A 44,157-nucleotide genomic window follows, 5' to 3' on the forward strand; every position below is an offset into this window, starting at 1 on the left:
TACCGATCACCGTGCCATCAGGACCCCGGACCTCGACCTTGGCTCCAGCTTCGCCTTCACCGGTCAGGGTCTGGCCTGCATCACTGACAACCAGATTTTCAGCCGCAGCAGGGGCGGTAATATCCGGTGCCGTGGCATTGGCAGGCGGCGATACATTGCCCGCCGCGTCGGCAGCCGTCACGCTGACGCGCTCGCCATTGGCTTGAGCGGGGGTCAGCGATACCTCGAACTTGCCGTCCGCACCGACCTTGGCCGTGCCGATGACCTTGCCGTCAGCGTCACGCACGGTAACGTTGGCGTTGGCTTCTGCCGTACCGCTCAGCTTGGTTCCGTCCGCATTGAACGTCAGACCGGTGGGAGCCGCAGGCGGGGTGGTGTCGGTCGGTGGCGGCGGCGGCTGATCATCGTTGCCTGGCGGATTGTCATTGTCGTCATCATCATTGAGCAGCACACCCCCCACCAGGCCCACGCCTGCAATCACAGCTGCAGCCGCGCCAATGCCGCCCGCAGCGACAGCACCCAGCACCTCTCCGCCACTTCCGGTGAGACCTTCAAAGGGAGCCTCTTCCGTGCTGCCTGTCGAGTACACGCTCATCGGCCCATCGGTAATGGCGCGCGCGGTCTCCATCTGAACCAAGCCACCTTCGCCATCCATGAGCAACAGCTGACGAGGATCGACACCCTCGTAGAAGCCCACCAAACGAATGACTTCGCCCTCGGCATTGACCACAATCAGGTCTGCACCTTCACGGATCATCGAGGTCACATGGCCGGCATACATCCGCATGGTGATGCGGTCTGCCGCACCCACGACGATCTCGCCCGTAGCCGTGACAGTCGGTGCAGATTTCAGGACCTGACCCGCTTGGGCCAGCTTGGCCTCCAGGATCATAGGTTTTGCAGCGGTAGGGGTCTGCATGGGGAAGCTCCAAGGTCAATTCTTGCCCCATGTGGGGCCAATCAGACACTTAGAACTTGGCAGTACGGCAATGCGTTGCTGGGTAGGATTACTAGGTACAATCCCCTAAAGCTATGTAATCCATTGTCTTTTTATACGGAGTCTGTGAGTGCTCTTGCGGTAGACCCGCCACAAGATTTTCACTTTTAAGCCAAATTTGCCGATGTGGAGGTCACCCAGAACTCCCGGAACAACACCCGCGATTTACGTATAATTACGTAGATGGTCGACTTACGTGTTTTCCTAAAAATGTAATTTGCGATTTTTACCGTCGCCAATCCGCTTCTGCGGCGATGCGCAACAGGTCTGCGAGCGACTTAGCCCCGACCCGATCCATCAAATGGGCCCTGTGGGATTCGACCGTTCGAGGACTGAGTTTCAGATTGATGGCGATCGTCTTGTTGGTACCTCCTTGTAAAAGTCCCTCAAGCACTTGTCGTTCCCGTTTCGTCAGACCTTCAAATCTCGCGCGCAACTCCGCCTTTTCATCGCGTACAGGCGTAATCGGTTCCGGCTGGGGCGTTTTGGCGACCGCAGCGCGTATGGACTCCGCGACGATCCTCTGCCCCGTCGTGGCTGACAAAACGTCTATCGCCCCCATGCGCATCAGCCGGACGATAGCTTCAAGCGGGTAGTTATGGGTGCCAATAACCACCCATGGCAGCTTGCTGGCGACCATCTCCAGCCCGCCCAGCAGATCAAACAGCCGCGCCGGGTCGTTAGGGGCCTCAAACACCAGGGCACCCGGCTCGAGATTTCGGGCCACTGCTGAAAATGTCCCCCCATCGTTGAACGACAGCAGTCTGATCTGATCCATGGCGAGGGTCTGCTTTTGATAATCCAGAAGATCATCATTCCCTTCGCCAATACGCACCCAATAGGCTCGTCTTTCGACAATACGGGCGACAGGACGGAAGAGCCCCCCGATGGCTTCTGGGCCGCCCTCGCGCATGCCCAGAGGAAAGGCGTGGACCAAAACGCCCTCGCGATCGGCTGCAGGACTGGCTAGCTGCAGGGTCAACCGAACCGTCTCGCCGGCCAAAACCCGCTCAGGCATAGCGAAGGCCTGTGCGCGATCTTCCGCCCGAACAAGGGCACACCATTCTTCCCAGTAGGTGGGCTGACCGTCCGGCGCCAAGGCCCAGTCGTGGCGGGCGCTGGGTCCGATGGGACGCAATGCGGATCCATCGCCGTCCATACGCCAAATCAGGTCGTCGCCGGACGGGAGCTCGGCGTCTTCCTGCGCTCCGATACTCCAGCCGCGATGCCAGAAATCGATATCCACGCCCGAGACTGCCCAGGAGCTGACGGTGCCGCTTGTGTCGAAAAGCGGATTAAACTGCAGCCTGTGCCAGTGTGCCGCTGTGTCTTTGGCGCTTAACGGAACATGCACAGCGAACGGTCGGCGGTCGTGTGTGTGCGCAGACAGATTTTCCAGCAGCCGGTCCAGATCTTCTGCCACCATCAGCGCATGCCAGGGCGCGACGGCGTCATCGCCCACACCGGCCATGTCGCGCACCTTTCGATTGCACCACACCGGAGTTCCACTGGGCGTGCAACGCCACAGAAGGCTCGGCGTCTGGGCCATCAGGGCAGACAACGCCTCTTCGCTGGTCTGTAGGGCCTGCTCGGCCAAAACCCTGCGCGTCTGGGGGACCAGACAGATGGCATGGGTGGACGATGCCCCATCCACGGGCCACGTCTGGACCTGCCAGTAGCTTACGGGACTACTATCGGAAGCCGCCAGCGACACCTCAGGCGGCAAAGGCGCCCTGATCCAGTCGTGTAGCGGCGACGTAGCCGGAAGCTGTTGACCGGACAGCCCGACATCCAGTCCTTCGATTTCCCCGAAGGCGTCATTAAAATACACCTTCCCTTGCGCCACGACGCCCATGGGCAGCGGCGAATGGGTCATCCACGCCAGCCACGGCGGATCGCCTGCCGGATCGAAACCGCCCGTCATTCCGGAAAGGGTAGCGGCGGTCCGCGCCATATCGGTCTGACCCGTATCAGTCGATGGATGCGGTGCGCCCCCCGAAGATGTGAGAGACGGCTTCTGGGACATGTCGAGGGCTAACAGCTAAGCAATAGGTCCTTATTCAAGGGTCGAAATCAAGTGAGGCGGGCTTTCATCAACGGCTTGAGCAAATAGCTAAGCACAGAACGTCGACCAGACTGAATGTCTACCTGTGCCACCATGCCGGGCCGGATGGGCAGGCGCTCGCCGTTCTTTTCCAGATAGGCGCGGTCAGTGCGTATCAGCACGCTGTAATAGGCCATCTTACCGCGCGGCGTATCCTCTTCGAGCGTGTCCTCACTGATCTGCTCTACCCGCCCCGGCAGGTCGCCATAGATGGTGAAATCATAGGCCGAGATTTTCACGCTGGCCGGCATGCCCTCGCGGATGAAGGCGACATCGCTGGGCTGCACCTTGGCCTCGACCAACAGCTGGTCGTCCACGGGGGTCAGCTGCATGATCGGCTCGCCCGGCTGGACCACCCCACCGCGCGTGGTGACCATGATCTCGTTGACGCGCGCCCGGACGGGGGCCGTCAGGCGGGTACGCTTCAGCTGGTCACTGCGCTGGTTGAGGATTTCGCTCTGGGCGGCCAGCTCGGCTTTCTTGTTGGCCAGCTCGGCATAGGCCTCCTGCATATAGGTGTTGCGCACCTCGGTCTGGCGACCTGTCAGGGCGGCAATGTCCTTGCCCAGTTTCAGGCTTTCGACCTCGCTGACCACGCCGCGCTGGGCCAGTGGCGACACCAGCGACAGCTGCCGCTGGGCATAGGTGGTCTCGGACGACAGGGCGGCCAAGGTGGCGTTCAGGTTCTGGCGACGAGCGCGGAACAGGGCCTGTTCCGAGGCGATCACCGGATCGCCTGCGGGAATGGAGGACGGAAAGCTGATGCTGGTCGCGCCCAGTACCTCGGCCTCCAGTCGGGCGATGGCCGCCGTCAAGGCCTTTACCTGAGCGGCGGTTTCCTGCGTGGCCGTGGTGAAGCGGGTGTCGTCCAGCTGGGCCAGCGGTTGCCCTGCCGAAACGATCTCGCCCTCGCGCACCAACAGCTCTTGCAGGATGCCGCCCTCAAGGCTCTGGATCACCTGGACACGGCTATTGGGAATGACCTTGCCCTCGCCGCGCGCCACTTCGTCGACCTTGGCCCAAGCGGCCCAGATGATGAAGACAGCCACCACCCCCACACACGCCCACAAAATAGGCCGCGCCAGCGGATGGGCCTCACCCTCACGGGTGTCGGCCAAGGCGCGGCGGATGCGGCGCTCTATGCTGCGATCAACCGGCATTGGCCCTCCGAACCTCCCCCATCGACGCCGTGCCGGCAGGGCCATCGCCCACCAGCCGCCCGTTCGACAGGGCAATCACGCGGTCAGCCAAGGAGAAAACCGAGCGGCGATGGGTGGCGATGACGACCGTGCGACCCTGTAGCCAGCCGGATAGATACTCGATCAACCGCCGCTCATTGTTTTGGTCATAGGCGGCCGTCGGCTCGTCCATCAGAACGATACGCGGGTCTTGCAGGATCAGCCGCGCCAGGGCGATGGCCTGACGCTGGCCACCCGACACACTGCCGCGCCCGATCAGTTGCAGGTCCAGCCCGTGCGGATGGGCGCGCACAAAGCCGCCAAGGCCCACAGCGTCCAGCGCCTCGAACAGCTCCTCATCGCTGTGGCGACCGCCATCCAGCGTCAGATTGTCCCTCAACGAGCCATGGAACAGCACGGCATCCTGCGGCAGGAAGCCGATGGCGCGGCGCCGGTCCGCCGGTTCGATCTGCAGCAGACTGACGTCATCCAACAACACACTGCCCGCCGTTGCCTCTCCGAAACCGGACAGCACCCGCAGCAGCGTCGACTTGCCCGCACCATTGCCGCCAATCAGGGCGATCTTCTCGCCCGTGCGGATTTCCAGACGCGGCAGGGTCAGCACCGGCGGGCTGTCAGGGGCGAGCCGCACCTCGACACCTTGCAATTTATAGTGGCCGGTCAGTTCGGGTTTACGCGTGAACTGCCGATCGGCAGGCCGCTCGGTGGGCGAGGCCATCAACTGGTCCAGTCCCTCCAGCGCCACCTTCACATGCTGCCAGCGGGCCATAATGCCCGTGAACTGGGCCGTGGGCGACACGGCGCGGGACACCAGCAGAGAACAGGCCACCAAGGCCCCCATGGTCATGTGGCCTGCCGCGATCTGATGCACGCCGATGACCACGGTGCCCACATAGGCCAACTGCTGAACCGTCGATCCGAACGAAGAGATCATGCTGGACAGGTTGCGGTTTTTCAGGCCGCTTTCGGCCAGCTGCGCCGTCAGCTGTTCCCACAAGCGAAGGTTGCGGCCCTCGCCGCGCGCGGCCTTCAGTCCTTCCAGATTGTCGACCGTTTCCAGCAAGAGGCCATGTTTGACCGCCCCTTCGCGCAGGTTGGCGCGCGACAGCTCGGCCATCTTCTTTTGCAAGGCAAAGGCGGGGATCAGCATGATGATGACCGCCGCCGCAGGTGCCAGAGCCACCGGACCACCGAGGAAGCCGATAACGATCAGGAAGAAGATGATGAAGGGCGCATCGCTGATGGCCGCCACAGTCGAGGCGGTAAAGAACTCGCGCACGGTCTCGAACTCTTTGACCTGACTGGCAAAGGCCCCCGTTGATCCGGGCTTGGCCGACAGACGCACCGCCATCACCTGTTCAAACAGGCGCGATGACAACTGGGAATCCAGCGTCTTTCCGGTGGCTTCCAGCAGGTGGGCGCGCAGGCTCTTGAGCAAAAGTTCGGCCAAGATAGCCACCACCACACCCGTGGTCAGCACCCACAGGGTCGGAAAATTGCTGGTCGGCACCACACGGTCATAGACCTGCATGACGAACAGCGAACTGGCCACCGCCAGCAGGTTGGCGAAGATCGCCGCTGCGCCCACCTCCATAAACGCAGGCCATGCCTGTGCGACTGTGGACCTGAGCCAGTGGCGTTTTTCCGGCTGGGCATAGGCTCCGGCGCGGCTGTCGCCCGTATAGATGGGGCGCGCGAACACCATGTCCCCAGAATAGGCCTTGCGCAGCTTCTCCATGGAGACGCGCTGGGCCCCGCCGTGGGTGAAGGGACTGAGAACGACCGCCTCTTCGTCCTCGCGCGCGGCAAACACCAGACAGCGGCCATTACGCAGCAGGATCAGGGTCGGGAACAAATCCTCCGGCACCTCGTCCAGAGGCAGGGGCACCACCCGCGCCGACAGGCCCGCACGGCGCATGGCGCGGCGCACCTGATCCAGTGGCAGACGCCCGTTCTCCAGCGGCAGGCCATCGCCCAACATGGCCGCCGAGGCCGTACAGCCCAGTTCGGCAGCCAGAAGGCTCAGCCCCTCGCGAAGCGGGTCGACCTCGGGCGGGAGAGGACGTGTCATCTTTCGCTAGCGAAGCTGTGGGCCAGCATGCCCAGCTGCGCAGCGGCACGGTACTGGTTTCGCAACCGCTCGACTGTCAGTTCCAGAATCTGGCGCTCGGCATCGAAATACTCATTCTCCATGACGATCAGGTCCTGGATATCCCGCCGACCGACAATGAACTGCTCGGCATAGGCGGTGCGCACACCTGACGACTGGGTCACCTGATCCGACAGGGCATTGATCCGCTCGTCCAGCGCGCGGTCCGTCACCACCAGGGAACTGACGGTGCGCTTCAAATCGCGGGCTGTGGCATCCACGCCCAGACGGGCGGCATCACGGCGGGCCGCCTCCAGTCGCGGACGCTGGAAGGCGGTCAGTCCCTGCTGGGTCGACATACGCAGGCGTAGGCCAATGGCGCTGTCATCGATCAGGCGTCCGCCGATTTCGCGCTTTTGAACCGAACCTTCCAATACCAGCCGCGGATAACGCGCGGCCTCGGCCTCGCGGACGGTGGCGTCAGCGGCGCGGGCCTCCAGCACCGAACGCCGATACAGCGGCGAGGCCACTATGGCCTGTTCCAGCACCGGCTCCGACCGCAGGGGGATCAGGAAGGTCGGCATCTCGGGCAGGCGCACACTGCCCGCCTCGCGACCGACCAGCACGGTGAACATTTCTTCGGCTTCGGCCAACTGTCCGTTGATGCGGGCGCGCAGGCCACCTGCCGTCGCCATGGCCAGATTGGCGCGGCCCAGTTCGGCCTGATCCGAGAAGCGGCCCGAGACACGCTCTTGCGCCATGGATTGCAGTCGGCCCAGACGCTCCAGATGACCGCGCGTCATTTCCAGCTGGGCGCGGCCTCCGGCGATATCGAGCCACAGTTCTGCAACCTGTAGCGCCACATCGTCCTGCGTCACCAGCAGCTGGGCTTCCTGCCTGTCCTTCAACGCATCGGCACGGTCGATGGTCGAGCGGACCTGACCCCAGTCATACAGGGTCTGGGAAAGTGAAACGTCATAGCCGACGCCGGATGATTCCGGACCTGCCGAGGCGTTAAGCGCGGGCAGATAGCCGTTGCGCGCAATGTCGCCTTCCACCTCTGCGACACCCAGTTCGGCGCGCGCGGTGCGGACATCGGGGTCTCGGGCCAAGGCTTCGCGGATAGCCGCACCCAGCTCGGCATTGGTCGAGATAGGGGCCACGGCAGTGGTGGCGGGCGGCGTCGTCTGCGCGATAGCGGGTGCGCCCAGAGCAAGAGCCAAAACGGCGATTGAAACACATCCCCCGTTACGTAACGTCCGGACCATTCAAACCCCCAAAGACACAACCGTCACCATTGATTCGGCATCATGTGATAACACTGAAATCTCTATTTTCGGTGTGCGGGGGAATTTTTTGTGAAGCTTGATAAGCTTTTGAACCTACTAAAAAGGCCGCGCAGCTTTCCGCGCGGCCCCTTCAAATGTGCTTGTCCGAATGTGGGTGCCTAGTTGCCCTTGTAGGCCGGCAGCAGATGACCAAGGCGCGCGCCCATAGCCGCCCCCAAAGCCTGAAGGCCGTTAAACGGGCGCACCATCACCTCGAAATCGGTAATCAGGCCGTCCTCGTCGAACTGGATCATATCGATCCCTTTCAGCGACTTGTCACCAACCTTGGCGCTGAATTCGAGCACCGCACTTTGCCCATCAGCCCCCGCAAAGACGCGGTGGTAGGTAAAGTCCTCGAACACCTCGATCACATTGCTGAGCACCAGAACAACGGCTGCTGCACTCTCATACCCCTTGAAGGCCATGGGGGAACGGAACACGGCGTCGGGGTGCAAAATGGCCTGCAGCGTCTCCATGTCCTTATTGGCCACAACGCCGTGCCAGCGCTCAAGCGTCTGGATCACCTTGGGATTCAGTTGGGTTTCGGTGCTGAGCATAGTGTCCTCCCCTTAGATGGCGGCGGCCAGAACCGTGCCTTGGTTGATGGCGCGCTTGGCGTCCAGTTCGGCGGCGACGTCCGCACCCCCGATCAGGTGAACCGATGCGCCCTTCTGGGTAAGCGCCGCGTGCAGCGAGCGTTCCGGCTCCTGACCGGCGCAGATCACCACCGTGTCGGCCTCGATCAGTTGCGACTGGCCGTCGATGGTGACGTGCACGCCCTTTTCATCGATGCGCTCATAGGTGCAGCCGGGGATCATGTTCACGCCCTTGGCCACGAGGCCTGCGCGGTGGATCCATCCGGTCGTCTTGCCCAGATTGGCACCCACCTTGGAGGTCTTGCGCTGTAGCAGGGTCACTTGGCGAGCCGGAGCGTGGGGCTGTGGCGTTTTCAGGCCGCCCGCGGTCGCATAGGTGCGGTCCACACCCCATTCGGTGTTGAACAGTTCGGCATCCTGCGACGGGCTGGTACCCTCATGGACCAGATACTCGGCCACGTCGAAGCCGATGCCGCCCGCACCGATGATGGCGACCTTCTCGCCCACCGGCTTTTTGTCGCGCAACACATCAAGGTAACCCAGCACGTTCGGGCCGTTGACGCCTTCGATCTCGGGGCGGCGCGGCGCGATACCTGTCGCCAGCACCACCTCGTCAAACCCGCCCAGATCATCGGCCGAAACGCGGGTGTTCAGTTTCACCGTCACGCCCGTCTGTTCAAGGCGGCGGCCAAAGTAGCGCAGGGTCTCGTAGAACTCTTCCTTGCCCGGTACCTGTTTGGCGATGTTGAACTGGCCGCCGATCTTGTCGTCGGCATCGAACAAGGTGACGGCGTGACCGCGCTCGGCTGCCGTGGTGGCAAAGGCCAGACCTGCGGGGCCAGCGCCGACCACCGCGATGGTCTTTTTAGCCTCGCTCGGCGTGATGACGATCTCCGTCTCGTGGCAGGCGCGCGGGTTCACGAGGCAAGAGGTGATCTGCAAGGAGAAGGTGTGATCAAGGCACGCCTGATTGCAGCCGATGCAGGTGTTGATGTCGTCTGCGCGGCCCTCGGCAGCCTTCTTCACGAACTCGGCGTCGGCGAGGAAGGGCCGCGCCATAGAAATCATATCGGCATTGCCGTCGGCCAGAACCTGCTCGGCGACGTCCGGCGTATTGATGCGGTTGGTCGCGACCAGCGGAATACCGACCTTGCCCATCAGGTTCTTGGTCACCCAGGCAAAGGCTGCGCGCGGCACCTTGGTGGCGATGGTCGGGATGCGGGCCTCATGCCAGCCGATGCCGGTATTGATGATGGTGGCACCGGCCTTCTCGATGGCCTGTGCCAGTTGGATCACCTCGTCCAGCGTCGAGCCGCCCTCCACGAGGTCCAGCATCGACAGGCGGTAGATGATGATGAAGTTCGGCCCGACCTTTTCGCGCACACGGCGCACGATCTCGACAGGGAAGCGGATGCGGTTCTCGTAGGAGCCGCCCCATTCATCGTCGCGCTGGTTGGTGCGCGCGGCGATGAACTCGTTGATCAGATAGCCTTCGGAGCCCATGATCTCGACGCCGTCATAGCCCGCGTATTGGGCCAGATGGGCAGCGTTGACGAAGTCCTCGATGGTCTGCTCGACCTCTTCGCCCGTCAGCGGATGCGGCACGAAGGGGTTGATCGGAGCCTTGATGGCCGACGGCCCCACCAGCTCCGACGAATAGGCATAGCGGCCAAAGTGCAGGATCTGCATGGCGATCTTGCCACCCGCATCATGCACGGCCTTGGTCACGACTTTGTGGTGGTCGGCCTCTTCGGTCGTGGTCATCTTGGAGCCACCCGGCCACGGTGCCGCGCGGCTGTTAGGCGCGATACCGCCAGTGACGATAAGGCCGACCCCGCCCGCCGCACGCTCGGCATAGAAGGCGGCCATGCGGTTGAAACCGTTCGGTGCCTCTTCCAGCCCCACGTGCATCGAGCCCATCAGCACGCGGTTTTTCAGCGTGGTGAAACCCAGATCAAGCGGGCTGTTCAATAGCGGATAGTGGGTCATGGGCACGAAGGCTCCCCGAAGCGCGGTGGCAGAAGTCTGAGCCTAACTGAGCCATAGGGCCGATTGTTTTGCAACGGGTTGCAAAAACATTTGAGCATGACGCGCTTCCGGTCTTAACTGCACACCATGTCCCTGCCCCACGCCCTGTTGACCAGCCTGATTGAATCCCCCGGTTCCGGACTGGAACTTGCGCGGCGGTTCGACAAGTCGATCGGCCATTTCTGGCAGGCCACACACCAGCAAATCTATCGCGAGCTCAGCCGCCTCGAGAACGAAGGCTTGATCGCCTCGGAAGCCGAAGCGGATGCCCGTGGGCGCAAGCGCAACTATCATGTCCTGCCCAAGGGCAAGGCCATGCTGACGCAGTGGCTGGGCGAAGAAGAGCCTGTGCCGCCGCTTCGCGACACGCTGATGGTCAAGCTGCGGGCTGAGGCGGTGCTGAACAGCCATGACGGCGCACGCGCCCTTCGCGACACCCTGCAAAAGCGATTGGCCCACCACCGCGCCAAGCTGTTAGAGTTCGAACAGTTCGAGGCGCGTGACACGGCCAAGGGTCTAAATGACCGTGCCAGCCAACTACGCCACATGATCCTGAAGGCTGGCCTGAGACACGAACGCGGCTGGGTCGAGACCCTGCAAGACGCGCTGGAGTTGCTTGAAGCAGGTAACAGCTAGGCTCGGACTCTAACAACGGCCTGAGGCTGAAAGGTCCAAAGGCGCGTTAACGATGGGCAGAGCCACGGTTACCCCGCCTCCTGCCAGTGCGCTTATCTCGGTCAGGGCAAGATCAATCCGGTCTACGGCATAGGGCAGTGGCTTCAGAGGCTTTTCCAAAGGGCGTGTGAAGTCGTCCCAGTGGATCGGGACAACCAGTCTGGCCCCGCTGGCACCGACCGTCGCAGCATAATATCGGCGGATATAGTCCTTATCCTGCAGGCCTAACTGTCCAACAGACAGGAAGATCACATCGGCTGGATAGTGGCTCAGGTCTTGATGCGGCAGGCCCGCGCTGGGCATGACCATGATCCGGCATTCGCCATGGGTAATGTGCAGGCCGTACCCCTTGCCAAAGCGATAGTCGCCAGCCTTGGCCGGAACGGCGAAATCTTCAGCGACATCGCCCATCATCAAACCATCCGGCGCGTGATCGATCTCAAAGATACGTACCGTCATACTGCCCACCTTCAGCACATCCGCAGCGGCGATCTGGCGAAACGGCACATCTCCATCGGCGCGACCAATGCGCCCCGTCGAGGCCCCGCCCCAGACTTCGCCGCCGTAAAGTCTGACGATCGCTGGCGCATCCATGGCGTGGTCATAGTGGCTGTGCGTCGCCAGCACGGCAGACACCTTGTTGATACCGGCCTGCGAAAAGGTCTGGCGAAGTGCGCGCTCATCGGAAGCCAACCGCGTCAGCAGCACAGGGCCCAGCCTCGGCCTGCTGACGAAGCCATCGATCACAAAGGCCTCGGCCTCATCAATGACAGCCAGTGAGGCCGTGCCGAAAAATCGCACCTCCATCGCGCCCTGACGTGCCATGGGCAGTTCAGGCCACATCTCCAGCGAAGGGCGCAGATTGATCGCCACCCATCCGGCCAAGAGCGATGCCGCCGATCCCGCGATCAGCCCCCACACCCACCACTTGCGACGCGCGCTTCGTATCCCTGCCATACTCTACTGACATATATATCAATATAAATAGCAAGAGTTACCGGCCTACTGGCGCACGTTTTCTGGCGCAGACATCAAACAGGGTTGCGCCAAAAGACCGCAGGCGGCATCAGCAGGATATGACATCGACCACCCCCACGCCCGCCAAGGGCCCCGGCTTTGCCGAGTTTGTCTGCCTGATCGCCATTATGATGGCGCTCAATGCGCTGGCGATCGACGCCATGCTGCCAGCATTGCCTGCTATCGGGGCCGATCTGGGTGTGGTGAATGAAAACACGCGCCAGTGGGTCATCACCGCCTATTTGCTGGGCTTCGGCGTGGCGCAACTGGCCTATGGCCCGCTGTCCGACCGCTTTGGCCGAAAGCCGATCCTGATGGTCGGCATCGGCATCTATGTCGCCTTCTCCGTCGTGGCGGCCTTTTCGCACACCTTTGCCGTGCTTCTGCTGGCCCGCGTCGGCATGGGTATCGGCGTAGCCGCAACGCGTGTGCTGGCCGTCTCCATCGTGCGTGACCGTTATGAAGGCCGCACCATGGCGCGCGTCATGTCGCTGAGCTTCCTTGTCTTCCTCGGCATTCCAATCATCGCCCCGACCGTGGGCCAGCTGGTTCTGCTGGTCGGACCGTGGCAATGGATTTTCTGGGTGTTTGCCCTGTTCGGGACCAGCTTCATGGTCTGGGCTGCAATCCGCCTGCCCGAAACCCTGCATCCGGATGACCGCCGCGAAATCCGTTTTGCCCCGATTGCCCAGGCCTTCCGCTATGCCCTGACCAACCGTCAGGCCATGCTGGCCATGACCTTCGTGATCGGGGGCCTGTTCGGCTTCATCAACTCGTCGCAGCAAATCTTCTTCGACGTGTTTGAACAGCCCCAGCTATTCACCATCGTCTTTGCGCTGGTGGCCTGCGGCATTGCCGTGTCGTCGTTGCTGAACTCGCAGCTGGTCGAGCGTCTCGGGTCGCGCCTGATTTCGCACTCGGCACTGATCGGCTTTATCGTCTTCAGCATCATCCACGCCGTCATTGCCCTTTCCGGCCACGACAACATCTGGACCTTCTCCATCCTGCAAGGCTGCAAGATGTTCTGCTTCGGTCTGGTGGCGGGTAATTTCGGCTCCATGGCCATGGAGCCCATGGGCCATATCGCAGGCACGGCCTCTTCGGTGCAGGGCTTTATCTCCACTATTGGTGGTGCCGGTTTGGGTTTCTTTATCGGTCAGAGCTTTGACCGCACCACGGTGCCGCTGACGCTGGGCTTTGCCATTCTGTCCAGCGTGGCCTTGCTTCTGGTGCTGTGGGCCGAGCGGGGCCGTCTGTTCAAAGCGCGGCATTCACATCAACAGCCTGTAACTTGATCTTTGCGCCAGAACGGGGGCACTTCGACAACATCTGATTGAAGGAGTTGCCGATGAACCTCCGTCTGGCGAGCAAGGTATCCGCACTTGCTCTTGCGACGGCTCTGGCTGCCAGCCTCGGGGCCTGCGCCACGACCACCTCGACCTACCCGTCCAGCGCCATTCGGAGCGTTGACGCCCATGCGGCCTATGTCGCCGCTGTGAACGCCGCCACGGCCGACGTGAGCGCCGGGCCAACGGCGCAGACGGAATATGTCCGTGACGTCCATTCCTTCGCCCGTCCGGAAGAAGCGCGCGTCCATCACGTCAATCTGGATCTGGTTGCCGATTTCGACGCCAAGACCCTGTCCGGCAGCGCCACTCTGATCGTCACGGGCAAGCCCGGTGCCACCTCGCTGGTGCTGGACATCAAGAACCTCGACATCCGCTCGGTCACCGACAAGGACGGCAACGGCCTGCCCTTCTCCCAAGGCCAGCGCGACGCCATCAAGGGCCAGCCGCTGACCATCACCGTGCCCGCCTTCCAGTCGGGCGATGTGCGCGAGATCGTCATCCACTATTCCACCCGTCCCGATGCGGCGGCGCTTCAGTGGCTGACCCCGCAACAGACAGCCGGTGGCCAGCACCCCTATCTGTTCAGTCAGGGTCAGGCGATCCTGACCCGTACGTGGATCCCTACGCAGGACAGCCCCGGCATCCGCCAGACCTATACCGCCCGGATCATCACGCCGGGCAATCTGCGCGCCGTCATGTCGGCCGAGAGCCTGTCCAGCGAAGCCACCCCGATGGGCGATGGCCGCTCGGCCTGGTATTTCAACCTCGACAAGCCGGTACCGCCCTATCTGATCGCTCTGGGCGTCGGCGACATTGCCTTCAAGGCCTTCGACCAGCGCTCGGGCGTCTGGACCGAGCCGGGCGAACTGGACCGCGCCCACCATGAACTGGTGCCGACCGCACCGATGATCGATGCGGCCGAGGCGCTTTATGGTCCCTATCAGTGGGGTCGCTATGACCTGCTGGTCCTGCCGCCCAGCTTCCCTTTCGGCGGTATGGAAAACCCCATGCTGACCTTTGCCACGCCGACGATCATCGCCGGTGACCGCTCGCTGGTGGCGCTGGTGGCGCACGAACTGGCCCACAGCTGGTCGGGCAACCTCGTCACCAATGCGACGTGGGACGACTTCTGGCTCAACGAAGGCTTCACCTCCTATTTCGAGAACCGGATTATGGAGGCCATCTACGGCCATGACGCTGCGGTTCAGGAACAGGTGCTGGCATGGGCAGGTCTGCAGGACGAACTGGCCAGCCTGCCGCCCGAAGACACCCGCCTGAAGCTGGACCTGGCCGGTCGTGATCCCGACGAGGGCATGAACGCCATCGCCTATGACAAGGGTGCCGCCTTCCTGCGCACGATCGAGCGCATTGCCGGACGCGAAGCCTTCGATGCGTGGATGCGGGGCTATTTCGAGCGCAATGCTTGGCGTCCAATGACGACCGACCGCTTCCTTGAGGATATCCGCACCCATCTGGTTCGCGGCGATGCCAAGCTGGAAGCCGATCTGATGCTGGAGCAATGGGTGCACCAGCCGGGCCTGCCGTCCAACGTGCAGGCTCCGATGTCCAACGCCTTTACCGTGGTCGATCAGGCCGCGTCGGCCTTCTATACCCAAGGCGGAAAGGCCTCGGACATTCCGTGGGCCGGCTGGAACACCCAGCAGCGCCAGCGCTTCCTGAACTGGAAGCCACAGGGGACCTCGGGTGCACCGGTCGCCAATACCGCCCAACTGGCCGATCTGGATGCCGCGCTGAAGCTGAACCAGGAGGGCAATGCGGAGGTCCGCTTCGCATGGCTCCAACTGGCGCTGGCGGCCCGCTATGAGCCTGCGGTCGCTTCGGCAGACGCGTTCCTGACCCAGATGGGCCGCCGCAAATTCGTCCTGCCGCTGTTCCAGACCCTGTGGGGCCAAGGCGACTGGGGCAAGGCGCACGCCCGCCGCATCTATGCCAAGGCCCGCCCGCTGTATCACCCTGTCACGACCAACTCGGTCGATGCCGTGGTGGGCCGCCCGTAAGGCTCAAGACAAGCTCTAAAAAGCGAAACGCCCTGTCGATCCGGCAGGGCGTTTTTCCTGGTCAGTTATCCAGCGCCCCGCCGTGGGCGGCCTCGGTGACGCAGGCCTGAAGCTGGCGCAGATATTTGTCCGGATCGTCCACGGCCTTTTGCTCCAGCAGATCTTTCAACTCCACCATCACAGACGCGGGGATGGCCTCGGCACCATCCGGGTCGGGCAGATGCTCCAGCCAGTATTCCTGAATGAACCAGATGGGAGAGTTCACATCCATGCCTCGTGCGCTCACCCGTTCGATCAGCAACTCCATATGGGCCGCACAGATAGTGGCTTCACGCAGATTGGGCGCGACCGGACGCAACGCATTATAGCGCATCACCGGCAAGGCGGGTCGCAAGACACGCGGCGGCGTGGGGGCGTCCTGACGGACCGCAGGTGCCGGATCCGAAGGGCTGGCCTGCTGGGCGGGCAAGGTGCCTGCCAACATCAGAGTGACCAACGCCACGAACATCTCTCAACCTTTCAGCCGCAACGGCAACGGAGGGGGGAACAGAGACAGGCGACACACGATACCACAGCACCGAACACCGAAGTCCTAACCTGAAACCTAGTCGTATGCGCCGCGTTTGGTTCCGGACCAGCGGTCTGCCAACCATTTCCGGCGACGACTGATGCAGCAATCTCACAGCTTGGCGTTCGACAGGCTCCGTTCTGACATGTCGATGCGCCCAAAGCGGACGTAAAGCTGCGACCATCCCGCTTTTGCCACCGTCTAAGGTCTTGCATGGGCCGCCATCCGTTGCGGCCTTGGCCCGCATCGGTTAAGGCCACCGCATAGGATTTACCCTCCGCAGGCTTAGGCTGGCGGAGCTTGGTGTTGGAGCACTGAGTTTTATGGCTGAACTTGCCCCCGGTCTGGTGACGATCTTTGGCGGCTCGGGCTTTGTGGGTGCCCAGGTGGCCCGCGCTATGGCCCGTCGCGGTTGGCGCGTGCGTATTGCCGTGCGCCGTCCGGCGCTGGCCCATGAACTGCGTATGGCTGGCGATGTCGGTCAGGTGCAGCTGACCCGTTGCGACATCAACAAAAAGGAAGAGGTTGCCGAAGCCCTGATCGGGGCCGACGTGGCGATCAATCTGGTGGGCATTCTGGCCGAGACGGGTCGTCGCAAATTCGATGCCCTGCACGTTGAAGGCAGCTACAATATTGCCGAAGCGGCTGCCGCTGCCGGCGTGAAGCAACTGGTGCAAATGTCGGCTATCGGTGCCGATGCTGACAGCAAGGCCGACTATGCCCGCACCAAGGGCGAGGCCGAGATCGTGGTCCGCCAGCTGTTCCCGCAGGCAGTCATCGTGCGTCCGTCGATCATCTTCGGCATGGAAGACAACTTCCTGAACCGCTTTGCCGCCATGGCAACCCGTTCGCCCTTCCTGCCGCTGATCGGCGGCGGCGAGACCCGCATCCAGCCGGTCAGCGTCGGCGACGTGGCCGAGGCCGTGGCCGTCGCTGCCACCCGCACCGACGCCGCAGGCGAAACCTATGAGCTGGGCGGCCCTGCCGTTTGGACCATGAAGGAGCTGATGGCCTATATCCTGCGCGAGACGGGCCGCGATCGCTTCCTGCTGCCGCTGCCCTTCCCCGTTGCGCGTATGATCGGCGCCGTCGCCCAGATTCCTGCCGCCATCGGTCTTACTCCGATGCTGACGGTCGATCAGGTCAACATGCTGGAAACCGACAATGTGGTGACCGAAGGTGCCAAGGGTCTGGCCGATCTGGGCATCGAGCCTACCGGTGTTCAGGCCGTGGCCAAGGGCTATCTGTGGCGCTACCGCGTCGGCGGCCAATATGCCGAGATCGAAGCCTGAGGGCTTCAACCCTCCTGCCCCAATAAGAAAAGCCCCTCCGAGCGATCAGAGGGGCTTTTTCATGGCCTTGGACATGCGCGGGTCTAGAAGCCGCCCGTCACGGCCAGACCGATCAGGCCCGCCACACCGACGATGATCCGCCACCAGGCGAACAGGCCAAAACCGCGCTTGGAAACGAAATCCAGAAGGAAGCGCACCACCAGCAGGCCTGCCAGAAACGCGGTCACGAACCCGATCACGATCAGGCCGATATCGTCAAAGTTCAGATTTGCGCGGTTCTTGAACAGATCAAAAAAGACCGCGCTGCCCATGGTCGGCAGGGCCAGAAAAAAGCTGAACTCGGCCGCCGCGCGCTTGTTGGTGCCCAGCAGCAGGCCACCCGCAATCGTGGCCCCTGAACGGGACACACCCGGGATCATGGCCATGCACTGTGCCAGCCCGATCAGGAAATAGACCCGGATCGGGAATTTGTCCGCATCCAGATAAACCGGCACCTTTTTCATCCGGTCCAGCCACAACAGCAAGAAGCCACCGATAATCAGGGCCACACAGATAACCAGCGGCGTCTCGAACAGCACATTCTTGATAAAGCCGTAGGCAGTGAATCCGATCACCACCGCCGGTGCAAAGGCCACCAGCAGGCCGATCAGAAAACGGCGCGCCTCTTCATCACTGCGCCAATGGGTCGCCAGATACCACAGCTTGCGAAAGTACAGGCTGATGATGGCCAGCAGCGCGCCCAGCTGGATAACGATCTCGAAGGTCTTGCCCTTGCTTTCGAACCCGATGAAGTGGCCCAGCAGAAGCAAGTGTCCGGTCGAGGAGACAGGGATGAACTCGGTCAGCCCCTCGACAATGCCCATGATGATGGCGATCAGCCAGTCAGCCATTTTTTCTCTCGAAACTGGTACCCTGCAACGACAGGGGGAATGTGCGCCACACTTCCTTAAAGACCCGTCAGTCGCGCCGCCATGGGTCAATGTGCCTTTTGCACGAAATAGCCAGCATGTTACTTAACGGGACCATGACCTCCCCAGCATCCGACCCCCATCACATTACGCGCCGTATCACCACCTTGAGTGTCGCGGTGGCGATTGTGCTGATTGTGCTCAAGTCATTTGCTTTGGGTGCCTCCGGTTCGGTGTCGATCATGGCCAGCCTGACAGACTCGGCGCTGGACCTGATTGCCTCTCTAGCCACCTTTTTCGCAGTGCGCTGGGCCGCCGCCGATCCGGATGCGGAGCATCGCTATGGCCACGGCAAGGCCGAGGGGCTGGCCTCTCTGGTTCAGTCGGGCATCGTGCTGGCGTCGGCCTTCTTCATCGGCTTCGAGGCCATCAAGGGCATGATCCGCCCCGAACAGGTGACGGGGGGCATGTGGGCGATTGGAGTAATGGCTGTCTCCATGGCCGTTACCGGTTGGCTGATCTGGCAACAGGGTCGCGCGATCAAGCAGACAGGTTCGCTGGCTGTCGAAGGTGACCGCGCCCATTATGCCGCCGATCTGGCCGCCAACTTTGTAGTGCTGATCGGTGTCGGCTCGGGCGCGCTGCTGAATGCACCGGGGCTGGATGCTCTGGCCGGTCTGGTCGTGGCCATCTGGTTGGCGTGGGGGGCCATCGGCCTGCTTCGTAAATCGGCAGACCATCTGATGGACGGGGTCGCCCCCGCCGAGGAACGCAACACTGTCGTCGCGCTGGTGCTGGAGGATGACCGCATCAGCAATGTCCACCAGTTGCGTACCCGCAAGGCAGGACAGGTGCTGATGGTGCAGATGCACGTCGATCTAGACGGTCGACTTTCGCTGAAAGACGCCCACGACATTGTGGCCGCCGCAGAACGCCGCGTCATGGCGGCCTTTCCGCGCGTGGACATCATCATCCATGCCGATCCCGCCCTGAACAGTCTGTCCGGCGATGCCGACATGGCCGCGCCGGAGCCGGCCGCCGATGCCACTTCCGACCTGATCACCGATGCCGAAGCGTCAGCGAAAGGGCCGTGGGGCTAGTCGAAAAACTTGCGCGCAGCGGTTGCGGTAAACACAGTCTTAACGCACGCCATGCATGGATAAGGGCCCATGTCCGCGCCCGCCGTTCTGTATCATTTCAACTTTCACCCCGCCTCGCGCGCCGCGCGATTGGCGCTGGGCGAAGCCAAGGTGGATTGGGGCGAGGAAATCGTCCGCCCGTGGGAAGCCGACTGCCCTCTCTTCGACCTCAACCCGTCCGGCATGCCGCCCGTGCTTAAGGTGAACGAGCGCGGACGCGACATCCATCTGTGCGAACTGGACGCCATTCTGGGCTGGATCGAAGATCGCAGTCGCGGTGAGTTGCTGCTGTCGTCCGATGTGATGGAACGCGCCGAGGCCCGCCGTCTGGCCACGTGGTTCGCGCGCCGCTTTTCCGATGATGTGGATTCCGTCCTGCTGCATGAGCGGGTTGAGAAGCCGCTGCTCAAGCTCGGCTCGCCCGACGCGCGCCAACTGCGCGAGGGCCGCGAGGCGCTGAAGGATCATCTGGCCATGCTGGAAGGTCTGGCCTCGGCACGCGAATGGCTGGCCGGTCGCCGCATGTCGCAGGCCGACCTGATCGCCGCAGGCCATCTGTCGGTGCTGGACTATTTCGGAGAGATGCCGTGGGGCATCGTACCGTCGCTCAAGGACTGGTACTCCAAGATCAAGTCGCGCCCCAGTTTCCGGACCCTGCTGTCGGACCGTTTCCGTGGGGTGGCACCGGCCAGCTGGTACACCGATCTCGACTTCTGAGCCTTTAGGCGGCAAACCCTCGGCCATGGCCGCCGATCCGCGCATCTTTATCCGCAAACGCGCCGCCGAACTGGGGTTCGACGCGTGCCGCTTTGCGTCGGCGGCCGAGCCGTGGAGCGCAGGCGAGAAGCTGGCCCTTTTCGTGGGTGAAGGCCGCCATGGCGAGATGGCATGGATGGAAACGACGCTGGAGCGCCGCAGCCACCCCACCGCCATGTGGGACGGGGCCAAGAGCGCCATCGTACTGGCCATGAACTATGGCCCCGATCAGGACCCGCGCCCCGAACTGGAGGCTGGATCGGACGGCTATATCTCGGTCTATGCGCGCGGCGATGACTATCACGAGGTCATCAAGGGACGGCTGAAGATACTGGCCGGACAGATCGCCGCGCGGTTGGGTCAGGAAGTGAAGGTGTTTGTCGACACCGCGCCCCTGATGGAAAAGCCGCTGGCTGCCCGTTCGGGCATGGGCTGGCAGGGCAAACACACCAATCTGCTGAGCCGCGATCTGGGCAGCTGGTTCTTCATCGGCACCATACTGACCGCCGCCGAACTGGAACCGGATGAGCCGGTAACCGGAGGATGCGGCAGCTGCACCGCCTGTATGGACGCCTGCCCGACCCATGCCTTTCCGGCCCCCTATCAGATCGATGCGCGGCGATGCCTGTCCTATCTGACGATTGAATACGGCGGCCTGTGGCCGAGCGAGTTCCGCGCCATGACGGGCAACCGCATCTATGGCTGCGATGACTGTCTGGCCGCCTGTCCGTGGAACAAGTTTGCCAAATCCGCCCAGGAAATGCGGCTACAAGCGCGCGACAGCCTGCGCTCGCCGCCTTTGTCCGCTCTCTTGGCGCTGGATGATGCGGCGTTCCGCGCCCTGTTCACCAAGAGCCCGGTCAAACGCATCGGGCGTGACCGCTTTATCCGCAATGTGCTTCATGCAGCGGGCAACTCCGGCGACCACAGCCTGATCCCTCATGTCGAGAGCTTGCTGGATGATCTGGCACCCGTTGTGCGGGGCACCGCCATCTGGGCCCTGCGCCAGCTTGATCCGGCGCGGTTCGAGCATCTGCGCCGCGACCGCGAAGGCATGGAAGGCGACATCGCCGTTCAGGCCGAGTGGCGGCCCGCAATCCACCCATAAAAAGACGGGCCGGATGAACCGGCCCGCTTCAATCTATCAGCCGTTGGCCTGACGCACGCTGTTGCGCTCGCCACCCGGAACAGCGGCCACATCCAGCATCTTCAGGCGGAAGACCAGCACGGAGTTGGCCGGTATCGGACCGGCCTGACGGTCGCCATAGCCCAATGCGGGCGGCAAATAGAGCAGCCATTCATCGCCCGGCTTCATCAGTTGCAGGGCTTCGGTCCAGCCCGGCACCACAGCGTCTGGCGAGAAGACCGCAGGCGTCCCGCGTTCAAACGAAGAGTCGAACACAGTGCCGTCGGTCAGCGTGCCCTCATAATGGACGCGCACCAGATCATTGCTGTCCGGCGAGGTGCCACCGGCGGGGCCGGATTCAACCACCTTATATTGCAGGCCCGATGGCGTGGTGACGACGCCCTCTTCCTTGCCGTTCTTGATCAGGAATTCCTGAGCGGCCTTTTGCGCCTCTTCGTCGGCGACCGCAGGCGCGCCGGCATTATCGTTGCGGCCACACGAAGCGGCAACCGTGCCCAGCGCCAGAATGGCAACGGCCGTCAGTGCGGGCTTAGCCCATGCGAAGTTCATAACCCTTGTCCTTCAAGGCTTGACCAATGTCTTCGGCGTGGCGGGCATCGCGGGTCTCGACCATGATGTCGAACTCTGCCCCCTTGGCCGGCACGTCCAGTGCGAGGCGGTTGTGAACCACATCTATGATGTTCCCGCCAAGCCCCCCGATGACAGCCGCCATGGCCGACAGCATGCCCGGGCGGTCATCACCCAGTATGCGATAGACGATCAGGCGCTTCTCGCGGACCATTTCGCGGTTCAGCACCACAGCCAGCATGCGCGCGTCGATATTGCCGCCGGTCAGCTCGATGCCGATCTTCATCCCCTTGAAGCGATCCTTATTGGCCAGAATGGCAGCAAGGCCTCCGGCCCCTGCCCCCTCGGCCACGGTCTTTTCAAGGGTCGCCAGCAGGGCCACGCCCTTTTCGAAATCCGCCTCTTCGCAAACGAAAACCTCGTCGACCAGCGGGTCAGCCAGCTTGAAAGGAATGTCGCCCACAGCCTTAATGGCGATGCCCTCGGCAATGGTCTGTCCGGTGCAGACCGGCGGCTCGCCCCGGCGACGGGCGGTAAAAGACGGATAGCGGGCCGCCTCGACACCGAAGATCTTGATGTCGGGCTTCATGCCCTTGGCGGCGATGGCGGTACCGGCGATCAGGCCTCCACCTCCGATCGGCACAATTAGGGCATCGAGGTCCGGCGCATCTTCCAGAAACTCCAGCCCGCACACGCCCTGACCGGCGACAATGCCCGCATCGTCAAAGGCCGAGACGAAGATGAAGCCCTTTTCGTCGCGCAGGCGGTGGGCCTCTTCGGTCGAGCCGGAAAAGTCCAGGCCGTGGATGACCACATTGGCCCCGTGGGCGCGCGTGCCGTCCACCTTCACGAAAGGGGTACCCTCGGGCATGACGATGGTGACCGGCACGCCCAGTCGGCCACCGTGATAGGCCAGAGCCTGCGCATGGTTGCCCGCCGAGGCCGCGACGACACCGCGCTTTCTCTCTTCGGGTGTCAGTTGCAGCAGGCGGTTCAGCGCGCCACGCTCCTTGAACGATCCGGTAAAGTGCAGGTTGTCGAACTTGATCCAGATGTCCGCACCGGTCAGTTGCGACAAGCGGCGCGAATAGCGCACCGGCGTGCGGTCAACCTGACCTGCGATTCGTTGTTGCGCGGCAATGATATCGTCGAAACTTACGCTCATGGGGTCTGCGAGGCTTCCTAATGGGGGCGACCGTGGCATGATAGTTCACGCAACGGAACGGTGACCGCCAGTTGTGACGCACACCGCCGTTCCCCACAAGCTTGACACCGCCCAGCCGCAAAGGCCATGCCGATGGAAGACATTCACGGAGGCACCCCGATGACGATCCGCGCAACCCTCGAGAACAGCCGCAACCGCGCCTTGCTGACATTGGCCGGTGCCGCTGCCCTGCTGGCGGCCTGCGCCACCGCACCAATGACCACACCTGCTCCGGCAGCCTCCAGCGCCTTCAGCGTCGAACAGTTCGGCTGGTCGGCCGCCGCTGGCCAGAACAGCATCGAGGGCCAGATCGCCAGCGGCGACAATGGCGTACCGTTCGCCTGCATCGGATCGGCCGGATTGACGCCGGACACTCCGTATACCCGCGCCCGCTTCCAGACGCTTTACGGCTCGACCGACCGCGCCCAGTTGCCCGCCGCCGTGGTGCGTGCCCGTACCGTCGAGGATGCGCAGGCCGATTATCGCAGCTTCGTGCGTTCGGAAGCTTGTGAAGCCAACCGTTTCACTTTCCACAATCTGCCGGAAGGCAGCTGGTTCGTGATCGTGCCGGTGAAGGCCGGTGACGGAGACGTGACTGTGCTGATGCGCCGCGTGCAAACCCGTGGCAATCGCGCCGTCCAACTGAGCCTGTAAACGCTTCGTCCGTCAAAGGACAAAACACCATCACGCGGGGGCCATGTTTCGGCCTTACCGATCGGCAGTGTGGGACGCGCCCTTTCCAGTCGCGGTGCGGGAGCGTTCCACCTTGTCGCAACACAATATTATCGGTTCCGAAGCTTTTGACGGACGACGCTATATTATCGTGCGTCAGGTCCGGTCAGGGATTGGCCGCCGTCGTCGCCGTCCCGCGTTGGTTCTGACCATCGTCGCGATCATGGCCCTTTTGGCCGGTGCTACCGTGGCTGTTTTTGCTTTGGCCCCGTTGCTGGCACAGAACAACGCCCCTGCCGCAACGCTTGAGCCCTCAGACATGCGCGATCAAATGCGCATGCAACCTGTGGTGCCAACAGAGGAGGCTACGGCTCAGCCCTCTGAGACGCCGCAGGCCTCGCCGGCGGCCTGAGGCCCCTAAGCCTAGTTCAGCTTAAGTTTGGCTTCCAGCAAACGGATACGGCGGTCCATATCGGCCACCTGATCGTTGAGACGCTGGGCCTCGGACTTCATGTCGACGGGCGTGCCGTCGTCATAGTGCAGCTGTGCACCCTTCTCGATCAGATCGAGGCGATAAAGCGCAGTGACACGCGTCGCGCGAAAGCGCTCCAGTTCCGAACGATCATCCATCAGACAGCCGCCGTCACGATGATTTCAACACGGTATTCGGGGGCCGCCAGCTTGGCCTCACCGGTGGCGCGCGCCGGGGGATTCTCCGGATCAACCCAGGCGTCCCAGACGCTGTTCATAGTCTCGAAGTCCGCCATATCGGCCAGCCAGATAGTCGCCATCAAAATTTTGGACTTGTCGCTACCGACCTCCGCCAGCAAGGCTTCGACCTCGGCCAGAGCGGTGCGGGTCTGGGCCGCCACATCTTCGTGGGGTTCGCCGACCTGACCCGCCAGATACACGACACCATTGTGGACCACGGCCTGGCTCATCCGGTGGTCTTTTTGAAAGCGCTGGATCATGGTCTGCTCTGAACGGAACGCGAAATGGATGGGGCTGCACTTAGCCCCGCAGTCGTCGGACCGCTAGAGGAATTCCAGCGCCAGATAGGTTAAACCGAACACCAGCGCAAAGACCACCAACAAGGTCAGCATGTTCCCGCCACGGCGCGGTCGCGGGCGACGCGGATAGGGATCGGGTGGTAAATCGATCGGTATGCGGCTCATGGCAACGCTCCAATATCGTGCGTGTTTACCTTCGAACGCTCCAGCTACGGTTGTGATCCCAAAGGGTTTAGAATGGATTTCATTGGCCCGCGCCCCATGCCCTCTTCCGTCACAAGCGAGAGCGTGTCACATCCACACTATGGAAACGACCCGCATCGAGAACCGCATTGGCGTTCGCGCCCCGGCAGAAAAAATCTGGGACGCCCTTGCTGATCTGGAAAACTGGCACCGCTGGAATCCGTTCGAGACCAACCTCAGGGGCAAGCTGGGCTTTAGCGCGCCCCTAACCTTCGAGGAGAACTTCCCGTCTGTCGGCCAGCGTCAGGTCCAGGCTACGATTGGTGAATGGGAACCCTGCGGCCAGCTTTTGTGGTCCGAAAACCGCGGCTTTCTGTTCCGTTCGATCCGCTATTACGAGATCGAATCTCTGGAAACCAACGCCTGCGTGGTGACCAACGGCATTCTGTTCGCCGGCCTGCGCGGCGAGATGTACCACGACAAGCATCGCGGCAAGATCAGGCCGCATCTGATGACCATCAACGAGAATCTAAAGGCCTTTGTGGAGGTCTGACCGAAAAGGGCCTCCCATCGGGAGGCCCTTTTTTGCACTCATGACATCATATCCAAGATGCTGATGACCGCTGGGGTCATGATGACCACGAACAGAACCGGCAGGAAGAAGATAATCATTGGAACGGTCAGCTGGGCCGGCAGGGCGGCGGCCTTTTTCTCCGCAGCAGCAAGACGCAGATCACGATTTTCCTTGGCCATGGTGCGCAGGGCGGTGCTGAGCGGCGTGCCATAGGTTTCGGCTTGGGTCATGGCCGTGGCCACCGACTTGATGCCCGGATGGTTCGTGCGGCGCGCCAGCCCCTCATAGGCCATGCGGCGTTCCGGTAGATAGGACAGCTCTGCCGACATCAGGGTCAACTCTTCGGCCAGTTCTATCGATTGGCTTCCGATTTCCTGACTGACCTTCTGGATCGCGGCTTCGATCGACATGCCCGATTCCACGCAGATCAGAAGCAGGTCGAGCGCATCGGGAAAGGCCTCGACGATCTTGTCGCGGCGTTTTTGAATGCGGTTCGACAGATAGATGTTCGGCGCATAGAAGCCGATGGCGAAGGCGAAGACGACAATGGCCACTTTTATAATAAACGGCCATTCGGCCTGACCGGCGACGATCACATAAATCAAGGCCAGCACGGCCAGCACAAACGGCATGGCAAAGCGGAAGAAGTAGAAGGTGGTCACCGGGCTCTGGCCGCGGAAACCTGCCTGCATAATCTTTTCGTTGACCGTGGGGTCTTCCAGCAGCTTGCTCAGTTGCAGGCGGTCGACGATGCGCTTTTTAAAGCCTTCGTCCGTCTGGCGCAGGGAGACATTCTGGTTTTGCGCCAAGGCCGCGCGCGAGCGGCGACGCAGTTCCTCGCGACGCTCCGCCACGTGCTTGATACGCTTGTCCAGATCATTCCCGCCCGCCAGGCCGCTGAGCAGGGTGAAGACCGAAGCGAAGGCCGCTATGGCAATAAAGACCGTCAGCAGATTCTGCGGGTCGGTCACGAAGCGAATAACGTCACCCATCGTTCCCGTCCCCTAGATCTTGAAGTTGATCATTTTGCGCATGGCCATAATGCCCAACCCCATCCACGCGGCCGAAACCAACAGCATGAAATGCCCGCGGATATCAGTGAACATGGTCATCATATAGCCCGGGCTGCTGATCAGGACGATAATCATAACCAGAGGCGGCAGCGAGCCGATGATGAGGGCAGAGGCCACGGCTTCGGAGGACATGGCCTTGATCTTTTCGCGCATCATCCGGCGCGCCCGCAGCACGGTAGTCAAATTGGTTAAGGCCTCGCCGAGGTTGCCGCCTGTCTTCTGCTGAATGGCAATCACAATGCGAAAGAAGTTTAATTCCGGCGTGGGCATGCGCTCGTACATGCGGTCCAAAGCTTCCGGCAAGGTCTGACCTACGCCCATGGCCTCGGTCAGACGCTGGAACTCCTCGCGCAGAGGCTCGGGGCTTTCGCGGGCGATGATCTTGAAGCAGTCGTTAAGCGGCAGGCCGGTCTTGATACCGCGCACCAGTACGTCCACCGCATCGGCAAACGAACTCTGGAACTTCTTGATCCGCTTCTTGCCCAGGAAAGACAGGATGAAGCGCGGCAGGCCCAAGCCCGCTGCGATGGCGGCACCCAGAGCCAGTAAGATGTTGGCCCCCAGTACCAGCGGAAGCAGCAGGCCAACGATGCCGAACACTACACTGATGATCACATAGGTACGCATCGACCACGACAGGCCAGCCTGACGAATTTTGGCCGAGATGCTGGTGCGGGCCTTGCGCCCCTGACGCTCGGCGTCCTTCAGCTGGGCCATGATCTGCTTGCGGCGCGTCTCGGGCGAGTTGGCGTCCTTGGCCCCTGCCCGCCCCTTTGTGCCGCTGGTGGGATTGCTGGAGGCGATGGCTTTCGCGCGCTTGACGCCCGAGTCGCCGTCGTCGCCGCCGACCAGAACCCAGCCAAGGCCGGCGATCACCACAAAGCCCAGAAAAGCCGCCAGATACATCATCATCAGCGCTTACTCCGCAGCGTCCAGCGCATCGGCCAGTTCGCGCTCCAGGCCGTAATAACGGGCGCGGTCCCAGAAGCGGGGGCGGGCAATACCGGTCGAGCGGTGGCGGCCACTGATGCGGCCGGCGGCGTCTTCGCCCTGAATGTCATAGACGAACAGGTCCTGCGTCACGATCACATCGCCTTCAAGGCCAACGACCTCGGTCACATGGGTGATGCGGCGTGAGCCGTCACGCAGACGGGCGGCCTGGATGATGATGTCGATCGAGCCGACGATCATCTCGCGGATCGTCTTGGACGGCAGGCCATAACCGCCCATGGTGATCATGGATTCCATACGGCTAATGGCTTCGCGCGGGCTGTTGGCGTGAAGCGTGCCCATCGAGCCGTCGTGACCGGTGTTCATGGCCTGAAGCAAGTCGAAGGCTTCTGGGCCACGAACTTCGCCGACGATGATGCGTTCAGGGCGCATACGCAGACAGTTCTTGACCAGATCGCGCATGGTGATCTGGCCCTGCCCCTCGAGGTTCGGCGGGCGGGTTTCCAGACGCACCACGTGTGGCTGTTGCAGTTGCAGTTCGGCGGCGTCCTCACAGGTGATGACGCGCTCGGTCGGATCGATGAAGGCGGTCATCGTGTTCAGCAAGGTGGTCTTACCCGAACCCGTACCGCCCGAAATCAGCACGTTACAGCGCGAGGCCCCGATCACGCCAAGCACCCGCGCACCATCGGCGCTGATGGAGCCGAACTCCACCAAATCGCGCATCGTCAACTTATCTTTTTTGAACTTACGAATGGTCAGGGTCGGACCATCGATGGCCAGCGGCGGCGCGATCACGTTCACACGCGAGCCGTCGGGCAGACGCGCGTCACAGATGGGCGAGCTTTCGTCCACGCGACGGCCCACCTGCGACACGATGCGCTGGCAGATGTTCATCAGCTGGCCGTTGTCACGGAAGCGCACATTGGTCAGCTGGACCTTGCCGCCCACTTCGATGAAGACGCGGTTGGCACCGTTCACCATGATGTCGGCGATGTCGTCGCGCGCCAGCAGCGGTTCCAGCGGGCCATAGCCCAGCACATCATTGACGATGTCCTGAACCAGATGCTCCTGCTCGGCCACCGACATGGAGACGTTCTTGATCGCCACCAGTTCGGCGACGATGTCGCGGATTTCTTCCTGCGCGGTCTTCTGGTCCAACTGGGCCAGTTGCGACAAGTCGATGGTGTTCATCAGCGCATTGAAGATGGTGGTCTTCGTGGCGTGATAATAGTCGCTCTGTTCACGGACGATTTCCGTGACAGCCTGTGCCTTCTTGATCTGTTCGAGACCAGCGGTCTTGCGCGGACCGGCGCGCTTTTCGACGGCAGGCTGCGGGGCCGCGCCTTCCAGATCTTCCAGTCCGAAACCATCGATGCCAGCGGGCTTGCGCTCGGCCTTGGGGGCCGGGGCGGGGGAGTCTCCCAATATCGGAGAGTCAGCCTCGGTGACCGCTTCGACCGGAGCCGCTGCGGGCTTGGACAGACTGGAGGGCTGGCGCTTGCCGAACATGATTATTTTTTCCGGAACAGGCTCGCAAAGCCCGGCAGACGTCCCTTCACAGGAGCGGTCGGCATTTGACGCTGGGTCACGATCTGGGCCAGCGTTTCAAAGGCTTCGGCGGGTTTGGTCTTGGCGCCGCTGTCCAGAACCATTTGGCCGTTATTGGCTGCGGCCCCGAAGATTTTTGCGTCAAAGGGAATGCTGAGGCACGGATGGATGCCCAGCGCCTGACCAAATTCCTTGGCCGGGATTTCCGGGCGGCCCGGCATGCCGACCTGATTGAGCACCACGCGCGGCGGGGCATCATTCGGGCGGGCCTGACGGATCAGGTCCAACAGGTTCTTGGCATTGCGCAAAGAGGCCAGATCAGGCGTGGCAACCACCACCACCTCATCGGCAGAGATCAGCTGGCCGCGCATCCAGCCCGACCACAGATGCGGCAGGTCCAGCACCACAAACGGGGCAGTATTGCGGATGCGGCTAGTCACCTCGTCAAAGGCGTCGGCCTCGATTTCCCAGTCGGTATCCAGAGTGGCGGGGGCGGCGAACAGGCTGAGCTTGTCCGTGCAGCGCACCATCATGCGGTCCAGCAGAGTGTTATCCAGACGCTCGGGCTGGCTGAGAGCATCGGCGACGCCACCCAGCGGGTCCTGGTTGAAGTTCAGACCCGAGGTACCGAACGGAAGGTCATAGTCGACGATGACGGTGTTCACGCCGATCCGCTCTGACATCGCAAAGGCGGTATTGTGGGCGACCGACGAGGCACCGGCCCCGCCTCGTGCGCCGACAAAGGCGATCGTCCGGCCCATAAAGGGCTGATCGGGATCGGTGAACAGACCACCAATGGCCGCGATCAGTTGCAGCGGCTGGATCGGCGCGACCATATATTCGCTGACGCCGCGCCGCATCAGTTCGCGGTACAGCAGGATGTCGTTTGCAGCCCCGACGACCAGTACCTTGGTGCCCGCATCGCAGACCTCGGCCAGCTGGTCGATCTCTTCCAGCAGGGTCCGCGCGTCCTTCATACATTCCACGAGGATCAAAGGCGGGGTCGGCTCTGACTGATAGGTTTCTATCGCGGCCTGAATACCACCCACACGCACCTGAGTGGTCGCGCGAGACATGCGGCGATCCTGTGCGGCGCGCTCGGCGGCGGCCAGCGTGTCCTGACGCTCGGCATAGATGTGAATGGCTATGCGCGGAATGGCGACCTCGACAGCGTCGCCGTCGAAAGCCAGCCCTGCGGCTCCAACCGGCACCGGCATGGTGGTCGCCGGCTCGGGCTTGGCGGCATTATTGGGATCGATGGCCTGGATCACAGGTTCGTCCACCGCCTTGGCCTCGGGGCCCGAGTGCAGGACGAAGTTAGGTGATTCAATGAGATCATCCGTACCCGGCAAAGGGGGCGGTAGGTCATTGGCCGGTGCCGAAGTCGGCATCCGCGAAACCTCGGCGTCGCGAGGAAGATCAAAGACAGAGGTCGCAGCAGCTGTAGCAGTCATGTCCACACTCTCGAATCCGTCACCCACCGGTGCCGAAGGCTCCGGCGTCGGGGTCACGGGATTGAAGGCAGCCTCAACTTTACCAAGGGCACTGGCGACAAAATTGATCGTCGGTGCCTCTTCTGGGGACGCAGTTACTGATGCGCTGACCAAGGCGTCAGCGCTTCCCTCTTCCGCCGCAAGATTTTGAATGGTTTCGAGAAAGTCGTCATCGACCTCGAAGCCATCAAGCGGATCAGTTGGAGTCGGGTGGGTGGTCATAGGTTAGTTCACAGCCTCGGAGATGCGGCTGCTTTCAAGCATGGGTTCACGTTGGGAAGAGGTTGGTTGCCCCTGACGATAGGCTTCGAACACCACCGTGCGTCGTTGGGCGTTCGGCGGGGTCATGGTCCGCGGCTGAACGATGTCGCGCGGATCGGCGATCTGGGCGGCCAGATTGGCATTCACGGCGCAACCGAAGTTGGAGCCCACGGCGTTCTCGCCCGTGCGGCTGAGATTGCCCCACTCCGCCCCGCAGCGCGGCACGGCGGCGCGGATAGAGGCAAAGCCAGCCACCACCGGCGCACGGACGTCCGGTGCCGCATAGGTGGTGTACTGGATGTGCTGGGGCGAAATGCCAGCCGCATAGAGTGCCTGCACGATGTTATCGGCCGAACGGCGGGCCACCGGATCATTGCCTTCTGGCAGTTCGACGGTCAGGCCGCTCTGTTCACTGGCGCGATAACGCTGGGCCAGCTGGACCAGCGCCACACGCTGGTTCTCTGACAGACCATTTTCGCGCACGGCCAGAGCGATGCGGTCCTGGTCAGGCTCGACCTGCAACACATAGCGCGACAGGGTGTTGATCGGCGTGGGCTTGTGCATGCCCGCATCGGTGCCGACGCAGGCCGTCAGGGCCAAGGTGCTACCGGCCAGCGCCAGAAGGGTAAGGGATCGGTTCTTCATCGCGGTCACTCGATCACATAGCCAACCGGGCCGTTCCAGCCACGCCCGACCGAAGTCGAAGCGGGCGAGCCGTACACCTGATTGAGCTGGCCAAAGAAGATGGATTGGGCGTCCGTGGCAACCTGCAACCCGTCAGCGGGGGTTTGCATGCGCGACGGCGAGGTCGGGTTCACGATATAGGGCTCAACGATGACCACCAGTTCGGTTTCGCCCATCAGATAGTCACGCGAACGGAACAACTGGCCCAACACCGGCAGGTTGGTCATGCCCGGCAGGGAGTCGATGGCCTGACGCGTGGTTTCCTGCAGCAGGCCCGCAATCATCATCGCGCCGCCCGACGGGATTTCCACGGTCGTGTCGCTGCGACGTACAGTCAGGCCCGGCAGGGTGATGGCCGAAGGCGTACCCGCCCCGATGGTCAGGCCCGAGCCGGGGTTCAGTTCGGAGACCTCGACCTTGACCTGAAGATTGATGCGGCCTTCGGACAGGACCACCGGACGGAAGGACAGACCCACACCATAGGGTTTGTACTCAACGGTGATCTGGCCGTTCTGGTCACGGTTGGCCGGAACGGGGAACTCGCCGCCGGCAAGGAAGCTGGCGGCCTCGCCGTTGACGGACGTCAGGTTCGGCTCGGCCAAGGTGCGGGCCAGACCCACGCGCTCGAACGCCCCGATATCGATACGGCCCGAGGTCAGGTCGCTGCCCACATCGGTCAGGCGCTGCCACGAGCCGGACAGGCCGCCTTGCAGGCCCGAGTTGACCGCATAGCTGACGCCGCTGCTGAGATTGAGCGGATGGCGGCCATTTCCGTTGATCAGCGCCTGGGTGTTGAAACCCAGCTGTTTGATGGCATTGCGCTGAACCTCGACCACGCGGACCTTCAGCGTCACCTGATCGGAACCCTCGACCGAGATCATGTTCACGACCTTGGAAGGGTCCGACGCATGGGCGCGGGCCAGTTGGGCCGCGCGCTCAACCTCACCGAGGTTGGCTGCGGTGCCGCTCAGGACAATGTTGTCGTTTACCGCTTCTGCGCGGATGGCCGAACCGGGGATCATACGCGACAGGTTATCCTGTAGCGCCGCCACACCGGCATCGACGCGGATCTTCAGGGTCATAATGACCCGCCCCGTCGCACCGACGAACACCGCATCGGTCTCGCCCGGTGCCAGCCCGACGACGGTGATGCGGCGATGGGTGTGCAGCATGGCATTGGCCACCGCCGGATTGGTTACGACAATGTCGCGCACATCGGCGGGCAGGTTGACCGCAAAGGAGGAGCCGCGCGGAAGATTGATATGGCGCACATCAGAGCCAACCGACACGGTAGACTGACCGCTGGCCAGAGCCTGCGCAGGCAGCGCCATGCTCCCTGCCGACAGTGTGGCCGCGATGGCCAGAGAAAGAAGTGGCTTCATCTGAAAACGTCTCATGGCAGGACCACCAGTTCAGGCGTGGCTTCACCGCGGAACACGCGCACGGTGCGGCCGTCATCAGGCGCACTGCCTGCTGTCGAAGACGCGCGGCGAGGGGCCATGTCGCCACGGCGGACCGCCCCAGGGATCAGGCCGCGCGGTCCCGCTGCATCGGCATAGGAGCGAAGCAGAAGCGTCAGATTACCTTCCGCACGGGCAAGGGCGAGGGTTTCTGCGTCACGCGCATTGACCTCTAGCGTCGCCGTGGCCCCTACGACCGTCATTTCTTCGGTGGGAGGTTGGGCACTTTGGTCGATGGCCAAAATCTTCAGATTCTGCATCACCGTGGTGGAGACGTTGCGCTTGATCGTGTTTTCGGGATTAGCGGGATTGGGGACCTCGACTTCACGGGTCAGCACCACATCCACGCGGTCACCCGGCAGGATGAAGCCGCCGGCGGCGGTATCCACCGAGACCGGAATGGACATGGCCTTCATACCCGGATCGAGAAAGGCGGCGAGATAGCCACTTTCGCCCGGACGAACGATCTTGCGCAGAACAATAGGCTCTCCGGCAAGGATGCTTTCGCGCACTACCGAACCCACAAAGCCATCCGCTGCCGTCGGCCCGTTGATGGACGCGACAGCCTCCATGGCGCGAGTGGCCGCATTGCCTTCTTTTTCATCAGCCTTGGTCGCAGCTGCCTCGGTCGAAGCCGCAGCGGTCGGGATCGGCACGGAACCGTCGGTGATGAAGGCCGGATTCACGTCGGCCAGCGGCCAATCCTTCCAGACCATGTCAGACGCGACGAGACGGCGTCCGGGCTGCAGATCCACCGCAGCGACAAGTATCTTGGCCGTGGGTGCCGCTTCTACGACAGCCTCGGTTCTATCCTGTTGAGACGGCGTGCCCATCGAGCGGACCACTAGGGCCAGGCCGATGGCCGCTATCGCAGCAACGACGATGACAGCAATCTTAGCGGGCTTCATCAGATGTCTCCGACCAGACGAAGTCCGCTTCTCAGGCTTCGCCTTAAATAATAAGGCCAAGCTGACATGAGGACATTAACACGACCCTAAGCGTGCCATATGCCCGCTCGCAAAACGTAATTACGCCATCGATGAGCTAGTCACGACCAACGCCGTTTGCGGATAAACGAGCACGGCAGCGACTGCGATAGCGATGCCGTAGGGAATGTCACCCTTGGGCTCCAGCAGGCGTTGCATCCACTGCGGACCCACCACGACGGGCATCAACGGCATCCATTTGCGGGCCAGCAAAAGCAACAGGGACAGCGCGCCACCGGCCAATGCCGTATAGAGAAGAAAGGGGAGCAGGCCGCTCAACCCTACCCACATGGCCGACCCGGCCAACAGCTTGGCATCACCGCCTCCCAGAATCCGGAAAGCGAACAGGGCGATGCCCAGGACCAAGGCGATGAAGCCTATGCCGACCGACCAGCCTATATCCGCCATGGGCAGGCCGACGATGAAGGCCACCGGCACATAGCTGATGGCCAGAACGATCGAGATCCAGTTCGGGATAGTCATCGAGCGGGCATCGTAAACGGCGGCCAAGATCGCCATGGCCGGAAACAGCAAGCAGAGCAGTGAAGCGAGTGTCATAGGCCAAGCTTGGCCGATAACAGATTAAGGCCGCGTATAAGAAAAAAGCCAAGGGCCAGAGCCCTTGGCTTTTGTCCTTTCGGCTCAGGCAGAAGCTTAGCCTTCAGCCGGCGTCTTTTCCAGACCTTCACTGACTTCCGTGAAAGCATCTTTCAGCTTGCCGCCTACGGTGCCGACAATGGCGATGATGGCCACAGCAATCAGAGCAGCGATCAGGCCGTATTCAATGGCCGTCGCACCGGATTCGTCTTTAACAAAGCGGTTCAGAAGGTTACGCATGTGATGTCCTCATCATGTTAGCGAGCAATTGCAGGTCTCTGCAGGGCCACACGGTTCTGCCCGCTTGACCCCCTGTGCAGCTTCACTATTCGCGGCGAACCTTAATTGCGGGTAAAATTTGGGCATGAAGACTGCTGAAATCGTGGTTATCAGCCTGTTTACTATAAGTTTTTCGACTAAAGGCTAAGGTTTTGGACTTCATAAGGGTTTGTTGAGGGTCATCTGTGATCCTGCAACCGCATAGCTTATAGGGCAGCCTGACAGCCCGTCCGGCGAGGGGTGTAAGACTATGAAATGTCGACCATTGATCAGGCGCAGTCGCGAGGGGGCCGCCGCTGTCGAGTTTGCGCTCGTCGCTCTGCCCTTCTTCGTGCTGATCTTTGCGATACTCGAGATTGCTGTGGTTCTCACCGTCAGTGCGCTGTTAGAGTCCGCCACGTTGAACAGCGGCCGTCTGGTGCGTACCGGTCAGGTATCCCAGACCATGACACAGGCGGAGTTCAAGGCCGAAATCTGCGAGAGGATGCTGGTATTCCGCTCGCAATGTATGGGCCGCCTGTTTCTTGATGTGCGTCCGGTCAACACCTTCAGCAATCCCCTCGTGCCCGATCCCATTGGCAAGGACGGACAGGGCAAGACAGTATTTGACGAAGAACAGACGGCGTTTCAGCCGGGCCAGCCGCGAGATCTGATGGTGGTGCGTGTCTGGTATCGCCAGCCCACAATGACCCCGTTTCTCAACCAAGCCATGTCGCGTGTGAGCGGAGACACCCTTCTTCACGCCACCTCGGCCTTCCGAAACGAGCCTTACTGATGATCCGGTTGCGCTCTCTGACTGGCTTTGGACGTGATGATCGTGGCGCAGCGGCGGTCGAGTTTGCTTTGCTATTACCGATCATTCTGGTGATCTATCTGTGCGTGGTCGAGTTCACCCAGGCCTTTATGGTGCAGCGGCGCGTCGCGCACGCGACGTCGCAAGTGGCCGATATTACCGCCCAATCCGGTCAGGTGACCAAGGCCACGCTCAACAGCTATTTTGATATTGCCCAGCTGATCATGTCTCCGTTCGGGGCCGCGCCCATGCAGTCGAAGCTGACCAGTGTGACCCGCATGGACGACAAGAATATTATCCGTTGGAGCCACGCACGCGGCCTGTCGCCCGATACGGTCGGCGACGAGATTGTCCTGCCCGAAGGCCTACTGGAAAAGGACGGCGATACGCTGATCATGTCACAGAGCATTTATGCCTATGACTCGCCTTACGACGTCGCCATTCCGGGCTTTCCCGATTACCTGTCAGGACTGACAACCTTTAGCCGCCAGTTCTACCTGCGTCCGCGCGACGTGGTGGAAGTCAGCTGTCTGGATTGCTGATCGCCATTCTAAGCGCCGAGAATTTGGCTTCTGTTTCGGCGGCTTCCTCCTGAGGATCGCTGTCAGCCGTGATGCCCGCACCCGCCAGCGCCTGCCATGACCACACTTCGCCGCTCTTCTGAAAGCTGGCTGTGCGGATCAGGACAGAGGCGACCAGATCACCCTCGCTTTGAAGATGCGCCCCGAACAGGCTACCGCACCAGACACCGCGGGGAGGCTCCAGTGCTGCAATACGCTTCATCGCCTGATGTTTTGGCGCGCCAGTGATGGAGCCAGGCGGATATGTCGCTGTGAGAACATCAGCCAGATCAACGTCGCCTCGAAGTTTGGCCGACACCGTCGAGGTCAGATGATAGACCGTAGGATGGGCCTCGAGGGCGCACAGGGCCTCGACCGTGACCGACCCCGGCTGTGACACCCGCGCCAGATCGTTTCGCATCAAGTCCACGATCATAAGATTCTCGGCCTGGTCCTTGGTGCTGTTCTCCAGTTCGCGCGCCAAAAGCGCGTCGGACTGGACATCGGTACCTCTGGGGCGGGTCCCCTTGATAGGACGCGTCTCTATCCGTCCCTTGGCCGCATCCACGTTTAGAAACAGTTCGGGGGAGTTTGACACAATCGCCCTGTCCCCCCAGCGGGCAAATGCGCCGTAGGCAGCTCCGCGCCCGTGTGACAAGCGCAAGAAGACATCGAACGGATGCCTCTCGGGGGCGAGATAGCCTGACCAACCGCGCGCAATATTGGCCTGAAACAGCTCTCCCTCGCCGATCTTCTTCACCACCTCTGCCACAGCGTGCGCATAGTCGGCCGGTGACAGGGTTTCGGTAAGACTGGCTGCCGGTGCTGAAGGATATTGGGGCGCTCGCGCAGACGCCAGCCAGCCTCGCGCCCTCGCGGCCTGAGCGCGTGCCTCCGGTTCTGTCCGGCCTACGCCAAGCGCCACGAGCGAGCGATCGTGATGATCGAAGACGAGCAAGGCCGGATAGTGGGCAAGGATCAGGTCGGGCCAGATGGCGTATCGAAGACCGGTCGCCTCCCTCGCTCCCGCATCATAACTGACCAAGCCGATGGTCGGCACGCCCTGCCACGCCTTCTCTTTCAGGTGCGCGAACAGGTCATCGCTCAGGGGCCAGACTTGGACCCTGTCGGGGTCGCAGCCGATATAGGACCACCTCCCGCCGTGAGCCTTGACGTCTCCCGCTCCGGCTAACAGCCCCGCAACGCCGTCATACGTCGACAGACCGCACAGCACCGACAGGGGATCGACCCAGTCGCAAGGCTGCATGATCCGACACAAACTCATGCGAGGAGCCGTTTTCGGACACGCGCGATGTCATTGGCTTCCAGACCGAGAGTTTGGCGGAAATAAACGTCCAGACTGCCGCTCTCCTTGGCAATGGTCCGCCATGCCTGATCCAGAAAACCGGCCTCGACCCCCAGAAAGGCAACCACAGCCTCCGGTGCCACAGGCTTACCCGTCACCTTCTCCAGACGCTGGGTCATCTGGTCGATCCGCCCTGTGAGATTGATCGCGTCATTTGTGGCCAGATAGTCGGCCATCACATCATCCTCATGCACCCCAAGAAGGCGGTGCGTCAGGGCGGCGAGCAGGCCGGTGCGATCCTTACCTGCCGCACAGTGGATCAGCACAGGCCCCTGCCCCTCTGCCAAGGCCGCGAAATAAGCGCGAAACAGGGTGATATGGTTCGGCTCATATGGCATGCGGGCATAGGCACCGCCCATATAGGTACGGGCCGAGTCTGCTGTCAGAGGTTGGGTTTGCAGGAACTGGATATGCGGGGCCTCGCCATCGCCACCGAGATCGCTTTCGATGGCGCGGCCCGACCAATCCTGCGGGCGGCGGGACGGCTGGGCCAAGCGTTCGCTGCGCCGGCGTAGGTCCACAATCGTGGCAATGCCCAGCGCCGACATCTGATCCAGATCCTGATCGGTGGCTCGCGCATGCAGGCCGCTGCGGAACAGCTTTCCACGGGCAATGGGCCCTTCGGCAGAGTGATACCCCCCGAAGTCACGGAAATTCTCTATGCGCTCAAACGGCAGAAGGCGGTCGTTCATGACCACCTTCCTTAAACCGATTGCAGCGTTCTTCCAGCTACCGCAGCGCCACCAACGCAGAAATCTGGTCCAGATAGGCGATAAAAGCCTCTCGTCCTTTGGGTGTCAGTTGAGCCCGCGTCAGGGGCTTTCGCCCCGCGAAGGTCTTTTCCACCTGCACAAAGCCTGCATCTTCCAGCTTGCGCAGGTGGACGGAGAGGTTTCCATCTGTAGTCTGCAGCTTGGCCTTGATCTCGGCAAAGTCCGCCGCTTCGACGCTGGATAGATAGGCCATGATGCCCAACCGGATACGGCCGTGGATCACTTCGTCAATATTACCGACGTCGAACCCGGCTTTCGGGTCTTGGGACGGGGCCATGGTTACGCACCCGTCTGTTTTGCCAGCCTCATCAGATGTAGGCCCGGGATCAGGGCCACCGCCATCAGCAAGGCCAGATAGATGGCGTAGGTCCAGACGGTAAAAGCAAAATAGCCCAGCCCGGCGGCTCCAACAAAGCACACCAGCCCCGTCAGCAGCATCCAGCCTCGCTTGGCAATCTGACCCGAGATCACCCACGCGGCACCATAGGCCACCATCACAAATGAAGGCATCAAAGCCATCGACGACCAGTTCTGGGTGCCCAAGGCAAAGGCCATCAGGACCAGCCACGTCCCGAAGATCGAATAGCCACAGGCCGACCACGTCGCGCCCATAACAATATTATCGCGTGACTGGCTGCCGATTTGACCGTGAATGCGCCGGATCAGCACATACAGCAGGCCTGCAAAGCCCAGCCCTGCCACAACCCACAGGGCGAGGATGCCCCACCCGTGCAGGGGCACTATGTCCAAGGCCACGCCGAACTGGATCAAGGTCGCTGCGCCAAACCACAGCGCCGCCGCCACGAGAACAGGTCCCATCAGCAAGGGTGCCGCGCGTCCCTCTTCGGCCAGCGCCTTCAGATAGGCGATGTCATCACGCACGTTATCGATCGAATGTTCGGTCAAGGCGTCGTCCTCCGTTGATCAACGTTATGCACAGTGTACTTTATATTGTAAAGTACTTTTTCAGTAGTAGTCGATCAGCAAAAAGGCCGCCCCTTTCGGAGCGGCCTTTCGCAGTCTGATATCGAAGCTAACGGCCCGGCTTAACGGAAAGGCGGCTCGTCGAAGGCACGCAGCTTGCGAGAGTGCATGGCCTCACCTTCGGCGCGCAGCAGGTCCACAGCCTGGATACCGATCTGGAGGTGCTCGGAGATAGCCCCTTCATAGAAACGGTTGGCCTGACCCGGCAGCTTGATCTCGCCGTGCAGCGGCTTGTCCGAGACGCACAGCAAGGTGCCGTACGGGACGCGGAAGCGATAGCCTTGGGCCGCGATGGTCGCGCTTTCCATGTCGATGGCGACGGCGCGGCTCTGGTTGAAACGCAGGGCCGACTTGGAATAGCGCAGCTCCCAGTTACGGTCATCGGTCGTAACGACCGTGCCCGTACGCAGGCGCTTCTTCACCTCTTCGCCCGGCGCGCCCGAGACCTGTTTGGTCGCGTCATAAAGCGCACGCTGGACCTCGGCGATGGACGGGATGGGGATGTCCGGCGGCAGCACCGCATCCAGCACATGATCGTCGCGCAGATAGGCGTGGGCCAGCACATAGTCACCGATGGTCTGACTGCCGCGCAGGCCGCCGCAGTGACCGATCATCATCCACACGTGCGGACGCATGACCGCAAGGTGGTCGCAGATGGTCTTGGCGTTCGACGGGCCGACACCGATGTTGACCAGCGTAATGCCCTGACCGTCAGGACGGGTCAGGTGGTACGCTGGCATCTGATGCTTGCGCCATGCCGAGTCCATGACGGCGGCCTCGGCATTGTCGGTGTCTTTGGTGATCACTACGCCGCCCGAGCAGGTCAGGGTGTCATACGGGCTGTCCGGCTTTTTCAGTTCCGCCGCCGCCCAGCGGACGAACTCGTCCACATAGCGGTTGTAGTTGGTGAACAGGATGAAGCTCTGAACCGCCTCGACCGGCGTGCCGGTGTAGTGGCGCAGGCGCGCCAGCGAGAAATCGGTGCGCAGGCCGTCGAACTGCGACAGCGGAAAGTCTTCGCCCGGATTGAACAGGCCGTCCGAGATCTCGTCACCGATGTGGGCGAGATCCGTGGTCGGGAACCAGCGCGCGATAGAAGCGGTCATGGAGCTGTCCAGCGCCACGCCCGAACCATCCAGCACATAGGGGAAGGGGATTTCCTGATCCGAGGGTTCAACCTCGAACTCTGCACCATATTCATCGGCCAGCAGGGTCAGCTGTTCCAGCAGATAGTTGCGGAACAGGTCCGGACGCGTGATCGTGGTGGCATAGATACCCGGACGCGACAGGCGTCCAAACGCACGGGTTTCCAGATTCTGGGGTTTGTCGCCGAACCAGCTGATCTTCAGACGGGGATAGGCGAACAGGCCGTGTGCGCGGGCTTCGGCATCGGCGCGTGCGCCGGTTTCGATGAAAACCTTCACCGCATCGCGAAGGTTGGTCACGGACTGATTGTAGAGGGTTTCGAGGCGGTCGATTACCGCCTGGGGGGTCATCTTATCTTTCATGACTTCCCCTAGCGGAAATCCGCGCCAAAAGCGAGTGCGGCTTAGGTCAAAGCACGCAACATCTTGTTTCCGGCGAAATATTTTTCACCGCATCTAGAGCCCACAGCGTGGCGGTTTGCGCCGGTTCCACTGCTGCGGACTGGACACAAAGCGTCGCAGTGGGTGAACCCTTTGGGTACCGAACCATTGAATTGGGCTGCTTCCATAATGTTCAGGAGGGCCCATGTGCGGTCTTAGCGGCGAGATTAATTTCGACGGACGACCTGCCGACGCCGGTGCGGTGCAAAAAATGACGGATGCCCTGACCCCGCGCGGGCCGGACGGTTCGGGCATAGTCCTGCGCGGCCCGTTGGGTCTGGGTCACCGCCGCCTGAAGATCATCGACCTGTCGGAAAAAGCCCAGCAGCCCATGGTGGACGCCGATCTGGGCATTACGCTCGCCTTCAACGGCTGCATCTACAACTATCCCGAACTGCGTCAGGAACTGCAGGGGATGGGGTTCAACTTCTTCTCCACCGGCGACACCGAAGTCATCATCAAGGCGTGGAAAGCTTGGGGCCCCGCCTGCGTCGAGCGCTTCAAGGGCATGTTCGCCTTTGTGCTGTACGAGCGCGACAGCGGCCGCACCGTGGTGGCGCGCGACCGTTTCGGCATCAAGCCTCTGTATATGGCGCAAAAGGGCAAGCGCATGCGCTTTGCCTCGACCCTGCCCGCCCTGCTGGCGGCGGGCGATGTGGATACCAGCATCGATCCGGTGGGCCTGCACCACTATATGACCTTCCACGCCGTGGTGCCGCCGCCGCACACCATTCTGAAGGGCGTTCAGAAATTCCCCGCCGCGACCTTGCGCGTCTATGAGGCCGACGGGGCCTATAAGGATCACCAATACTGGCAGGTCGACATGACCCGCCACGAGGAAGACGCCAACCTCAGCGCCGAGGACTGGCGCGACCGCGTGCTGGACAGCCTGCGTACCGCCGTCAAACGCCGCATGGTCGCCGATGTGCCCGTGGGCGTGCTGCTGTCAGGGGGTGTGGATTCCAGCCTGATCGTCGGCCTACTGGCCGAACTGGGCCAGAAAGACCTGATGACCTTCTCGGTCGGCTTTGAAGAGGCCAATGGCGAGAAGGGCGACGAGTTCGTCTATTCGGACCTGATCGCCAAACACTATGGCACCAAACACCACCAGATTTTTGTGCCGCACCAGCGCCTGATGGAGGCCCTGCCCGGCACCATCGGAGCCATGTCCGAGCCGATGGTCAGCTATGACAACGTCGGCTTCTACCTGCTGTCACAGGAGGTCTCGAAACACATCAAGGTGGTGCAGTCGGGCCAAGGGGCCGATGAGGTATTTGCCGGTTACCACTGGTACCCGCCGATGCTGGACACCACCGATCCCGTCGACACCTATGCCAAGGCCTTTTTCGACCGCAGCCACGAGACACTCAAGACCCAGCTGAACGGCGCCTATATGGCCGACACCGATGTCAGCCGCGCACTGGTCGAAGCGCATTTTGCGCAAGGAGGCGCGGCCACGCCGGTCGATCAGGCCCTGCGTTTGGACAGTCAGGTCATGCTGGTGGACGATCCGGTCAAGCGCGTCGACAACATGACCATGGCGTGGGGTCTGGAGGCCCGCGTGCCCTTCCTCGATCACGATCTGGTCGAGCTGGCAGGCCGCATCCCGCCCGAGCATAAGCTGGCCCAAGGCGGCAAGGGTGTGCTGAAGGAAGCGGCCCGTCTGGTCATCCCGTCAGAGGTGATCGACCGCAAGAAGGGCTATTTCCCCGTACCGGCCCTGAAATACATTCAGGGGCCGTATCTCGACATGGTGCGCGAGACCCTGACCAATCAGGCCGCCCGCGAGCGCGGTCTTTTCAATCCCGACTATCTGGACCGCCTGTTCGACGATCCGACCGGCCACATCACCCCCTTGCGCGGCTCCGAGCTATGGCAGGTGGCCGTTCTGGAAATGTGGATGCAGCAACATGGCCTCTGACACCCGAGCAGAGCACGCCAAGGCACACCGGCTGAAAAGGCTGCGCCACGAGGGGCTGAAACCGCCGGTGCAGGCCGGCGACGGCCCTGTGCCCAATGCCGTGGTGGACTGTGGCTGGGGCCGGTTACTGTTCGCACAGACGTTTCGGACCAGCACGCCGCTGGTCGAGGCGTTGAGAGCCGAAGGACCGGACCGGCGCGACATCGCCTTCTATGTGCGCAACCCACATGTGCTGCTGGCCTCGGCACCGCAGGAACTGTTTCTGGACCCGTCGCACACCTATCGGCTGGACCTGTCCACCTATAAGGCCGGACGCCGCCAGCCGCGCGGCTTTGTCGTGCGTCGCCTGACCAATGAGGCCGACACCCAGGCCATCAATGACATCTATGCCAAGCGCAAGATGGTGCCGGTGGACCCCATCTTTCTGTGGGACCACCGCGACGATCGTACCCTGACCTATTTCGTGGCCGAGGATTCCGTGACCGGAGCGGTGATCGGCACGGTGACAGGGGTGAACCACCACCGCGCCTTTGATGATCCGGAATGCGGGTCGTCACTGTGGTGTCTGGCCGTCGATCCGCAGGCGACCCAGCCGGGCATTGGCGAGGCGCTGGTGCGGCGTCTGGCCGAGCATTTCGCCACGCAGGGCCTGAGCTATATGGACCTGTCGGTGATGCACGATAACCGGCAGGCCATCGCCCTTTATGAAAAGCTGGGCTTTCGACGCCTGCCCTTCTTTGGCGTGAAGCGCAAAAACCCGATCAACGAGGCCCTGTTCGTCGGCCCCACCGATGCGCACGACCTCAATCCCTATGCCCGTATTATCGTCGACGAGGCCCGCCGTCGGGGCATTCATGCGGACATCATAGACGCCGAGGGCGGCCTGTTCCGGCTGACGTGGGGCGGCCGCTCGATCCGCTGCCGCGAGAGCCTGTCGGAGCTGACGTCTGCTGTCGCGCTCAGCATCTGTGACGACAAGCGCATGACCCGCCGGATCGTCGAGGCTGCCGGAGTGCGCGTGCCCGCCCGCATCGATGCCGAAGACGAAGACGCCATTGCCTCCGCTCTGCAAACCTATGGCCAGTTGGTCGTCAAACCCGCGCGCGGCGAACAGGGCAAGGGCGTGGCTGTTGGCCTGCGCTCGATGGATGCCATTCGCGCAGCCATTGAAACCGCCCGCGCCATCTGTGCCGAGGTGCTGATCGAAGAACAGGTGGAGGGCGAAGACCTGAGGCTGGTCGTCATCGACTACAAGGTTGTGGCCGCTGCCGTGCGCCGCCCGCCGCAGGTCATCGGCGATGGTCGTTCCACCGTGCGCAGCCTGATCGAATACCAAAGCCGTCGCCGCGCCGCGGCCACCGGCGGTGAGTCCACCATTCCCATTGATGCCGAGACAGAGCGCACCGTCTCCGAGGCGGG

43 protein-coding genes are annotated in these 44,157 nt (G+C 62.1%); 14 read left to right on the forward strand and 29 right to left on the reverse strand.

The genetic code is table 11. The features are described from left to right. The 7 genes from B3B04_RS00810 to B3B04_RS00840 form a co-directional block, all read right to left on the reverse strand. Positions 1-919, reverse strand: a 919-nt coding sequence (locus tag B3B04_RS00810; RefSeq protein ID WP_292038813.1) for an Ig-like domain-containing protein, incomplete at its 3' end; no start/stop codon positions are given. 304 nt (positions 920-1,223) lie between these two features. Further along, entirely contained in the window at positions 1,224-2,951 is a 1,728-nt protein-coding gene (locus B3B04_RS00815) for a LuxR C-terminal-related transcriptional regulator (protein WP_292038814.1), read from the reverse strand. A gap of 119 nt (positions 2,952-3,070) precedes the next feature. Continuing rightward, positions 3,071-4,261, reverse strand: coding sequence for an HlyD family efflux transporter periplasmic adaptor subunit (locus B3B04_RS00820; RefSeq protein WP_292038815.1), 1,191 nt, complete (start codon positions 4,259-4,261; stop codon positions 3,071-3,073). Continuing rightward, on the reverse strand, positions 4,251-6,371 hold the full coding sequence (locus tag B3B04_RS00825; RefSeq protein WP_292038817.1) for a type I secretion system permease/ATPase: 2,121 nt from the start codon (positions 6,369-6,371) through the stop codon (positions 4,251-4,253). The genes B3B04_RS00820 and B3B04_RS00825 overlap by 11 nt, the downstream gene beginning before the upstream one ends. Next, the gene (locus tag B3B04_RS00830) at positions 6,368-7,612 is read right to left on the reverse strand and encodes a TolC family protein (RefSeq protein ID WP_292038819.1); all 1,245 of its coding nucleotides are present in this window, start codon (positions 7,610-7,612) and stop codon (positions 6,368-6,370) included. The genes B3B04_RS00825 and B3B04_RS00830 overlap by 4 nt, the downstream gene beginning before the upstream one ends. A gap of 224 nt (positions 7,613-7,836) precedes the next feature. After that, positions 7,837-8,274, reverse strand: coding sequence for a nuclear transport factor 2 family protein (locus tag B3B04_RS00835; RefSeq protein ID WP_292038821.1), 438 nt, complete (start codon positions 8,272-8,274; stop codon positions 7,837-7,839). Positions 8,275-8,286: 12 nt separating this feature from the next. Further along, complete coding sequence (locus tag B3B04_RS00840) at positions 8,287-10,302, reverse strand: NADPH-dependent 2,4-dienoyl-CoA reductase (protein ID WP_292038823.1); 2,016 nt, start codon at positions 10,300-10,302, stop codon at positions 8,287-8,289. Positions 10,303-10,428: 126 nt separating this feature from the next. Here B3B04_RS00840 and B3B04_RS00845 point away from each other — a divergent pair, with 126 nt between their 5' ends. Further along, positions 10,429-10,977: a PadR family transcriptional regulator gene (locus tag B3B04_RS00845; protein ID WP_292038825.1), complete on the forward strand. Its 549-nt coding sequence runs from the start codon at positions 10,429-10,431 to the stop codon at positions 10,975-10,977. Between the two features lie 9 nt (positions 10,978-10,986). Here B3B04_RS00845 and B3B04_RS00850 read toward each other — a convergent pair whose 3' ends face one another. Beyond that, a complete protein-coding gene (locus tag B3B04_RS00850; RefSeq protein WP_292038826.1) occupies positions 10,987-11,973 on the reverse strand; it encodes an MBL fold metallo-hydrolase in 987 nt (328 codons plus the stop codon). 119 nt (positions 11,974-12,092) lie between these two features. Here B3B04_RS00850 and B3B04_RS00855 point away from each other — a divergent pair, with 119 nt between their 5' ends. Continuing rightward, on the forward strand, positions 12,093-13,328 hold the full coding sequence (locus B3B04_RS00855; RefSeq protein WP_292038828.1) for a multidrug effflux MFS transporter: 1,236 nt from the start codon (positions 12,093-12,095) through the stop codon (positions 13,326-13,328). 53 nt (positions 13,329-13,381) lie between these two features. Beyond that, positions 13,382-15,400, forward strand: a complete 2,019-nt coding sequence (locus tag B3B04_RS00860) for a M1 family metallopeptidase (RefSeq protein WP_292038830.1) — start codon at positions 13,382-13,384, stop codon at positions 15,398-15,400. A 61-nt stretch (positions 15,401-15,461) separates the two neighbouring features. On the opposite strand, the gene B3B04_RS00865 is transcribed toward B3B04_RS00860, so the two are convergent. Beyond that, complete coding sequence (locus B3B04_RS00865; protein WP_292038831.1) at positions 15,462-15,902, reverse strand: hypothetical protein; 441 nt, start codon at positions 15,900-15,902, stop codon at positions 15,462-15,464. A 389-nt stretch (positions 15,903-16,291) separates the two neighbouring features. On the opposite strand from B3B04_RS00865, the gene B3B04_RS00870 reads away from it, so the two are divergent. Then, the gene (locus tag B3B04_RS00870; RefSeq protein WP_292038832.1) at positions 16,292-17,260 is read left to right on the forward strand and encodes a complex I NDUFA9 subunit family protein; all 969 of its coding nucleotides are present in this window, start codon (positions 16,292-16,294) and stop codon (positions 17,258-17,260) included. 83 nt (positions 17,261-17,343) lie between these two features. Here B3B04_RS00870 and B3B04_RS00875 read toward each other — a convergent pair whose 3' ends face one another. Further along, positions 17,344-18,150 (reverse strand): undecaprenyl-diphosphate phosphatase, encoded by an 807-nt coding sequence (locus B3B04_RS00875; RefSeq protein ID WP_292038834.1) that lies wholly within the window; start codon positions 18,148-18,150, stop codon positions 17,344-17,346. 134 nt (positions 18,151-18,284) lie between these two features. Between B3B04_RS00875 and B3B04_RS00880 the strand changes: the two genes are divergently transcribed. The 3 genes from B3B04_RS00880 to queG all read left to right on the forward strand — a co-directional run bounded on the left by B3B04_RS00880 (position 18,285) and on the right by queG (position 21,171). Beyond that, positions 18,285-19,268, forward strand: coding sequence for a cation diffusion facilitator family transporter (locus B3B04_RS00880; RefSeq protein WP_292038836.1), 984 nt, complete (start codon positions 18,285-18,287; stop codon positions 19,266-19,268). 69 nt (positions 19,269-19,337) lie between these two features. After that, a complete protein-coding gene (locus B3B04_RS00885) occupies positions 19,338-20,024 on the forward strand; it encodes a glutathione S-transferase family protein (RefSeq protein WP_292038837.1) in 687 nt (228 codons plus the stop codon). 25 nt (positions 20,025-20,049) lie between these two features. Further along, positions 20,050-21,171, forward strand: coding sequence for a tRNA epoxyqueuosine(34) reductase QueG (queG, locus tag B3B04_RS00890; protein ID WP_292038838.1), 1,122 nt, complete (start codon positions 20,050-20,052; stop codon positions 21,169-21,171). 36 nt (positions 21,172-21,207) lie between these two features. Here the strand turns inward: queG and B3B04_RS00895 are convergent, their stop codons facing one another. Further along, positions 21,208-21,759 (reverse strand): FKBP-type peptidyl-prolyl cis-trans isomerase, encoded by a 552-nt coding sequence (locus B3B04_RS00895; RefSeq protein WP_292038839.1) that lies wholly within the window; start codon positions 21,757-21,759, stop codon positions 21,208-21,210. Further along, complete coding sequence (locus B3B04_RS00900; RefSeq protein WP_292038856.1) at positions 21,740-22,942, reverse strand: threonine ammonia-lyase; 1,203 nt, start codon at positions 22,940-22,942, stop codon at positions 21,740-21,742. The genes B3B04_RS00895 and B3B04_RS00900 overlap by 20 nt, the downstream gene beginning before the upstream one ends. A 159-nt stretch (positions 22,943-23,101) precedes the next feature. Here B3B04_RS00900 and B3B04_RS00905 point away from each other — a divergent pair, with 159 nt between their 5' ends. Together B3B04_RS00905 and B3B04_RS00910 are read left to right on the forward strand one after the other, a co-directional pair. Further along, a complete protein-coding gene (locus B3B04_RS00905) occupies positions 23,102-23,635 on the forward strand; it encodes a hypothetical protein (protein WP_292038858.1) in 534 nt (177 codons plus the stop codon). Between the two features lie 112 nt (positions 23,636-23,747). Next, on the forward strand, positions 23,748-24,065 hold the full coding sequence (locus B3B04_RS00910) for a hypothetical protein (RefSeq protein WP_292038860.1): 318 nt from the start codon (positions 23,748-23,750) through the stop codon (positions 24,063-24,065). Positions 24,066-24,076: 11 nt separating this feature from the next. Here B3B04_RS00910 and B3B04_RS00915 read toward each other — a convergent pair whose 3' ends face one another. The 3 genes from B3B04_RS00915 to B3B04_RS00925 all read right to left on the reverse strand — a co-directional run bounded on the left by B3B04_RS00915 (position 24,077) and on the right by B3B04_RS00925 (position 24,828). After that, positions 24,077-24,283, reverse strand: coding sequence for a hypothetical protein (locus tag B3B04_RS00915; protein WP_292038862.1), 207 nt, complete (start codon positions 24,281-24,283; stop codon positions 24,077-24,079). Further along, positions 24,283-24,624, reverse strand: a complete 342-nt coding sequence (locus tag B3B04_RS00920; RefSeq protein WP_292038863.1) for a RidA family protein — start codon at positions 24,622-24,624, stop codon at positions 24,283-24,285. The genes B3B04_RS00915 and B3B04_RS00920 overlap by 1 nt, the downstream gene beginning before the upstream one ends. Before the next feature lie 63 nt (positions 24,625-24,687). Next, positions 24,688-24,828 (reverse strand): hypothetical protein, encoded by a 141-nt coding sequence (locus tag B3B04_RS00925; RefSeq protein ID WP_292038864.1) that lies wholly within the window; start codon positions 24,826-24,828, stop codon positions 24,688-24,690. 139 nt (positions 24,829-24,967) lie between these two features. On the opposite strand from B3B04_RS00925, the gene B3B04_RS00930 reads away from it, so the two are divergent. Then, positions 24,968-25,399 carry an SRPBCC domain-containing protein gene (locus B3B04_RS00930; RefSeq protein WP_292038865.1) on the forward strand — a complete coding sequence of 144 codons (432 nt, stop codon included), beginning with the start codon at positions 24,968-24,970 and terminating at the stop codon, positions 25,397-25,399. Between the two features lie 38 nt (positions 25,400-25,437). Here B3B04_RS00930 and B3B04_RS00935 read toward each other — a convergent pair whose 3' ends face one another. The 9 genes from B3B04_RS00935 to B3B04_RS00975 form a co-directional block, all read right to left on the reverse strand. After that, positions 25,438-26,412, reverse strand: a complete 975-nt coding sequence (locus B3B04_RS00935) for a type II secretion system F family protein (RefSeq protein WP_292038868.1) — start codon at positions 26,410-26,412, stop codon at positions 25,438-25,440. A 12-nt stretch (positions 26,413-26,424) separates the two neighbouring features. Beyond that, on the reverse strand, positions 26,425-27,405 hold the full coding sequence (locus B3B04_RS00940; RefSeq protein ID WP_292038870.1) for a type II secretion system F family protein: 981 nt from the start codon (positions 27,403-27,405) through the stop codon (positions 26,425-26,427). 6 nt (positions 27,406-27,411) lie between these two features. Further along, positions 27,412-28,956: a CpaF family protein gene (locus B3B04_RS00945; protein WP_292038872.1), complete on the reverse strand. Its 1,545-nt coding sequence runs from the start codon at positions 28,954-28,956 to the stop codon at positions 27,412-27,414. A gap of 2 nt (positions 28,957-28,958) precedes the next feature. After that, positions 28,959-30,449: an AAA family ATPase gene (locus B3B04_RS00950; RefSeq protein ID WP_292038874.1), complete on the reverse strand. Its 1,491-nt coding sequence runs from the start codon at positions 30,447-30,449 to the stop codon at positions 28,959-28,961. 264 nt (positions 30,450-30,713) lie between these two features. Further along, positions 30,714-31,394 carry a CpaD family pilus assembly protein gene (locus B3B04_RS00955; RefSeq protein WP_292038875.1) on the reverse strand — a complete coding sequence of 227 codons (681 nt, stop codon included), beginning with the start codon at positions 31,392-31,394 and terminating at the stop codon, positions 30,714-30,716. 5 nt (positions 31,395-31,399) lie between these two features. Next, positions 31,400-32,815: a type II and III secretion system protein family protein gene (locus tag B3B04_RS00960; RefSeq protein ID WP_292038877.1), complete on the reverse strand. Its 1,416-nt coding sequence runs from the start codon at positions 32,813-32,815 to the stop codon at positions 31,400-31,402. An 11-nt stretch (positions 32,816-32,826) separates the two neighbouring features. Continuing rightward, positions 32,827-33,801, reverse strand: coding sequence for a Flp pilus assembly protein CpaB (gene cpaB, locus B3B04_RS00965; protein ID WP_292038878.1), 975 nt, complete (start codon positions 33,799-33,801; stop codon positions 32,827-32,829). Positions 33,802-33,921: 120 nt separating this feature from the next. Beyond that, positions 33,922-34,437: an A24 family peptidase gene (locus B3B04_RS00970; RefSeq protein WP_292038881.1), complete on the reverse strand. Its 516-nt coding sequence runs from the start codon at positions 34,435-34,437 to the stop codon at positions 33,922-33,924. A gap of 96 nt (positions 34,438-34,533) precedes the next feature. Further along, positions 34,534-34,716, reverse strand: coding sequence for a Flp family type IVb pilin (locus tag B3B04_RS00975; protein WP_292038883.1), 183 nt, complete (start codon positions 34,714-34,716; stop codon positions 34,534-34,536). Positions 34,717-35,020: 304 nt separating this feature from the next. Between B3B04_RS00975 and B3B04_RS00980 the strand changes: the two genes are divergently transcribed. Then, entirely contained in the window at positions 35,021-35,530 is a 510-nt protein-coding gene (locus tag B3B04_RS00980; RefSeq protein ID WP_292038885.1) for a TadE/TadG family type IV pilus assembly protein, read from the forward strand. After that, a complete protein-coding gene (locus B3B04_RS00985; RefSeq protein ID WP_292038886.1) occupies positions 35,530-36,090 on the forward strand; it encodes a TadE/TadG family type IV pilus assembly protein in 561 nt (186 codons plus the stop codon). The genes B3B04_RS00980 and B3B04_RS00985 overlap by 1 nt, the downstream gene beginning before the upstream one ends. On the opposite strand, the gene B3B04_RS00990 is transcribed toward B3B04_RS00985, so the two are convergent. From B3B04_RS00990 to B3B04_RS01010, 5 genes are all read right to left on the reverse strand, one after another. Continuing rightward, entirely contained in the window at positions 36,071-37,393 is a 1,323-nt protein-coding gene (locus B3B04_RS00990; protein WP_292038888.1) for an anthranilate synthase component I family protein, read from the reverse strand. The genes B3B04_RS00985 and B3B04_RS00990 overlap by 20 nt on opposite strands. Beyond that, positions 37,390-38,166 carry a tyrosine-protein phosphatase gene (locus tag B3B04_RS00995; protein WP_292038889.1) on the reverse strand — a complete coding sequence of 259 codons (777 nt, stop codon included), beginning with the start codon at positions 38,164-38,166 and terminating at the stop codon, positions 37,390-37,392. Before B3B04_RS00995 ends, B3B04_RS00990 begins: the two co-directional genes overlap by 4 nt. A gap of 37 nt (positions 38,167-38,203) precedes the next feature. Further along, positions 38,204-38,524, reverse strand: a complete 321-nt coding sequence (locus B3B04_RS01000; protein WP_292038891.1) for a winged helix-turn-helix domain-containing protein — start codon at positions 38,522-38,524, stop codon at positions 38,204-38,206. A gap of 2 nt (positions 38,525-38,526) precedes the next feature. Further along, positions 38,527-39,153, reverse strand: coding sequence for a hypothetical protein (locus B3B04_RS01005; RefSeq protein ID WP_292038893.1), 627 nt, complete (start codon positions 39,151-39,153; stop codon positions 38,527-38,529). Between the two features lie 140 nt (positions 39,154-39,293). Further along, positions 39,294-40,739 (reverse strand): AMP nucleosidase, encoded by a 1,446-nt coding sequence (locus tag B3B04_RS01010; protein ID WP_292038895.1) that lies wholly within the window; start codon positions 40,737-40,739, stop codon positions 39,294-39,296. Positions 40,740-40,962: 223 nt separating this feature from the next. Here B3B04_RS01010 and B3B04_RS01015 point away from each other — a divergent pair, with 223 nt between their 5' ends. Then, positions 40,963-42,738, forward strand: a complete 1,776-nt coding sequence (locus tag B3B04_RS01015; RefSeq protein ID WP_292038897.1) for an N-acetylglutaminylglutamine amidotransferase — start codon at positions 40,963-40,965, stop codon at positions 42,736-42,738. Further along, a partial coding sequence (ngg, locus tag B3B04_RS01020) for an N-acetylglutaminylglutamine synthetase (protein WP_292038899.1) occupies positions 42,728-44,157 on the forward strand: 1,430 nt, incomplete at its 3' end. The genes B3B04_RS01015 and ngg, both read left to right, overlap by 11 nt.

The organism is Brevundimonas sp. UBA5713 (assembly GCF_002419815.1).
Classification (GTDB): domain Bacteria; phylum Pseudomonadota; class Alphaproteobacteria; order Caulobacterales; family Caulobacteraceae; genus Brevundimonas.

Excerpts from the sequence above, each read along its gene's own strand:
- B3B04_RS00815 (WP_292038814.1), bottom strand. The coding sequence starts at position 2,951 with ATGGCGCGGACCGCCGCTACCCTTTCCGGAATGACGGGCGGTTTCGAT.
- B3B04_RS00820 (WP_292038815.1), bottom strand. The coding sequence starts at position 4,261 with ATGCCGGTTGATCGCAGCATAGAGCGCCGCATCCGCCGCGCCTTGGCC.
- B3B04_RS00825 (WP_292038817.1), bottom strand. The coding sequence starts at position 6,371 with ATGACACGTCCTCTCCCGCCCGAGGTCGACCCGCTTCGCGAGGGGCTG.
- B3B04_RS00835 (WP_292038821.1), bottom strand. The coding sequence starts at position 8,274 with ATGCTCAGCACCGAAACCCAACTGAATCCCAAGGTGATCCAGACGCTT.
- B3B04_RS00840 (WP_292038823.1), bottom strand. The coding sequence starts at position 10,302 with ATGACCCACTATCCGCTATTGAACAGCCCGCTTGATCTGGGTTTCACC.
- B3B04_RS00845 (WP_292038825.1), top strand. The coding sequence starts at position 10,429 with ATGTCCCTGCCCCACGCCCTGTTGACCAGCCTGATTGAATCCCCCGGT.
- B3B04_RS00850 (WP_292038826.1), bottom strand. The coding sequence starts at position 11,973 with ATGGCAGGGATACGAAGCGCGCGTCGCAAGTGGTGGGTGTGGGGGCTG.
- B3B04_RS00855 (WP_292038828.1), top strand. The coding sequence starts at position 12,093 with ATGACATCGACCACCCCCACGCCCGCCAAGGGCCCCGGCTTTGCCGAG.
- B3B04_RS00860 (WP_292038830.1), top strand. The coding sequence starts at position 13,382 with ATGAACCTCCGTCTGGCGAGCAAGGTATCCGCACTTGCTCTTGCGACG.
- B3B04_RS00870 (WP_292038832.1), top strand. The coding sequence starts at position 16,292 with ATGGCTGAACTTGCCCCCGGTCTGGTGACGATCTTTGGCGGCTCGGGC.
- B3B04_RS00875 (WP_292038834.1), bottom strand. The coding sequence starts at position 18,150 with ATGGCTGACTGGCTGATCGCCATCATCATGGGCATTGTCGAGGGGCTG.
- B3B04_RS00880 (WP_292038836.1), top strand. The coding sequence starts at position 18,285 with ATGACCTCCCCAGCATCCGACCCCCATCACATTACGCGCCGTATCACC.
- B3B04_RS00885 (WP_292038837.1), top strand. The coding sequence starts at position 19,338 with ATGTCCGCGCCCGCCGTTCTGTATCATTTCAACTTTCACCCCGCCTCG.
- queG (WP_292038838.1), top strand. The coding sequence starts at position 20,050 with ATGGCCGCCGATCCGCGCATCTTTATCCGCAAACGCGCCGCCGAACTG.
- B3B04_RS00895 (WP_292038839.1), bottom strand. The coding sequence starts at position 21,759 with ATGAACTTCGCATGGGCTAAGCCCGCACTGACGGCCGTTGCCATTCTG.
- B3B04_RS00900 (WP_292038856.1), bottom strand. The coding sequence starts at position 22,942 with ATGAGCGTAAGTTTCGACGATATCATTGCCGCGCAACAACGAATCGCA.
- B3B04_RS00905 (WP_292038858.1), top strand. The coding sequence starts at position 23,102 with ATGACGATCCGCGCAACCCTCGAGAACAGCCGCAACCGCGCCTTGCTG.
- B3B04_RS00915 (WP_292038862.1), bottom strand. The coding sequence starts at position 24,283 with ATGGATGATCGTTCGGAACTGGAGCGCTTTCGCGCGACGCGTGTCACT.
- B3B04_RS00920 (WP_292038863.1), bottom strand. The coding sequence starts at position 24,624 with ATGATCCAGCGCTTTCAAAAAGACCACCGGATGAGCCAGGCCGTGGTC.
- B3B04_RS00925 (WP_292038864.1), bottom strand. The coding sequence starts at position 24,828 with ATGAGCCGCATACCGATCGATTTACCACCCGATCCCTATCCGCGTCGC.
- B3B04_RS00930 (WP_292038865.1), top strand. The coding sequence starts at position 24,968 with ATGGAAACGACCCGCATCGAGAACCGCATTGGCGTTCGCGCCCCGGCA.
- B3B04_RS00935 (WP_292038868.1), bottom strand. The coding sequence starts at position 26,412 with ATGGGTGACGTTATTCGCTTCGTGACCGACCCGCAGAATCTGCTGACG.
- B3B04_RS00940 (WP_292038870.1), bottom strand. The coding sequence starts at position 27,405 with ATGATGATGTATCTGGCGGCTTTTCTGGGCTTTGTGGTGATCGCCGGC.
- B3B04_RS00945 (WP_292038872.1), bottom strand. The coding sequence starts at position 28,956 with ATGTTCGGCAAGCGCCAGCCCTCCAGTCTGTCCAAGCCCGCAGCGGCT.
- B3B04_RS00950 (WP_292038874.1), bottom strand. The coding sequence starts at position 30,449 with ATGACTGCTACAGCTGCTGCGACCTCTGTCTTTGATCTTCCTCGCGAC.
- B3B04_RS00955 (WP_292038875.1), bottom strand. The coding sequence starts at position 31,394 with ATGAAGAACCGATCCCTTACCCTTCTGGCGCTGGCCGGTAGCACCTTG.
- B3B04_RS00960 (WP_292038877.1), bottom strand. The coding sequence starts at position 32,815 with ATGAAGCCACTTCTTTCTCTGGCCATCGCGGCCACACTGTCGGCAGGG.
- cpaB (WP_292038878.1), bottom strand. The coding sequence starts at position 33,801 with ATGAAGCCCGCTAAGATTGCTGTCATCGTCGTTGCTGCGATAGCGGCC.
- B3B04_RS00970 (WP_292038881.1), bottom strand. The coding sequence starts at position 34,437 with ATGACACTCGCTTCACTGCTCTGCTTGCTGTTTCCGGCCATGGCGATC.
- B3B04_RS00975 (WP_292038883.1), bottom strand. The coding sequence starts at position 34,716 with ATGCGTAACCTTCTGAACCGCTTTGTTAAAGACGAATCCGGTGCGACG.
- B3B04_RS00985 (WP_292038886.1), top strand. The coding sequence starts at position 35,530 with ATGATCCGGTTGCGCTCTCTGACTGGCTTTGGACGTGATGATCGTGGC.
- B3B04_RS00990 (WP_292038888.1), bottom strand. The coding sequence starts at position 37,393 with ATGAGTTTGTGTCGGATCATGCAGCCTTGCGACTGGGTCGATCCCCTG.
- B3B04_RS00995 (WP_292038889.1), bottom strand. The coding sequence starts at position 38,166 with ATGAACGACCGCCTTCTGCCGTTTGAGCGCATAGAGAATTTCCGTGAC.
- B3B04_RS01000 (WP_292038891.1), bottom strand. The coding sequence starts at position 38,524 with ATGGCCCCGTCCCAAGACCCGAAAGCCGGGTTCGACGTCGGTAATATT.
- B3B04_RS01010 (WP_292038895.1), bottom strand. The coding sequence starts at position 40,739 with ATGAAAGATAAGATGACCCCCCAGGCGGTAATCGACCGCCTCGAAACC.
- B3B04_RS01015 (WP_292038897.1), top strand. The coding sequence starts at position 40,963 with ATGTGCGGTCTTAGCGGCGAGATTAATTTCGACGGACGACCTGCCGAC.